The organism is Streptomyces sp. NPDC006208, from assembly GCF_040613775.1.
Classification (GTDB): Bacteria; Actinomycetota; Actinomycetes; order Streptomycetales; family Streptomycetaceae; genus Streptomyces.
The window spans coordinates 1-41,300 of the sequence record NZ_JBEXSW010000065.1 but is presented as its reverse complement, the minus strand read 5'-3'; the positions used below and the strand labels follow the sequence as shown (position 1 = coordinate 41,300).

Sequence of the window (41,300 nt, the reverse complement as noted above, 5' to 3'; positions counted from 1 at the left end):
GTCAACTTCGTCCGCTCGATCAACCCGATCGACGGCTACAACCTGACCCACCCGGCCGAGTACTACAAGGGCGTCAACATGACGCTCGCCGGCCTTGTCTCCACTGCAGCCAACCCCGACCGCGCCCTGAAGAACGCCTGGGAAGCAGCAAAGGGCGACCCCGCCGAATTCATCGGACGCCTCATACCCGAACTCATAGGCACCAAGGGCTCAGGACTCCTACGAGGCGGCCTCCGCGCAGGCATGCGACACGGCAAGCCTGACGGCACCCGGGGGGACCACGACAAGAACCCGGACAGCAACGGCAAGCAGTGCTCTGCGACAAGGTGCGACGGCGACCCCATCGATGTCGCAACCGGCAGGATGCTCCTGCCCCAGACGGACATCGCCCTCCCGGGCTCACTGCAGTTGGTGTTCAAGCGCACCTTCGACTCCTCGCGACGCGCCCTGGGCTGGTTCGGGCCCGGATGGTCATCCACCGTCGACCAACGCCTTGTGATCGACTCCGAAGGCGTCATCTTCAGCTGCGACGAGGGCAGCCTGCTCGCCTACCCGCATCCCGCACCCGGTGTCCCGGTCATGCCCACGCACGGACGGCGCTGGCCCCTCAACCGGGTGAACGACGGTTACACCATCACCGATCCCGACACCGGCCAGGTCTGTCACTTCGCCGACCACAGCGACGAACTGGCGCTCCTCGCCCAGATCGACGACCGAAACGGCCGCTGGATCACCTTCGAGTACGACAGCAGCGGTACCCCGACCTCCGTCGTCCACCACGGCGGATACCACCTGAAACTCACCACCAGCGACGGCCGGATCACTGCCCTGCACCTGGCAGGCGCGGCTCCCGACGGCGGTGACCAGGAGGTCCTCCGCTACGGCTACACCGACGGCCATCTCACCGACGTCATCAACTCGTCGGGCAGGCCACTTCGCTTCGGCTACGACGAGCACGGCCGCATCGCCTCATGGACCGACACCAACGGCAGTCACTACGACTACGTCTACGACGACCTCGACCGTTGCGTATACCAGTCGGGTGCGAACGGGCATGTCGAATCCCGCTTCACGTGGGACGACACCGACCCGGACACCGGCCTGTGTATGACATCTATGACCGACGGCCTTGGTCACACCAAGTGGTTCGTGATCAACGAACGCTCCCAGGTCGTAGCCGAGATCGACGCCATGGGTGCGGTGACCCGCTTCGAGTACGACCGCTACAACCGACTGCTGTCGGTCACGGACCCCCTCGGCCATGTCACCCGCTCCACGTATGACGAGCACGGTCGACCACTGACGGTCGCGCGTCCCGACGGTCGCACGTTGCGAGCAGAGTACGACGGCGCCGGAAATCCGGTACGGATCGTCACTGCCGACGGTTCGGTCACACGACAGGCCTTCGACGAACACGGCAGTCGGACTTCCGTCACCGATCCATCGGGGGCAATCACACACTTCAGCTATGACAGCCACGGCCATGCCACCTCAGTGACCGATACGCTCGGCCACACAATCGTCATGCGCTGCGACACGGCCGGACTCCCCTCGGAGATCACCGATGCGCTGGGAGCAACAACCCAGTACGAACGGGATGCCTTCGGCCGTCCCACGTCCATAACGGACGCCCTGGGAGCTGTCACTCGTTTCGAGTGGACCGTGGAGGGGCAACTCGCTCGCCGCGTGGAAGCTGACGGAAGTGAGCAGTCCTGGACCTACGACGGTGAAGGAAACTGCCTTACACACATCGACGCCATGGGCGGCGTATCCAGCTTCGAGTACACAGACTTCGATCTGCTCGTGGCCAGGACCACTCAAGACGGTGTCAGGTACGAGTTCAGCCACGACACCAATTTGCGACTCACTCGGGTCACGAATCCACAGGGGCTGACATGGACCTACGAGTACGATCCTGTCGGGAGGCTCATCTCCGAGACCGACTTCGACGGCCGCGTCCTGAAGTACGCGTACGACGCCGGGAGCCGCCTGATCTCACGGGCGAACGGCATGGGACAAGTCATCCGGTTCGACCGAAATCCACTCGGCCAGGTTCTCCGCAAGGATTCGGACGGCAGCGTCACGACGTATGAGTACGACATATTCGATGAGCTGGCCGTCGCCGCGTGTCCGGATGCCACTCTGACCCGCCTTCGGGACCGGTTCGGCCGGCTGCGAGCCGAGTCCGTGAACGGCAGTGAGCTCGCATTCGACTACGACGCGCTCGGACGCCGCACCCGCAGGACCACACCAACGGGCGTCAGGAGCACCAGGTCGTACGATGCTGCCAATCGTTGCACCGCACTCACGACGTCCGGCCGCACAGTCGCCTTCGAACGTGACGCCGAGGGTCAGGAGTTGACACGCTTCATCGGCGAGTCTGTAACGCTCAGGAACTCGTACAGTTCAGTCGGACGACTTATCGACCAGAACATCACGGCTCGAGGCCGCAGTGTCCAAAGGCGCAGCTACACCTACCGTGCTGATGGCCACGTAGTGGGTGCCAGGGACCAACTCTTCGGTTCCCGGTCCTTCGACCTGGACGCGGTCGGCAGGTCACAGCGGTCCACGCCACGAACTGGACCGAGAGCTACGCGTACGACGGAGCGGGCAACCAGACAGCTGCAACGTGGCCCACCTCGCACCCCGGTCACGCGGCCGCAGGGACGCGCACCTACACAGGGCTGCGCATCATGCGTGCCGGCAGTACCCGCTATGAGCACGACGCCCAGGGGCGGATCGTACTGCGGCAGAAGACCCGCCTGTCCCGCAAGCCCGAGACCTGGCGGTACCACTGGGATGCGGAGGACCGCCTCACGTCTGTCATCACACCGAACGGGACGATGTGGCGGTATCGGTATGACGCGCTGGGGCGCCGCATCGCAAAAGAGCGCCTGGCGGACGACAACAGCACGGTGGTGGAACAGGTTTCGTTCACTTGGGATGGCGTCACTCTCTGCGAGCAGACGACCGTAGGGGAAAGCCTCCCCGATCCGGTGACCGTCACCTGGAACCACGACGGCATGCGTCCCCTCACGCAGACGGAGCGTATCCGCCCGGCGAACAGTTCACCGGAGGAGATCGACGAACGCTTCTTCGCAATCGTCGGGGACCTCATCGGCACCCCCACTGAACTCATCGACGAAAATGGCGACTTGGCCTGGCAGAGCCGTAGCACCCTCTGGGGCAGCACCTCGTGGGCGGTTACGAGCACGGCGTACACGCCGCTGCGCTTCCCAGGACAGTACTTCGATCCCGAAACTCAGCTCCACTACAATTTCCATCGGTACTACGACCCGGAAACGGCGCGGTACATCAGCGCCGATCCCCTCGGACTCGACCCAGCGCCCAATCCGACGGGATACGTAACGGCACCACTTACGTGGGCCGACCCTCTGGGGCTCAAACCGTGCAAGATCCGAGTTTCTCCGGTCGCGTCGGACTGGGCGACCAAGGGCGCCCACATCCATATTCCACTCAAGAAGAAGCCGGGCCTCGAGGACGAGGTTCGCGTGTATGTTGACGAAGACGGAAACATTGCTGGGGCGCCCATCAGACTCGAGCACGGCTGGGCCTCGGACAAGAGCGTCAAGGCTGCTGTTGACGCCGTTAACAACGACCCCAAACTTCGAGCGGATCTTCTCACCAAGGCCAAGTCGGCCCTGGATCACATGAAGACCCACAACTGGGGCAACAACGTCAACAGATCCGGCGAGATGGAAGCCCTCATAGACAAGTTGGAGAACTGGCCGTGATCGCTGTTCAGTTGATGGCGTCGTTCGTCGCGACGGGAAAGCTGTACGAGGTAGGGATCGGTTCGACCCTTGCCGAGGTTGACCGAGCAATCCATGCGACGTTCATCGACGTGGTCGGCGACGACGGGCTAACCATGCGCAGAGACTACGGATTCGTGGAGTTCTACTTCAATCTCGATTCCGAATGGACGATTTCGGGTGGCGCCATTGAGCTTCACAGGCTTGGTTCCCGCTACGAAATGGCACGGCGGTGGCAAGAAGAGATGCAGACCACGTTTCCTCAGCATGTGTCCTGGGAGGAGCTGCGCGGCGAGATCGAACGGACCTCTGGTCTTCCGCCTCTGACAGTCATCGATCAGGGTGACTTCCTGGAGTACCGTGCGGTTTCGACGAAGGTTTCGGTCCTGGTCAGCAATGACAACGAGGAGCGCAGCGGCTCGTGGCTGGGCCACGGAGATGTGTGGAGCGTCAGCCTGGGGTGACGCGAAGATCGCGTACCAGTACGCGGCCGCACTGAGGTCGGCTCACGCGGAAGGCAAGGGTGCAGTGGAACTGGCCTTGCTTTCCAGGGACGAGTTGGGTTCAGCGTTCGGCGTTATCTCTTTCATCGCCGCATTCCGTACTGCGTTTGATGTTCCGCTTCCTGTTCTTCAGCGGGCGCAAGCGTGGGAGCGGTTCGGCTGGGGAGGCGTCCATATTTCTGACCAACAGTTTTCCGCCCTCCTCTCGCCTTGGCTCGCCGACCGGCTAAGTCGTCACGGGTTCGAGCCGCAGCCGCCGGGTCGGCCAGGGGGTGACTCCGCCGGGCCGAACCAGACCCGGACGTCCTCCCCGGTGCGGACGGGGGACGGGGTAGTCGTTCTGCTCGGTGCGGTGCAGCGCGTGGCCCGGGCCCAGGTGCCGGGCGGCATACGCGTCGAAGGCGGCCGCGTCGGACGGATGGCAGACGGTCGCGACCACCTCACGGGTGCCCGGCTCCGATGTGAAGCCCGGGCTGCGCAGCAGCAGGACGTCGTCGCTGTCGATCATGGTGGCGTTGGCCGCGTCGCGGTGCTTCCGCCAGACAGGGCCGGTGTAGAAGGCCTCCAGCGAGCGCCGACGGCGCGTCATGTCGGGGAACGCGCAGCCAGACGAAGCGGTCCGGGTCGTCCAGGTCGCGGAATCGGCCGCCGACGGTGATGCCGAGCGTCACCTCATCAACGACCGTTCCCAAATGGTCGCTGAGGTCGACGCCTTGGGCGCGGTCACCCGCTTCGACTACGACCACCGCAACCGCCTGCTGTCCCGGACAGATCCCCTCGGCCACGTGACCCGCTCCAGCTACGACGAGCACGGACGGCTGACCGTCATGGAACGGCCGGACGGGCGGCAGTCGCGCGCCGAGTACAACGAACTCGGTCTCCCGGTACGTATCGTTGGCGCGGACGCCAATGTGACCCGCCAGACCTTCGACGAGCGCGGTAACCGCACGAGTGTGACCGACCCTGCCGGCATGAGCACCCACTTCACCTACGACGCGGAGGGGCAGCTCACTTCAGTCACGGACTCCCTCGGTCACACGACCACGGTCCGCTGTGACCGAACCGGACTCGCGATCGAAGTGACAGACCCGCAGGGCGGGGTGACCCGTTACGAGCGGGACGCCTTCGGCAGGCCCGTTACCATCACTGACCCCGTTGGGTCGACGACCCGGCTCGACTGGAGCGTCGAGGGACGGCCCTTGCACCGGACCGCCCCGGATGGCACCGGTGAATCCTGGACGTACGACGGCGAGGGTAACTGCATCGCCCATGTGGACGCCGTCGGTGGCGTCACTCGCTTCGAGTACACGCACTTCGATCTGCTGGCTGCCCGCATCGATCCGGACGGTGCCCGCCACGAATTCCACCACGACGCGTCGTTGAGGATCCGCCAGGTCGTAAACCCTCAAGGTCTCACCTGGAGCTACGACTACGACCCCGCTGGGCGCCTGATATCCGAGACCGACTTCGACCACAGGACGCTCACCTACACCCACGACGCAGCCGGCCGCCTGACCACCCGGAGGAATGCGCTCGGCCAGACGATCACCTGGCAGCGGAATGTGCTGGGCCAGGTGACCCGCAAGGACGCCGACGGGCATACCACCACGTTCGCCTACGACTTCACGGGCCGTCTCGCGCAGGCAGAAGGTCCGGACAGCACCCTCGTGCTGCTGCGCGACCAGTACGGGCGGCTGCGGCAGGAGACGGTCAACGGCCGCACGTCGAGTTACAGATACGATGAGGCCGGGCACCGGACCGGCCGCACGACCCCCTCAGGTGCCACCACCGAGTGGACGTACGATCCGATAGGCCGACAGACCCGAGTCGTGATGTCCGGTCGTCATATGGACTTCACCTACGATCCGGCCGGCCGTGAACTTGGCCGTCGCTTCGGCGAATCGGTGTCCACGGCGAACAGCTTTGACAGGATGGGCCGCCTCACCGATCAATCGATCAGCCATCACGGCAGCGGCCGAACACTTCAGCAGCGCACGTACACCTACCGTCCCGACGGCGCACTGACCGGCATCGACGACCACCTTGGTGGTGCCCGGAAGTTCGACCTCGACGCAGTCGGCCGTGTCATCACCGTCCGCGCACCGGGCTGGACGGAGACGTACGCGTATGACGAGGCAGGCAACCAGACGGCAGCCGGGTGGCCTACCAGCCACCCGGGGCAGGATGCCGTCGGCTCCCGTGACTACACCGGGACCAGGCTCACACGGGCCGGCACCACTCAGTACGACTACGACAGCCTGGGGCGCCTCGTACGGCGCCGTAAAGTTCGTCCTTCCCGCAAGGCGGATATCTGGCAGTACCGATGGGATGTCGAGGACCGGCTGACGTCGGTCGTGACGCCCGACGGGACGCTGTGGCGCTACACCTATGACCCGTTGGGGCGCCGTACTGCAAAGCTTCGCCTCGCGCCCGACGGGGAAACGGTTGTGGAGCGCGTCGAGTTCACGTGGGACGGTACGAACCTGTGTGAGCAGACCACCGTGTCGTCGGCGCTGCCTCACGCGGTCACTGTCACCTGGGACCACCAGGGTCTGCATCCGATCGCTCAGACAGAGCGGATCACCGCGGGCGAAGGTTCGCAGGAGGAGGTCGACTCCCGATTCTTCGCCATCGTCACCGACCTTGTCGGCACGCCCAGCGAACTCGTCGATGAGCACGGCGGTATCGCCTGGCAAACCCGGAGCACACTCTGGGGCGCCACATCATGGAATCGCAGCGCCGCTGCCTATACCCCGCTGCGTTTCCCGGGTCAGTACTACGACACCGAAACCGGCCTCCACTACAACTACTTCCGGATGTACGACCCGGAGACGGCCCGCTATCTCACACCGGACCCCCTCGGTCTCGCGCCCGCGTCGAACCCCGTCGCCTACGTCCACAACCCCCTCCTGTGGTCGGATCCTTGGGGCCTCGGCCCCTGCCCGATCGGGGGCGAGGAGAACCATGTGCCGCTCAATCCGGCACGGGGTGATGTGGTGTATCCCACCCAGGAGGACGCTCTCCGCGAGGTGATGCGCCGGTATGACGTGACCGATCCTTCTGTCAGCGAGAGAACTCCACACTGGGGTAAGAACCCGAACCTCACCGGTCCTCAAGGGGAGCCGTGGGAGACCGTCATAGCGGTCGATTCCAAGGGAAATCTCGTGGAGATCGAGCACCATGCCAACGGACACTATTTCAAGGACAAGGAAGAGTGGGCGCTCCCTCACTACCACGGTCCCAAGGGAGAACACGTCTACTATGGCGACATGGACTCCGCATACGGACTGCAAGGAAGGCCCAGAGGTGCCGAGTAGTACCCCACAGAGCGGCCCCGGGACGGTCATCGTCGGGCAGCGGACGTGGAGTCCCGCGGAGGCCGAGCCGGTCGCGGCCACCGAGGGGGAGCTCCCCGGCATCTCTGCCTTCTGGGTGATGTACGACCCGGCGCAAGAGGAGGCCGACTTCTCCAAAACCCTGAGGGTCTTTCCTGAGCATCACCTTTTCACGTGGTCGGCGGCCATCGCGGCCGCGGAGCCGAGCCCTTCGGCCGCGGACCGGACGCTCAGTCTGCACAGGACGGGGCTGCGAGCGGGCACCAAGCGGTTTCCCGCGATGCCGTTCATGGAATCGGTCTATCGCCGCTACCCGGAATGCGGTGACGTCGAATATTCAGCCGTGGAACCCCTGATGCGCAAGAGGTCCGGTTACGCGTTCGGGATCGGTCCCTCCACCCTGGCAGCGGAGGCATGGACCTGCTCCGCCCAACTGCTGGAGAGTCACTTCTCCCTTGCCTTCGATGTCGAGAACAGCGTGGCTCTTGAAGCACAGCGCAGGAAACTGGTGTCGCTCTATCTGGAAGTGGCGGTCGGCATGGGGATCATGCCGCTCGTTCCTCTGAACCGACATCCGCTCGCGGGCACCGTGATCTTCTGTTCCAGTGCGTCGTACCATGCCGTGGCGGACCGTCTGACGACCCTGGCCGTGATCCTCGAGGGCGAATCGGGAGCCCGGGAGATCGCCCGCCTCGCGGAGGCGGGAGGGGGGATGGCCTACCTCTGAGCGCCGGGCCGCCGCTTACCGGAGCGACCCGAGCGCGATTATTGATTTTCCGGCCGGTCAGGAACGTGTTGAGGTCCGGGTGCTGTCGATCCGCTTTGGGATTCATCCAGTCGCAGGCTCTCAGGTCTGGCGAGTCCCTGACCCTGATCGAGAAGGTGCTGGGAGAGCGATGAACAACGCGAAGTGAGCCCCGCCCTCACACCACAGCCAGTTCTTAGGGCAGAGCCGCAAGTCGGGTGCGAGAGCGCTTCAGTCCGGCAGCAGCTGCCCCCGCCTCGACAGCAGGAACCGCTTGAACGCCGCCACCGGTGGCGTGTCCGGGTGGCCGTCCAGCCAGGCCACGCCGATCTCGCGGACCGCCCTCGGCGCCGTCACCGTCAGTTCCACCACGCCGGGGCGCGCCACCGCCGGCGGTGGCAGCAGCGCCACGCCCAGGCCCGCCGCGACCAGGCCGCGCAGCGTCTCCGCCTCCTCGCCCTCGAACGCCACGCGCGGCGTGAAGCCCGCCTCCGCGCACAGGTCGTCCGTGATACGGCGCAGGCCGTAGCCCGGCTCCAGCGTCACGAACGTCTCGTCGGCCGCCTCCGCCAGGCGGATGCGCTTGCGGGTGGCAAGGCGGTGGTCGTCGGGGACCACCAGGCGCAGACGCTGTTCGTCCAGGCGGCGGGCGACCAGGTCGGGGGCGTCCGGGACCGGCGAGGTCAGGCACAGGTCGAGCTCACCCGACCGGAGCCGTTCGATCATCGCCTCGCCGTAGTTCTGGACGAGCGTGAAACGGATCCGGGGATGGTCCACGCGAAAGGCCCGGATGAGTTCCGGCACGGTCTCCGAGCCCATGGTGTGCAGGAAGCCGAAGGCGACCTTGCCCGCCCGCGGGTCCGCATCCGCCTGGACGGACTCGGCCGCGCGCTCCACCTCCGCCAGGGCCCGTTCCACCGAGCCGAGGAAGGTGCGGCCGGCCGGGGTGAGGGAGACCGTACGGCCCTTGCGGGCGAACAGGGCGACGCCCAAGTCCTGTTCGAGGCGCACCATCGCCCGCGACAGCGTCGACTGGGGCACACCCATCTCCTGCGCGGCGCGCGTCACGTGCTCGTGGCGGGCGACCCCGGCGAAGTATGCGAGCCGCGGCGCGAGCTGCAGCGCGATGTCTTCTTCGTAACTACTCGGTGACAGCCGAGGCTCTGAGCTGCGTTCATGCACCATGGGAACGATTATCGGCATTCCATGCATTGGACGCATGAAAATGCGCGCCCTACCTTCGATGTATGCCTCCCGCAAGTACCAAGGCGCCCACCCTCGTGGGCGCCGCCTCGCAGTCCCCCGTCTCCTCCGACACCCGGCTCGCTCCCGGCGCCCCCGGCTACCGCCGGATGAGCTTCGCGCTCTTCGCCGCCGGCATGGCGACCTTCGCCCTCCTCTACTCCACGCAGGCGCTGCTGCCCGCCGTCTCCGCCGGTTTCGGCGTGAGCGCGAGCGCCGCCAGCTGGACGGTCTCCGCGGCGACGGGCGCGCTGGCTCTGTGCGTACTGCCGCTGAGCGCACTGTCCGAGCGGTTCGGGCGGCGCTCCGTGATGACCGTGTCCCTCGCGGTCGCCGTCGTGGTGGGGCTGCTGGTGCCGTTCGCACCGAACCTGGAGTGGCTGGTGGCCCTGCGCGCCGTGCAGGGTGCGGCCCTGGCCGGGCTGCCGGCCTCTGCGATGGCGTATCTCGCGGAGGAGGTCAGGCCCAAGGCCCTGGTCGCCGCGATCGGCCTGTTCGTGGCGGGCAACAGCATCGGCGGTATGAGCGGCCGGATCGTCACCGGCTGGGTGGCACAGCTGTGGGGCTGGCGCGCCGCCCTCGCCGCGGTCGGCCTGATGGCGCTCGGGTGCGCGCTGGTGTTCCGCGCCATGCTGCCGAAGGCACGGAACTTCACGCCCGGCTCGCTCAACCCGACGGCCCTGGCCAGGGCGGTGCGCGGTCACCTCGCCGACCCGCTGCTGATGCGGCTGTACGCGATCGGCGCGCTGTTCATGACCGTCTTCGGCGCGGTCTACACGGTGATCGGGTACCGGCTGGTCGAGGAGCCCTTCTCCCTCCCGCAGGGCGTCGTCGGCTCGATCTTCCTGGTCTATCTCGTCGGTACGGTCTCCTCCGCGGCCGCGGGCAGGCTGGCCGGCCGGCTCGGGCGGCGCGGCGCGCTGTATCTGGCGGTCACCACGACCGCCACGGGCCTGCTGCTGTCGCTGACGAACTCGCTGGCCGGGGTGCTGCTGGGCCTCGTGCTGATCACCGCCGGGTTCTTCGCCGGCCACGCCGTCGCCTCGTCGTCGGTGAGCCGTACGGCGAAGACGGGCCGCGCGCAGGCGTCGGCGCTCTACCAGTCCGCGTACTACCTGGGCAGCAGCGCGGGCGGCACGCTCGGCGCGATCGCGTTCCACGCCGGCGGCTGGAGCGGAACGGTGGCGCTGGGGCTGCTCGCGGTGCTCGGCGTCGTGTCGATCACGCTGTACGGGTCGCATGCCGCGCGGGTCCGGCAACGGCTGATGGCCCCGGCGGTGCAGCACTGATCTCGCGCCTCGGTACCGGTCCCGGGCCGGTACCGGGACCGGTCTGCGTACGGGGACGCCACGCCGGAATCCACCCCGGAGGTCCACACCCGAATACGCACCGAAATACGCACCGGAATACGCACCGATCCGTGCAACTGAAGCTCCCCTTCGCGTGTCTCAACCGGCAAACCACCCGCACGGTGCGTGAAGGGGAGCTGGGGGCTGTGACAAGGGCGAGAGCGATATCGAAAAGACGCGCGGGCGTGGTGCTCGGGCTGACCGGTCTGGTGGTCCCGCTGACGGTGGTGCTCGGCAGCGGGACCGCGCATGCGGCGTCGTGCACCACGTCGACGGGGCCGTACCAGAAGCAGGTGGAGAAGTTCCTGGGGCGCCCGGTGGACGGGCGGCAGTCGGCGGCCGACTGCCAGGCGATCCGTGCCTTCCAGGCCAAGCACGGGATCACCCCGACCATCGGCTACGCGGGGCCGATCACCTGGCGCACGATGAACACGATGCTGGCGCAGAAGGCTGCCGGGAACAATCCGAACGCGGCCGGCAAGTGCCCGACGAACAAGGGCCGGATCGCCTGTGTCGACCTGACCAGGCAGCTGAGCTGGGTCCAGGACGGCAGCAGGCTCAAGTACGGCCCGGTGCCGGTGCGGACCGGCAAGAACGGCACCGAGACCCGTACCGGCCTGAAGAAGATCTACTGGCGCAGCATCAACCACTGGTCGACGATCTACCACGTGTCGATGCCGTACTCGCAGTTCTTCGACGGTGGGCAGGCCTTCCACTCGACGACCAAGTCGATGTGGAACCCTCCGGGCTCGGGCGGCTGCGTCAACATGCGCTCGGCGGACGCGAAAGCCTACTGGAATCTGCTGCGCAACGGGGACGATGTGTACGTGTACGGGCGCAAGCCCGGAACGTGACCCGCATTGTCAGTCCCCTCCTGTAGGTTCCGAAGTAATGGCCGGAGTGCCGGTCAGAGCGCTGGGCCGACGGGCAACAGGGGTGAACCCGATGAGCGATCTCGCAACGACACAGGATCTGGAATCCAGGCTGGAGCGGCACCGCAGAGAGCTGACCGGCTACTGCTACCGCATGCTCGGCTCCGCCTTCGAGGCGGAGGACGCGGTGCAGGACACGCTGGTCCGCGCCTGGCGGAACATCGACAAGTTCGAGGGCCGCTCCTCCCTGCGCTCCTGGCTCTACCGGATCGCGACGAACGTCTGCCTGGACATGCTCAACGCGGGCAACCGCCGGGCCCGCCCCATGGACCTGAGCGACCCGACACCGGTGGCCCAGGCCCGGCTCAGCGCCCGTCCGGAGGTCACCTGGCTGGAGCCGGTGCCGGACGGGCGGGTGATGCCGGCCGTCGTGGACCCGGCGGAGACAGCGGTCGAGCGCGAGACGATCCGGCTCGCGTTCGTCGCGGCGCTGCAGCATCTGCCGCCCAAGCAGCGGGCCGTGCTGATCCTGCGCGAGGTGCTGGCCTGGAAGGCGAGCGAGGTCGCCGAGCTGCTGGGCACGACGGTCGCCTCGGTCAACAGTGCCCTGCAGCGGGCGAGGGCGACGCTCGCCGAGTCGTCGCCGGCCGCGAGTGATACGGCCGACCCGCTGGACGAGGAGCAGAAGAAGCTCCTGGACCGGTACGTGGCGGCCTTCGAGGGGTATGACATGCAGGCGCTGACGGCGCTGCTGCACGAGGACGCCACGATGTCCATGCCTCCGTACGACCTGTGGCTGCGCGGCCACGACGACATCGTGGGCTGGATGCTCGGCGTCGGCGACGTGTGCCGGGGCTCGAAGCTGGTGCCGACCGTGGCGAACGGCGCCCCGGCCTTCGCGCACTACCACCCGAGCGAATCGGGCGACGGGTACGAGCCGTGGGCGCTGATCGTCCTGGAGATCTCGGACGGCAAGGTGGGCGGGATGGACTTCTTCCTGGACACCAAGCGCTGGTTCCCGCTGTTCGAGCTGCCGCAGCGGCTGGACAAGGAGGGCGCACCGGCGGGCTCGGCGGACCTGTAGGACGGATCCGGGCCATGCATGTCTCTCATGGCCGGACATGACGACGACGCAGTTCGGCCACGTCGCAATCTCGCGTGCCTCTACCCCAGGATGCCTCATTCCTCAACCTGCCCTGGGGCAACGTCTCCTCCTCCCTCGGTAGGGCCCTCGCACGTCTCCGGGATGATCCCGGCGTCGGCACGCAACGGTTCCCGCGTCCCTTCCCTCTTCGGGCCTGACACCCGAAGTTCAGGAAGGGACGCATGTTGGGTACGAGGCATTCGAGCCGTGCCGCGCTGGCTCTCACCGTGATCGGGGCCGTACTGGCGCCCGTGTCACCGGCGTTCGCGGCGGATCCGCCCCGGGTCGACCTCCGGGCGGACGTGAACCGGGACGGGCGGGTGGACGTCACCGGCGCGACCGACACGGCCGATGAGGACACCTGGTCGGCCGGGAGGGGAGCGGTCCTCCTCCCCAACATCGACGACGACACCAAGCGGTGTCCGGTCAAGGGCGCAAACGGTCGGCCCTTGTCGGATGCCAAGCTGGCCGCCTGCAACGACGCGGCCGACTCCAAGGTGAACGGCTCCGCCGACGCGGCGGACCTTGCTCGGGTGCGTTCCGTGCCGATGGCGAACCTGCCCGCCACGGCGTCGGGCACCCTGAAGGTAGTGAAGGGCGGCAGCAAGACGCGGGTCTTCGTCAAACGCTCCACCGGCTGGACCCAGGTCACTGCCACCACCCGCCTGACCGCCGCAGAGCTCCGCTCCGGTGTGGAACTCGGCGTCGAAGGCAGGGACGTGATCCGCGACAGCGCGGTCTGGGACGGCCGCGCCGTGATCCGCCTGACCGTGGCCTCCGGCGGGCGCAGCACCTCGGACGACGTCACCCTGCGGGTCGCACCCCTGCTCACCCACCACCATCTGCAGAAGGCACAGCAGTTGCTGGTCACCAAGGTGAAAGGCAGGGACCAATTCGCGCGTCAGCAGCAGGCGTTCGTCAAGGGCCTTGCGGCGGAGGTCGCATCGGCCGGGATCGGAAAGCCGCTGCTGACCTTCGACAAGTACGGGGACATCTGGGCGCAGGACTTCGTCGAGCCCGGCTATGTCAGCATGACCGGCCCGGACGGGCGACGGCAGGCGATACGCGTGATGCTGCGGTCGGCGCAGGCGGACCGCGAGGCCGGGCGGGAGCTGTTCGAGAAGCTGCGCGGCAACGGCGTGGGAGTCGTCCAGGTGTCCGGGGTCCGTGACTCGGAGGAGTGGACCCTCAACTCGATGGGGAACCTGGAGACCGTCCCTCCGTACTCGTACGGCGGCCGGTCCTTCCCGGCCGGACGCATCATCATGGGCGAGCGCAAGGACAACGGCTCCAAGCCCGCACGGGCGATGCGGACCCTGCTGAAGTCCCAGGGTTTCCAGGACCCGCTGCTTCTTGACACCTCGTGGCTGCACGTGGGGCATGTGGACGAGTTCGTCCAGTTCCTGCCCGCCGACACGCCGCGCGGCTGGAAGATCGGGATCGCCGACCCCGAGGCAGGGCTGCGGCTGCTGCGCGAGGCGAAGGCGGCCGGTCACGGCAGGACGCGCATGTTCTCGGTGCCGGGAGCCCGTGGCCTGCCCGCCCCCAAGGAGACCATCGACCAGGCGCTGGCATCGAAGTGGCTGGTGAAGGACAACACCATGGCCGCCCAGCGGATCGAGGCGAACCTCGAGATCCTCAAACGCGAGACGGGCGTGACGGACGCCGAGGTCGTGCACGTGCCTGCCCTGTACACGCGGGGTACGGGGGACGAGGAGCAGGGCAACCGTATGCCGCGGCTGACGCGGATGGGCGCGGGCAAGGCACCGGACGCGGTCCGCGAGTACGGACAGCAGAAGGAGCTCGCGCGGCACGCCGACGGTGCCGCGGCCCGGGAAACCGTCATGACCAGCGCGTACGTCCCGGGGGCGGTCAACGGCATCGTGCTCGGTGACAACCGCTATCTGGCCCCGCGCCAATGGGGCCCGGTCATCGGCGGCAAGGACATCTTCACCTCTGCTGTGAACGCCGCATACTCCGGAGCGGGCATGAAGGTTTCGTACCTCGACGACTGGTACACCTACCACCTCGGTGCGGGCGAGGTGCACTGCGGCACGAACACGCTGCGTGATGCGTCCGCACCGTGGTGGAGGCCGTAGCGTCGACGAGCCGCATCCCGCCGCTCGGCCGACCGTACGATCAGGTCCAGGGGCATGAGAGGGAGGTGGGTCGGGTGACGGTGGTGCGCCGACTGATCGTGGTACGGCATGCCAAGTCCGCATGGCCGGCGGGGGTGGACGACCACGACCGCCCGCTGGCGAAGCGCGGGCGCCGCGACGCCCCGGCCGCCGGCCAGTGGCTGCGCGGCTGCGGACATGTGCCGGATCTCGTACTCTGCTCCACCGCCGTCAGGGCCCGGCGGACATGGGAGCTGGCGGCGGCGGCGCTGGACGCGCCGCCGCCCGTGGTCCATGACATGAACCTGTATCACGCCGGCGCCCGTGAGCTCCTGGACGTCCTTCGCCGTACGGCACCCGGGACGGAGACCGTGCTGCTGGTCGGCCACAACCCGGCCGTCCAGGAGCTGGTGCTGACACTGGCCCGCACATCCGCGGACGATGCTCTGGCCCGCGCCAGGGAGAAGTTCCCGACCTGCGCGATCGCCGTACTGGAGTGGCAGGGCTCGTGGGACTTTCTCGGCCCGGGTGTGGCGCGGCTGACCGCTTTCGAGGTGGCGCGCGGGCAACGGTCGTGAGGCTCCCCCGGCCGTGGCACAGCGCACTACGCCACCTCGTCCAGGCCCACCAGCACCAGCAGCGCGAGCAACTCGGGCGGGGCTCCGTGCAGTCGGAGGCGGCCGCCGAGCCGGCGGGCGGTGAGCTGGAGCCGGGCAAGGACGTCGACGACGGCGAGATTCACCTGGGTGAGGCCTCCGACGTCGCAGATCACGTCCCCGTCGGCCGCTTCCCTGGTGCCGGCGCGGCCCAGCTTCGCTGCCAGCTCCTCACACAGGCGGGGTCCATCGGCCGGGGTGATCCTCCCGGCCATACGCACGACCACAGGCTCCATGGCATCCACATCAGGGAGACGGCTGCGGCGGACGCAACTCATCGCGTGCGACGCGTACGACGGGCCGGAGACAGATCATCGACGCAATGAACCCGATCAACCGTCACGCCATGCCCATAGGATTGCCATGGGCATGAGCACGACCACAAGCACGACCACGAGCACGACAAGGACGACGACACGGGGAGATCAGATGTCCGAGATCGACGGTCTGCAGCTGGTCCAGCAGGCACACGCCTATCTGCGCGCGGCGGTGCGGGGGGTGCCTGACGACGCCTGGGGAAGCCCGACACCCTGCACCGAGTGGACCGTGCGCCAGGTGCTCAATCACGCACGGCTGGACCAGCAGGCGTACGGCGCGTTCATCACGGGCGAAGGACTTCCAGAGTCAGATCCCTTCCAGCCGGCCGACGCCTTCGAGGCCGATCCGGTGAAGGAGCTGGACGAGATCCTGGACCGGGTCTCCGCCGCCTGGCAGACGGTGCCCGCGGATGCCGAGACCGTCACCACACCCCTGCCCGTAGGACCGCTGCCGCTGTGGGTCGGCGCGGGGGCGTGCGCCCTCGACGCGGCCGTGCACGCCTGGGACATAGCCGTGGCCACAGGCCAGGATCTGCCACTGCCGCCGTCGCTGGCGCAGCCCCTGCTCGCGGTGGCGGGCGAACCGTGGACGGAGCAGCTGCGCGCGTTCGCCTTCGCCCCGGTGGTGGCGGCCCCGGACGGTGACCCGGGAACCGAGGCCGATCAGCTGCTGCGCCACCTCGGCCGTAACCCCGGCTGGGCTCCTCCCGCGCTCTGACCGCTCCACTCCGCCGGGGCCCGGCCGGAGCGGGGGTGACGTGTGCCTGACGGGACCGGTGGCGGTCCACCGGTCCCGTTCACGCGCAGGCAGCTGCACGTCAGGCAATACGGTCCAGCACGATCGGGTTCGGGGTGAACTCCGCGCCCGTCGGGGCGATGTCGTACGCCGAGCCCAGGGACTGGAGGGCGTACTCGAACTTCTCCGGGGTGTCCGTGTGCAGGGTCAGCAGGCGCTGGCCCGCGGTCACCGGCTCGCCGGGCTTGGCGTGGATCTCGATGCCCGCGCCCGCCTGGACCGGGTCCTCCTTGCGGGCGCGGCCCGCGCCGAGGCGCCAGGCGGCGATGCCGACGTCGTACGCGTCGAGGCGGGTGAGCACGCCCGAGGACGGGGCGGTGATCACGTGCTGCTCGCGGGCGACGGGGAGCTCGGCGTCCGGGTCACCGCCCTGCGCGGCGATCATGCGGCGCCAGACGTCCATGGCGGAGCCGTTGGCGAGCGCCTTCGCCGGGTCGGCGTCCTTGATTCCGGCCGCGACGAGCATTTCCTGGGCGAGGGCCACGGTGAGGTCGATGACGTCCTGGGGGCCGCCGCCGGCCAGGACCTCGACGGATTCCCGGACTTCCAGGGCATTGCCGGCGGTCAGTCCGAGCGGGGTGGACATGTCGGTGAGCAGCGCGACGGTCTTCACGCCGCTGTCGGTCCCCAGACCGACCATGGTGGAGGCCAGCTCACGGGCGTCCTCGATGTTCTTCATGAACGCGCCAGTGCCGACCTTGACGTCCAGGACCAGCGACCCGGTGCCCTCGGCGATCTTCTTGGACATGATCGAGGAGGCGATCAGCGGGATGGCCTCGACCGTGCCGGTGACGTCGCGCAGGGCGTAGAGCTTCTTGTCGGCGGGGGCCAGGCCGTCGCCCGCCGCACAGATGACCGCGCCGGTGGTGTCGAGGACGTGCAGCATCTCCTCGTTGGAGAGCAGGGCCCGCCAGCCGGGGATGGACTCGAGCTTGTCGAGCGTGCCGCCGGTGTGGCCGAGGCCGCGGCCGGACAGCTGCGGGACGGCCGCACCGCAGGCGGCGACCAGGGGCGCGAGCGGCAGCGTGATCTTGTCGCCGACGCCACCGGTGGAGTGCTTGTCGGCGGTCGGGCGGGACAGGGACGAGAAGTCCATGCGCTCACCGCTGGCGATCATGGCCGCCGTCCAGCGGGCGATCTCCGTACGGTTCATGCCGTTCAGCAGGATGGCCATGGCCAGGGCTGACATCTGCTCGTCGGCCACCTCGCCGCGGGTGTACGCGTCGATGACCCAGTCGATCTGCTCGGGGCTCAGCTCGCCGCGGTCGCGCTTGGTGCGGATGACGGAGATGACGTCCATGGTGACTTCCTTCCGGCGGTACGTACGTCGTACTGGTGCGCGACTCTACGCGCATAGAGAGGATGAAGGGCGACGGCCCTTCCGCACCGCGGAAGGGCCGTCCGTGCACTACCTGAGGTGGCCGGGCCCGAAGGCCTGCGGGAGCATCGCCGAGAGCGGCACGATGCCCTCCGGCGTCTCCAGCAGCAGTTCCGGCCCGCCGAACTCGTACAGCAGCTGGCGGCAGCGGCCGCACGGGACCAGGGCCTTGCCCTCGCCGTCCACGCAGACGAAGTGGGTCAGCCGGCCGCCACCGGTGGCGTGGAGGTGGGAGACGAGCCCGCACTCGGCACACAGACCGAGGCCGTAACTCGCGTTCTCCACATTGCAGCCGACGACGGTGCGGCCGTCGTCCACCAGCGCGGCGACACCGACCGGGAAGCCCGAGTACGGGGCGTACGCACGGGACATCGCATCCCGAGCCGCCTCGCGCAGGGCCTCCCAGTCGACCTCCGGTGCGGTCGTCACTTGCCCTGGCCCTTGCGGTACCGCATGCCGTCGGCCTTGGGCATCCGCAGCCGCTGCGCGCTGAGCGAGAGGACCAGCAGGGTGACGACGTACGGCGTGGCGCTCACGAACTCGGTGGGCACCGTGTCCGTAAGGCTGTACCAGACGAACACGCCGGCGGCGACGACCAGGCTGATCGCGGCCGTCGGATACCGCTTGCGGTACACCTTCCACACGCCGAGCGCGACCAGCACCACGGCCAGCAGCAACAGGAGCGCGTGGACGGACTGGCCGCCCGCACGCAGCTGCAGGGCATCGGAGAAGCCGAACAGGCCTGCGCCCATCGCGAGTCCACCGGGCCGCCAGTTACCGAAGATCATCGCGGCCAGGCCGATGTAGCCGCGCCCTCCGGTCTGGCCCTCGTTGTAGATGTGCGAGGTGACCAGGGACAGGAAGGCGCCACCGAGCCCGGCCATGCCGCCGGAGACGATCACCGCGATGTACTTGTACTTGTAGACGTTGACGCCCAGCGACTCCGACGCGATCGGGTTCTCGCCGCAGGAGCGCAGCCGCAGACCGAACGAGGTCTTCCACAGCACCAGGAAGGTGCCGAAGAACAGCCCGACGGCCACGATCGTGAGCAGCGACAGGTTGGTGACCAGGCCGCCGAGGATGCCCGCGAGGTCAGAAACGAAGAACCAGTGGTGCTTCTCGATCGAGACGAGCCAGTCCGAGAGTCCCGGAACGGTCACCGAGGTGATCTCCTCGGCCGGCGGGGACTGCTTGGGGCTGCCGCCCTTGGCCGCCGCCTCACCGGAGTTGAACCACAGCTTGGCGAAGTACGTCGTGAATCCGACGGCCAGGATGTTGATCGCGATACCGGAGATGATGTGGTCGACACCGAAGGTGACGGTGGCCACCGCGTGCAGCAGACCACCGGCCATGCCACCGAGCACACCGGCGAGCACACCGAGCCAGGGGCTGGTCTGCCACCCGGCCCAGGCACCGAAGAAGGTGCCGAGGATCATCATTCCTTCGAGACCGATGTTGACCACACCGGCCCGCTCGGCCCACAGACCGCCGAGACCGGCCAGACCGATCGGCACGGCCATCGAGAGCGCCGCGTTGATCTGGCCCGCCGAGGTGAGGTCCTCCGCGCCGGTGATGGCGCGCACGGCGGACAGCGCGACGAGCGCGCCCGCGATGATCAGCAGGATCACCGGGAAGGAGAGACGGGTGCGGCCGCCCTTGCCGCCGGAGACCTTGGGGGCCGCGGGCGGCGGGGTGGAAGTCGCCGTGGCGGTCACGCCGACACCTCCTGGTTGTCGGAGTTACGGGCCTGGGCGGCGAGCTTCTCGCCGACCTGCCGCTGCTGGCGCTTGAGGCCGTAGCGGCGCACCACTTCGTATGCGATGACGACGCAGAGCACGATGACGCCCTGCATGACGCCGACGATCTCCTTGTCGTATCCCTCGAACTCGAGCTTCTGGGAGCCGCGCTCCAGGAAGCCCCAGAGGATCGCGCCGAGGGCGATGCCGATCGGGTGGTTGCGGCCGAGCAGGGCGATGGCGATACCGGTGAAGCCGATACCGATCGGGAAGTCGCCGCTGTACTCGTACGACTCGTTCAGCAGCGTCGGCATACCGATCAGGCCGGCCATGGCGCCGGAGATCAGCATGGACGTGACGACCATCTTCTTGACGTTCACACCGCTCGCCTCGGCGGCGGAGCCGGACTGGCCGACGGTGCGCAGGTCGAAGCCGAAACGGGTGCGGGAGAGTGTGAACCAGTACCCCACGCCCGCCACGATCGCGACGACGACGAAGCCCCAGATCGGCTCCGGGGTCGTCGGGAAGTCGAAGAAGTGGGAGGACTCGGGAATCGGCGTCGTCGAGACCTTCGTACCGGCCTCGTCCAGGTGGCCGAGGCGGCCGGGCTGAAGCAGGTAACCGATGATGGCGGTCGCGATCATGTTGAGCATGATCGTCGAGACGACCTCACTGACACCCCGGGTGACCTTGAGGACACCGGCGATGCCTGCCCACATGGCGCCGACGATCATCGCGGTGATGATGATCAGCGGGATCTGCAGGACACCGGGCAGGGCCAGCGCGCCACCGACGGCGGCGGCGAAGAAGGCAGCGAGCCGGTACTGGCCGTCGACGCCGATGTTGAACAGGTTCATCCGGAAGCCGATGGCCACCGCGAGACCCGCCAGGTAGTACGTCGTCGCCTTGTTGAGGATGTAGACCTGGCTGTCCGACTTCACGCCGTAGTCGAACATGATGCCGAAGGCGCTGAACGGCTCCTTGCCGGTGGCCGCCAGCACCAGCGCCGAGACCAGGAACGCGGCCGCGATCGCGAGCAGCGGAGCCGCCAGCCCGAGGAGCACTCGCTCCTTGTCGAACTTCTTCATCGGGCCTCGTCCTCCGGGGCGCTGTCATCAGGGTGCTCGAGGTGGCCGGTCGCCGCGCCGGTCATGGCCGAGCCCAGCTCCTCGGGGGTGATCGCCGCAGGGTCGGCGTCCGCGACCAGCCGGCCGCGGTACATCACCCGCAGGGTGTCGGAGAGCCCGATGAGCTCGTCCAGGTCGGCGGAGATGAGCAGAACCGCAAGGCCCTCGCGACGCGCCTCGCGGATCTGGTCCCAGATCTGCGCCTGCGCGCCGACGTCCACGCCCCGGGTGGGGTGCGCGGCGATCAGCAGCTTGGGGTTGTGGCTCATCTCGCGGCCGACGATCAGCTTCTGCTGGTTGCCGCCGGAGAGGGAGGCCGCGGTGACCTCGATACCGGGAGTGCGGACGTCGTACTCGCGCACGATCCGTTCGGTGTCGGCGCGGGCCGCCTTGATGTCGAGGAACGCGCCCTTGCTGTTGGGCTTCTCGGTGACGTGACCGAGGATGCGGTTCTCCCACAGCGGGGCTTCCAGCAGCAGTCCGTGCCGGTGGCGGTCCTCGGGAATGACGGCCATGCCGTCCTCGCGCCGCTTGCGGGTCGGCGACTGCGAGATGTCGGTGGTGTCCAGCTTCACCATGCCTGTGTCCAGGTGGCGCATGCCCATGATCGCCTCGACCAGCTCGGACTGGCCGTTGCCCTCGACACCCGCGATACCCAGCACCTCACCCTTGTGGATGGTGAAGGTGATGCCGTCGAGCACCGCGCGGACGACACCGTCGGGGTCGGTTGCGGTCAGCCGCAGGTCCTCGACCTGGAGCATGGGCACATCGGTGACGGTCGACTCGCGGGTCTCCGGCGAGGGCAGCTCGGCGCCGACCATCAGCTCGGCGAGCTGCTTGGTGGTGACGGTCTTCGGGTCGGCGCTGCCGACCGTCGTACCGCGCCGGATGACGGTGATCTCGTCGGCGACCGTCAGTACCTCGCCCAGCTTGTGGGAGATGAAGATGACGGTCAGGCCCTCGGCCTTGAGCTCGCGCAGGTTGTCGAAGAGTGCGTCGACCTCCTGCGGGACGAGCACGGCGGTCGGCTCGTCGAGAATGAGGGTACGGGCGCCGCGGTAGAGGACCTTGAGGATCTCGACGCGCTGACGGTCCGCGACACCGAGGTCCTCGACGAAGGCGTCGGGGCGGACACCGAGGCCGTACGCGTCCGAGATCTCCTTGATCTTGGCGCGGGCCTTGTCGCCGATGCCGTACAGCTTCTCGGAGCCGAGGACGACGTTCTCGAGGACGGTGAGGTAGTCCGCGAGCATGAAGTGCTGGTGCACCATGCCGATGCCGCGGGCGATGGCGTCGCCGGGGTCGTGGAACGAGACCTGCTCGCCGTCCACCGCGATCGTGCCCTCGTCCGGCTTCTGCATGCCGTAAAGGATCTTCATCAGAGTGGACTTGCCGGCGCCGTTCTCGCCCACGAGGGCGTGGACGGTGCCGCGGCGCACGGTGATGTCGATGTCGTGGTTGGCCACGACTCCCGGGAATCGCTTGGTGATGCCGCGGAGCTCTACGGCATGGGGACTGCTGGACGCTTTGATGGCGCACTCTCCTTGGCAGGAGCGGGGGAGCGAAGGCGGTGGATGGCGCGAAAAATACCGCGTGAACAGGGACGCTACGCGCGTAGCGTCGAGAAGTAATCGGGGCCGGCCCCGAATACCGGCCAGGGCCGGAAGACGGGGCCGCGTGCGTCGGGGCCCGGAGAGTCAGCCGAAGCCTCTCGCCGGGCCCCGATCACACGAGGGATCAGGTGGTGGTCTTCACCTTGATGGTGCCGTCCACGATCTTCTTCTTGGCCTCGTCGATCTTGGCCTGGATGTCCTCGATGTGGCCACCGGTGGTGGTGAGGCTGACGCCGTCCTCAGCGAGCGAGTAGGCGTGCGTGCCGGTCAGCGGCTTGCCGTCCTTGACGGACTTGGCCAGGTCGTAGACACCGGTGTCGACGTTCTTGACGACGGAGGTCATGATCGTCGAGGCGTACTTCGACAGGGCCGGGTCCTTGGCCTGGTCCGAGTCCACGCCGATCGACCAGGCGCCCGGCTTGGCGGCGACGGCCTCGATGGAGCCGGCACCGGAACCGCCCGCGGCGGCGTAGATCACGTCGATGCCCTTGTCGAGCATGCCCTTCGCGGCAGCCTTGCCCTTGTCGGGTGCGCCGAAGCCGGAGAGGTCCGTACCGGTGGTGAGGTACTGGATCTGCACGGAGGCCTTCGGGTCGGTCTCCTTGACGCCCTGCTCGAAGCCCGCGGCGAACTTCTTGATCAGCGGAAGGTCGACACCACCGATGAAGCCGATCTTGCCGTCCTTGGACTTGAGGGCGGCGGCGACACCGGCGAGGTAGGAACCCTGCTCCTCGGTGAAGACGATCGAGTCGACGTTCTTCTGCTCCGAGACGGAGTCGACCAGGCCGAACGTGGTCTTCGGGTACTTGGCCGCGACAGAGTCGATCGCGTCCTTGTAGGCGAAGCCGACACCGATGACGGGGTTGTAGCCGCCCTCGGCGAGCGAGGCGAGACGCTGCTCGCGGTCGGCGGGGGTCTCGCCGTTCTTGGCGGTGAGCTCCTTGGTCTCAGCGTCGAACTCGGCCTTGGCCTTGTCCAGCCCGCGGGCCGCAGAGTCGTTGAAGGAGTTGTCGCCACGGCCGCCGACGTCGAAGGCCATGCCGATCTTCAGCTTGCCCTCGCTCGAGCCGGTCGACTCGGTGGAGGACTCGCCGCAGGCGGTCGCGGTGAGAGCAAGGGCCGCGGTGACAGCACACGCGGCGGTGATCTTGGATACCCGGCGCACGAGGAAGGTCCCTTCAGGACTGGCCGAAAGCGCCACTTCCGGCGCTGATTTCGGGCCGATCGTAACGCGCGTAGATGTCAGTTAAAGACAGGTTCATCAGTCGTTATCGGATCGAGGCGTTCGCTCACCTGACTGCAACCGTTGCGCCACTGAGCGGAATCCACGGGGCACACGATCCGACCTCGCCGGCCGTGAGCCACCTCACATTGCCTCAAGATCAAATCCAGGCAACGATGTCGGACGGACTGACCGACCAACAATTACACAGGGGGAAAAGTGCGTCTCACGACCAAGACCGCTGCTCTCGTTGCCACTCTCGGACTGGCCATCGGCGGGGCGCTGGCAGGCGCCGCGCCGGCGTCCGCCGCGATCGGCGACCCGACGGGCTGCAGCGCCTACGTCGAGAACGACGGCAGGGCCATCGGCTGGTGCAGCAGCGGAACCGGCAACTGGCAGGTGGTCGCGAAGTGTGCGGGCACCCGCGGGGTGACGGGTCCGCACGGGGGAGACATCGGTTACCGCAAGGGTGCGACCGAGAAGGCTTCCATCCTCAGCTGCGGTTCCAGCGGCTTCGCGGTGAGCCCGACGGTCAAGATCGTTCGATGAGTGCCTGCGCCTGCGCAGAGCCCTCAGTGACGATGAGCTGATGCAAGGGGCGGTCCACCGGACGGTGGGCCGCCCCTTGTGCCATCTGTTCGCGAGAGCGGTGACGCCTGCACCCGCGAGCCCTACGGGTCCGCAGGCGCAGTCCGCCCGGGAGCGCCTGCTCAGAGCGTGCGCCCGGCGTCGAGCAGTGCCGCGGCGGTGAACAGCTCCACGCCGACCGTGATCGCCTCCTCGTCGACGTCGAAGTCGCCGCGGTGCAGATCACGCCGGACGCTGTCACCGGGCGGGTGGACACCGAGGCGGGCCATCGCGCCCGGAACATGCTCCAGGTACCAGGAGAAGTCCTCACCGCCCAGGCTCTGCTCGGTGTCCTCGATCGCGAACACTCCGCGGCGTGCGATCTGCGCGTCACGCAGCAGTTCGGTGACGACCGGGTCGTTGACCACCGGTGGGACGCCGCGGATGTAGTTGATCTGGGACTTGGCCCGGTGCAGGGTGGCGATCTCGTCGATGGCCGCGTGCACCATGTCGGGGGCGGCCCGCCAGCCGGGCAGGTCCAGGCAGCGCACGGTGCCGGAGAGTTCCGCGTGCTGCGGAATGACGTTGCAGGCGTGGCCTGCCTCGATACGGCCCCAGGTGACGGCGAGCCCGGAGCGTGCGTCGACGCGACGGGACAGCAGCGCGGGGACCTCGGTGACGATCTTCGCCGCCGCGGTCACCAGGTCGGTGGTCAGATGCGGGCGGGCGGTGTGGCCGCCGGGTCCGTCGAGGGTGATTTCGAGCCGGTCGCAGGCCGAGGTGATGGGCCCCACGCGCAGTCCGACGGATCCCGCGTCCACCCGGGGGTCGCAGTGCACCGCGATGATCTTGCTGACGCCGTCGAGCACACCGTCCCCGATGACATCGGCCGCGCCGCCCGGCAGCACTTCCTCGGCCGGCTGGAAGATCAGCCGGACCGGCTGCGGGAGCAGGCCCTGCCGGTCGAGCTCGGCGAGGACCAGGCCGGCGCCGAGGACCGTCGTGGTGTGGACGTCGTGGCCGCAGGCGTGCGCCCGGTCGGAGACCGTGGAGCGATAGGGAACCCCGGTCTTCGTGTCGGGGATGGGCAGTGCGTCGATGTCGGCGCGGATCGCGAACAGCGGGCGCAGGGCGCTCTCGCCGTCCTCACCGCCGGTTCCGATGTCGCAGATCAGCCCGGTGCCGATGGAAAGTACGCGGGGCTTAAGGCCCGCCTTCTCCAGACGGTCCTTGATCGCCGCGGTGGTACGGAACTCCTGGTTCCCCAGCTCCGGGTGCATGTGCAAGTCCCGGCGGAACGCGATCAGTTCGGCACGCAGCGACTCGGACAGCGTGCCGGGCAGTGCGCCTGCGCCGGGCTGTTCAGCTTCTTCGGACTCGCGGGACATCAACTGGTTCACCCAGTGAAGGGTATGCCCCCTGACGGGCCAACTACCGTGCGATCAACAAAACATCAGCCTCATAGGGGACAGAAATCTGGCTACGCGGCGATTGGCCGACAGCCGAAGTGGGTAAACTCACTCAACTTCCCCTTGAGTCGATCTTTCCGCTTCCGCCCGTGCCCGGCAACTTCAAGCCGGAGACGGCAGCCGCTGCACGTCACGGGCCGTGCCCGTGACGCCGGCCAGGAAGCCCTGGGCACGGGGCGACGCGTTGTCCCTCAGCCACTCGGGCGCGATGTCGCACACCGCCACCTTGATGCCGGTGCCGGCCAGTGCCAGGGGCAGCGTGTGAACGACGGTCGAGGGGAAACTGAGCACCTTTCGGCCTATCGGGCCACGCCGGGCGATCAGCTCCAGCGGCAGGTCCGGGCGTACGACCTCCAGACCCGTCTGCACGGCGAGCCGGTGCAGTTTGTCCGAGCTCTCCCTGCGGTGCGCGAAGTAGCGCGTCGCGCCGTGCGTGCGCGCCAGCGTGGCCACGGCGTCCAGGTACTGCTCCAGATCGACCACGCCCGTCTCCACCAGGGACGTACCGACCAGGTCGGCGCCCCGGGTGACCGTCGGCGGGCCGAAGCGTGCCCGGGTCCAGGCGAAGTCGTTCACCGTGACACGTATGCCCGGCGGCGGGTCGAGCGGCATCGAGGTGAACACCTCGACCGTCCGGGTCCGCGTCGGGCTGAGCTTGCGCCGCGCCAGGAAGGTGACCGGCGCCAGCACCATCTCGCGCGGCCCCCGGCGGCCGCCGCGCCGGTGCCAGCGCACCAGCCGCTCGCCGCGGGCGACCTGGGCGACGAACTCCATGGTCGCCGTGCCGTCGTCGACGACGGTCAGGTCCTTGCTGCCGACCAGGGTCAGCAGCAGCTGTACGTACCGGGAGAACGGGTCCCCGATGACGATGCGCCGGGCGCGGCGGAGTACCGGCCCCAGCTCGTGCACCGTCCGCAGCGGCGCACCCGCCCCGCCGCGCGCCTCCTGCCAGCGGACCGTGTACCCCTCGTCGCGGGCCAGCTCCGCCATTCGGCGCAGCTGACCCCGCGACATGGGGTCGGTGGGTGACAGGACGACGATCGTGAGATCGGTCGTCCGGCCATGACCGGTGTGATCACCGGGCTGTGACGTACCTGCCTGCGTGTGGGCCCACTCCAGGACGTTCAGGAGCTGGACCGGACTTTCGACAAAGGCCAGGTTCACTGGGGGCTCACCTCGTGACGCAGGTCGCGTGCAGCACGGTGGAAGGGTTGTCAGACCGCGGCCGGCTCACGGTCGCCCGCCTCGGCGACCACGCCTGCGACGCGGCGCAGCTTCTTCATCGGGGCGAGCTCGGAGTCGTAGACCTTCTTGACGCCGTCACCGAGCGCGGTCTCGATGGTGCGGATGTCGCGGACCAGGCGCGTGAGGCCGCCCGGCTCGACGGAGGCGGCCTGGTCGGAGCCCCACATCGCGCGGTCGAGGGTGATGTGGCGCTCCACGAAGGTGGCGCCCAGCGCGACCGCGGCCAGCGTGGTCTGCAGACCCGTCTCGTGGCCGGAGTAGCCGATCGGGACGTTCGGGTACTCGCCCTGCAGCGTGTTGATCACGCGAAGGTTGAGCTCCTCGGCCTTCGCCGGGTAGGTGGAGGTGGCGTGGCAGAGCAGGATGTTGTCGCTGCCCAGGACCTCGACGGCGTGGCGGATCTGCTTCGGGGTCGACATGCCGGTGGAGAGGATCACCGTCTTGCCGGTGGCGCGCAGGGCGCGCAGCAGCTCGTCGTCGGTGAGGGAGGCGGAGGCCACCTTGTGGGCGGGGACGTCGAACTTCTCCAGGAAGGCGACGGCCTCGGTGTCCCACGGGGAGGCGAACCAGTCGATGCCGCGCTCCTTGCAGTGCTCGTCGATGGCGCGGTACTCGTCCTCACCGAACTCGACGCGGTGACGGTAGTCGATGTACGTCATCCGGCCCCAGGGGGTGTCGCGCTCGATGTCCCACTGGTCACGCGGGGTGCAGATCTCGGGGGTGCGCTTCTGGAACTTGACGGCGTCGCAGCCGGCCTCGGCGGCGGCGTCGATCAGCTTGAACGCGTTCTCCAGTTCGCCGTTGTGGTTGATGCCGATCTCGCCGACGACGTAGACGGGGTGGCCGGGGCCGGCGGTCTTGGTGCCGAGGGCGCGCAGACGGGAGTTGCTCATGGGGGGTGGTTCCTTACTTCTCGGGGGACAGGGGGGTGGTTTCAGGGGTGTGGTTGAGCGTCGGGCCGAGGAGCCAGGCGGCGATCTCGCGGATCGCCCCCTCTCCACCGGGCGTGGCAGTGACTGCACGCGCGGCGGCCCGTACGGAGTCGTGCGCACTCGCCACGGCCACGGGCCATCCGACGAGGTGGAAGCACGGCAGGTCGTTGACGTCGTTGCCGACGTAGAGCACGCGCCCGGGGGCGATCCCGTGCTCCTCGCACCACTGCGCGAGGGCGAGGTCCTTGCGGTCGATGCCGTGCAGGACGGGGACCTTGAGCTTGCGCGCCCGGGCGGCGACGACCGGGTTCTGCTCGGTGGACAGGATCAGCAGTTCCAGTCCGGCCTTGCGCAGATGGGCCACGCCGAGGCCGTCACCGCGGTGGACGGAGACGATCTCGCGGCCGTCGGCGTCGATGAGCACCCGGTCGTCGGTCTGGGTGCCGTCGAAGTCGAGCACGACGGCGTCGATGTCCTCGCGGGCGGGCAGCGCGCGCTCGTCGAGCAGCGGTGCGAGCGCCCGGGCGCGGGCCAGGTCGTGCGGGTCGTCGACCTCCAGGACACGTGCGGGGTCGGTCCGTACCAGCGCGGTGCGGCCGAAGAAGCGGTGGCCCGCCTCGCGGAACCCGGCCGCGGCCATGGCGTAGGCGGCGCCGGTCTCGAGGAAGTCCTGCGGGCGGTCCTGGCGGCGCGGCCGGAAGGACGAGTCGTGGTTGACGCCGTATCCGGAGCCGGCCGTGGTGGCGGTGTCGACGAGCACGGCGGTGGAACCTGCCGCGCGCTGCGCGCTCTCACCGGCCGCGGCGGCGCTGGTGTCGCTCTCACGCCAGACGAAGCCGTGGAAGGGCGCGACGGTGACCGCGCTGTCCGCGCCGTCCTCGACGACCGCGCGGGCGACGCCGTCGACGTCCTCGCGGGACACGAAGGGGCTGGTGCACTGCACGAGCAGCACCACGTCGACGGGTGCGCCGTGCATCGCCTCGTGGGCGTCCATGGCGTGCAGCACGGCGGACTCGCTGGTGGCGGTGTCCCCGGCGATGGCGGCCGGGCGCAGCACCACTTCGGCGCCGGCGCTGCGCGCGGCGGCCGCGATGTCCTCGTCGTCGGTGGAGACCACGACATGCGTGACCAGCGGCGCGTCGAGGCAGGCGTGGACGGCTCGCGCCACGAGCGGCACACCGCCCACGGGGGCGAGGTTCTTGGCCGGGACGCCCTTGGACCCGCCACGGGCGGGGATCACGGCGAGTACGGTCATCGGTGCTCCTGAGTACGGGGCGTGCGGGGCTCGGGCGCCGTCCGTGCGGGCGGCCGCCGGGCCGGGGTTCTTGGGGGCGGGGATCACAGCTGGCCCATCCGGCGGATGACGGGTGCGACGCGCTGCACGCCGTGGCGGTACGCGCCGCGCGCCGCCTCCCTGACCGCGTCGCGCATCACCCGCCGTACGCCGCTGACCTCGGACTTCGCGGTACCCGGCAGCGGTGTGCCGTCGGGGGCGAGGTGGTGGCGGGCGAGGATGCCCGGCAGATATCCGGGGGCGGTGGCGGGGGTGTAGTACGGGGCGAGCGGCGGCAGGCCGGGCGCGAGCAGCAGTCGTGCGACCCGCTTGCGGGCCTCGTCGAACGCGCCGTCGTACGAGCCGTCGGCGGCGACGCCCTGCCGGGACAGCCACTCGGCGTCCGGCGCGGGCCGGTGCCCGCCGTCGAGCTGGTCCCAGGAGGCCATCAGGCCCGAGCCGAGGAAGTGGTGGTTGCCGAGCGCCTCACGCACGCCGAGATCGGTGAGGATCGCGGTCGGTATGCGCCGGTGCAGGGACTCGAGGGCGGCGGTCGAGGAGATGGTCACCAGCAGGTCGGTGCGGTCGAGGACGTCGCTCATGTGCCCGTAGACCAGGGAGAAGTTCGGCGGCAGTCCGCCGGGCAGCTTCTCGGCGAGCTTCTGGTAGGGGAGCTCCTCGATGTGGGTGGTGTGCTCGCCCGGCTTGGAGCGGAGCTTGAGCAGCACCTCGCGCTTCGGGTGGAGCCTGGCGTGCTCGACGAGCCGGCGCAGCAGATAGGCGCGGTCGGCCCGGGAGGCGGGCACGGACGGCTGAGCGGCGAACACGACGGTGTCGCGGTCGTCCTTCGGCTCGTACGGCGCTCCGCCCAGGAACGGCAGCGCGGCCTCGGTGACCGCCGATGCGTCGGCGCCGACCCCTTCGTACACGGCGCGGAAGCGGTCCGCGTCGTGCCGGGAGTTGGCGAGGACGACATCCGCGCCGTGGCGCAGCAGCAGGCCGTCGGCGAGCTTCTCGTACACGACGCCGACATAGCCGGTGACGATCACGGGCCGGCGGGACAGGGCGAGGGCGGCCAGTCCGTGCAGCATGGCCTGTACGCCGCCGCCGACGAGGGCGAGCACGACCACGTCGTACGGCTCGTCCTTCATCGTGCGCAGGAACTCGTTCCCCGTCACCTCGCGCAGTTCGTCGGCGCGTACCCCCACCTCCGCGAGCTGGCGGGCCGTGGGAGTGGCCCGGCCGCGCAGCAGAAAGCCGCTCAGCTCTATGGAGGTGCTCGGTGCGATACGGCGCGCGGTGAGCGCACCCCATTTCCACCGGGTGTCGGAGTCGGCGAGTACGGCAACCCGTACGGCCTCGCTGGTACTTGTTGGCACGTCGAGGACGTTAGGAAGGCATTTCGTTTCACGGCCCAACTCAACTGCAACAGCGGGTTAACAGAACGTCTACGGACGGGGTAATGGGCCGGGAAACGGGCGGGTTAACAAAGTCGACGCCCTGCGTTCACCTGTCATCCTTCCAGCAGTCAATGCGAATGCCGGGTGGGCAACCTAGCCTCACGCGGGTGGTCAAGCTCTCCGTCATCGTGCCGTTCTTCAACGTGCAGACATACGCCCCGGACACCCTCAAGAGCCTGCAGGCGAACGCCCGCGAGGACTTCGAGTTCCTTCTTGTCGACGACTGCTCGACGGACGGCACACCGGAGATCCTCGAGCGCGCGGAACGCGAGGTACCGGGTGCCGTCCTGATCAGACATGAACAGAACGGCGGGCTGGCCACCGCGCGCAACACCGGCCTGGACGCCGCCCGCGGTGAATACCTGACGTTCCTCGACGGCGACGACTGGCTCGCACCCGGGCACTTCGCGCAGCTGCTCGGCGCCATGGAGGATCTCGGCGTCGACTTCGTGCGCACGGACCATGTGCAGTGCACGGCCCGCGAGCGCAAGGTGCACCGGGTACCGGTCGGCCGGCGCGGTGAGGTGCTGCGGCCCCGCGACGCGATCCTGCCCGCCGACCGTTCCACGGGCGTCGACTACCCCTTCGCCTGGGCCGGGATGTACCACCGCCGGCTGCTCGACCGGGGTCTGCTGCACTTCACCCACGGGCTGCGCACCGCCGAGGACCGGCCCTGGATCTGGCGGCTGCACCGCGAGGCGGAATCATTCGCCGCGATCAGCCAGTTGAGCATCTTCTACCGGCGCGGGGTCGCCTCGTCGCTGACGCAGATCGGCGACATCCGGCAGCTCGATTTCATCAAGGCATTCGACCAGGTGCTCGAAGAAACGGCGAAAGACGCGGATGCCGACCGGCTGCTTCCAAAAGCCGTACGTACATACTGTGCCGTCATCTCCCACCACCTGGGATCGATCGAGAGGTTCGAGCCTGCTGTGGCAAGGAAACTGCGTTCAATGAGCGCGGCCGCTCTGAAGCGTATGCCGCAGGACATCCTCAAGGACGCACTCGACTCGATGGACATCGAGCGGGCGTCCAGGCTGCGCCGGGTGCGCCGCCGCCCCGTCTCCGTGGAGGCCGCGGCCTGATGCGTACCACCCAGATCTTCTACGCCTCTTCGCTCTACGGGGCGGCCACGCTGGCCGCCGCGATCGACAGCGGCTGCTTCGGACCCGCGGACCGGCGGCTGCTGCTGGTCGCCAACAACGCGACGACGCCCGAGACCACGCTCTCCCTCGACAAGATGCCCGGCTTCCGGGCGCTGCGCGACCGCTTCGACGGTGTGCTCTCCTGGAACGAGACCATCGCGCCCTTCCACCCCGGCGGTTGGGCGCCGCGCGGTGACGACATCCCGCTGTGGGAGCGGTATCTGCGGCAGCTGTGGGACCTCGGCGACGACCGGATCGAGCTTGCGGTCGAGTCCATCCAGGTCAACCCCGCCCTGGCGATCGCCCAGCTCTTCCCCGAGGCGGCGCTCGACGTGTATGCGGACGGGTTGATGAGCTACGGCCCCACCCGCAGCAAGATCGACCCGCTGGTCGGTGAGCGGGTGCGCCGGCTGTTCCATCTCGATCTGGTGCCGGGTCTGCAGCCGCTGCTGCTCGCGGAGTTCGGGGCACAGCCGCAGATCATCCCTGCCGAGGCCTTCGTCAAGATCATCGACGAGCTCTCCGACGCCGTGCAGGACGCGGCGGACGGGTCCGTCGCGGGTGCCACAGGTGCCGGCGAAGGGCCGGCGCTGCTGCTCGGCCAGTACCTCGCGGCCCTCGGCATCATCACGCCCGAGGAGGAAGAGGCGCTCCACGTCCGTATGGTCAAGGGCGCGGCCGCCCTCGGCCACCGTCGGATCGTCTTCAAGCCGCACCCGACCGCTCCGGCCTCCTGGACGCGCACGCTGGAGCGCGAGGCGGCTGCACTGGACATCGAACTGACCGTCCTGGAACGGCCGTTGCTGGCCGAGGTGCTCTACCGGCAGCTGCGTCCGGCCCTGGTGGCAGGCTGCTTCTCGACCGCGCTGTTCACGGCGAGCACGTTCTACGGCATTCCGGTCGCCCGGATCGGCACGGAGCCGCTGCTGGACCGGCTCACGCCGTACCAGAACAGCAACCGGGTGCCGCTGACGATCGTCGACGCGCTGGTGCCGGACCTGGCGGCGGGCGACGCGGGTGCACCGGCGGAGGCGGGCGAGCGGCTCACGGGGCTGCTCAGCGCGGTGGGCTTCGCGATGCAGCCGCAGCTGCGGCCGGATCTGCGGCCCGCGGCGGAGCGTTTCCTCAGCAGAGGCGGGGACGCGGGTGTGTGGCGCTACTTCAAGCGCCGCCGGCTGACGGTGCTGGGCCTGCCGGGCGGCCTCCCCGTCCCGCGCAATGCGGCGGTCCGCCGCGTGGTGCGCAGGGCACGCCGCCTGAAGCGGGCGGCGCTGGGCTGAGGGCCGGGCCGCTTCCGGGCTTCGGCTTCTGGCACGGGGCGGGGTCGGGGTTGTTCCCCGACCCCGCCCCTTTCCGTATCCGGGCTCCGTCTGCACCCCGCGCTCCGCCGGTGCCGCACACACCCGTCGGGAAGGACACCGGTCCGGACATCACAGCCGGAGAACCTTCACGCCTGCGGCCCCAACACCGCCCCCACCCCCGCCACCACCGCTGCCAGCCCCGCCTCGAAGCCCTCGTCGTGGTGGGCGAAGATCTCGAGACCGGCGTCCACGGCGAGCGGATGGCCGGCGAGACGTTCGGCGCGGGCTTCCAGGTCATAGCCTTCGGGCCCATTGACCGGGCCCGCGCCCATCGCCTGTTCCTCGATCACATAGCCGATCGTGTAGCTGTACGCGGTGAACCACGCCCGCGCGGCGGCTGCCGGTGTGAAGCCCGCCTCGGTCAGGGCCCGGAGATGCGCCTCCAGGGGCGCCGCGTAACTCACGTCGGTGAAATGGGTACCGCTGTAAACCTTCGCTCCGTCGCGGTAGCGCAGCAGATGCGAGCGCAGTCCGCGCATCGCCGAGGTGAGGCTCTCACGCCAGTCCTCCGACAGCGACTCGGTCATCTCGGCGGACATCCGCCGGAGCATCTCCGTCGCCATCTCGTCGAGCAGCGCCTGCTTGTCCTTGAAGTGCCAGTACAGGGCGGGCGCCTTGACGTCCAACTCCTTGGCGATGGCGCGCAGCGTCAGCCCCTCCAGGCCCACTTCGTTCAGCAGGCGCAGCGCGGCGTCGGCGACGCGGGCACGGTCGATCTTGGTGGCTCCCACGTTGACAGTTTAACGCCGTTAAGGACACACTGCCGACATGGAACTTAACAGCGTTAAGGAAACGGACGTCCTCATCGTCGGCGCCGGCCCCACCGGCCTCGCCCTCGCCGTCGACCTCGCCCGCCGCGGCGTCGGCGCGCTCGTCGTCGAGAAGGCGGACGGCCTGTTCCCCGGCTCACGGGGCAAGGGGCTCCAGCCCCGCACGATGGAGGTCTTCGACGACCTCGGGGTGGTCGGCCCGGTCCTCGCGGCGGGCGGACGCGCGCCGCTGGGCCTGATCTGGAAGGACGGCGAGCGGCTCGACGAGCACGACATGTTCGACCGGGCCGAGCCGACGGACGCCGAGCCGTACGGCGAACCCTGGCTGCTGCCGCAGTGGCGCACCCAGGAGATCCTGCTCGCCCGGCTTCGCCAGCTCGGCGGCGATGTGGCCTTCGGCCAGGAGGTCACCGCGATCGCTCAGGACGTCGACGGAGTCACGGCGTGGCAGCGGTCCGGCACGGCCGTCCGCGCGCGGTACGCCGTCGCCGCGGACGGAGGTCGCAGCACGGTACGCACGGCCCTCGGCATCGACATGGACGGCGAGAGCATCGACCCCTCGCCGATACTGGTCGCGGACGTCCGCATACCGGATCTCGACCGGGACAACTGGCACATGTTCGGCGGGGACGGCGGCTATACGGCGATCTGCCCGCTGCCCGGCACCGAGGACTTCCAGCTCGTCGCGCAGTTCGTCACGGGCACCCCGGACATCTCTGCGGAGTCGGTACGCGCCCTGGTCGCCGAGCGCACCCATCTGACGGCGGACCAGGTCACCGAAGTGCGCTGGGCATCGGACTTCCGTCCGCGGGTGGCCCTCGCCGAGCGTTTCCGCGACGGCCGGATCTTCCTGGCCGGAGACGCCGCCCACATCCACTCCCCCGCCGGCGGCCAGGGCCTCAACACCAGCGTCCAGGACGCCTACAACCTGGGCTGGAAGCTCGGCCAGGTGCTGCGCGAGGGCGCACCGCCCGCACTGCTCGACACCTACGAGGAGGAACGCAGGCCCATCGCGGCGGACATGCTCGGCCTGTCCTCGCGCATCCACCGGGGCGAGGCGAAGCGCGGCAGCACAACCCGTCAGCTCGGGCTCGGCTACCGCGGCGGCCCGCTCGCCACCGGCTCCGCGGGCGCTCTCACGGCGGGCGACCGCGCCCCGGACGGCCTCCTCGCGGACGGCTCCCGGCTCTTCGACGTCTTCCGCGGGCCGCACTTCACGCTGCTCGCGGTGGGTACGGACGCGGAGCTGCCGCCGCTGCCCGGTCCGGTGCACATCCACCGGACCGAGCCGTACGAGGTGTACGGCAAAGGCCTTTTCCTCGTCCGCCCCGACGGCTATGTCGGCTGGGCGGGCGAGGACGCGGCAGGGCTCGGCGACTACCTCGCGAACGTCACGCGCTGGTGAGCGACAGCTTCACCGCAAAGCCGAGGAACAGCGCGCCCGCGGCGGACGTGGCCCCGGCCGACAGCCGCTTGCGGCGACGGAACGCGGACGCCAGATGCGTACCCGTGAAGATCAGGAGGGTGAGGTAGAGGAAACTCGCCAGCTGGGCGAGGGAGCCGAGGACCAGGAAGGAAAGTGCCGGGTAGGCATAACCCGGATCCACGAACTGCACGAAGAAGGCGACGAAGAAGAGGATCGCCTTGGGGTTGAAGAGGCTGACCACAAAGGCACGCCGGAACGGCCGCTCGGCGGCCGGGCTCTCCTCCGCCGCCGACACGTCCGCGGAGATCCGCTCGTGCCGGGTCCGCCACATCGACCAGGCAGCCCGCAGCATCCCGACCGCCAGCCAGGTCAGATAGCCGGCGCCGGCGAACTTCACGATCCCGAAGAGCAGGTCATTGGCCTGCAGCAGCGAGGCGACGCCCGCCGCGGACAGCACCATCAGAACGGTGTCACCGCACCACACACCCGCGGCCGCCCGGTACCCCGTGCGCACGCCGCGTCGCGCGGCGACCGAGAGCACGTACAGCGAGTTCGGCCCCGGAAGGAGAATGATCAGGACGAGCCCTGCGAGATAGGTCGGCAGATCGGTGACACCCAGCATGAGGCGGAGTGTCGCACACGGGTACGACACTCCGCCCCTGCGTTCCGGATGGCGGAAACCCGATCAGAACACGTCACTCGGGACGTACGTCCCCCATACCTCGCGCAGCGCGTTGCACACCTCGCCGACGGTGGCACGGGCCTTGAGGGCGTCCTTCATGGGAAAGAGGACGTTGTCCGTCCCCTTGGCCGCCTTCCTCAGCGCCGCGAGCGCCGCGTCGACGGCGGCCTGGTCGCGCTCCGCACGCAGCTTGGCGAGGCGCTCTGCCTGCTGCGCCTCGATCGCGGGGTCGACCCGCAGCGGCTCGTACGGCTCCTCGGCGTCCAGGGTGAAACGGTTGACGCCGACGACGACCCGCTCGCCGCTGTCGGTCTCCTGGGCGATGCGGTACGCGCTGCGCTCGATCTCGTACTTCTGGAAGCCGCGCTCGATGGCGTCGACCGCGCCGCCGATGTCCTCGACCCGCTCCATCAGCGCGAGCGCCGCCGCTTCGACGTCGTCGGTCATCTTCTCGACGACGTACGAGCCGGCGAACGGGTCGACGGTGGCCGTCACATCGGTCTCGTACGCCAGGACCTGCTGGGTACGCAGCGCGAGGCGGGCCGACTTGTCGGTCGGCAGCGCGATCGCCTCGTCGAAGGAGTTGGTGTGCAGGGACTGGGTGCCGCCGAGGACGGCCGCGAGGCCCTGGACGGCGACGCGGACGAGGTTCACCTCGGGCTGCTGTGCGGTCAGCTGCACCCCGGCCGTCTGGGTGTGGAAGCGCAGCATCAGCGACTTGGGGTCCCTGGCGCCGAACTCCTCCTTCATCACCCTGGCCCAGATCCGGCGGGCGGCCCGGAACTTGGCGACCTCCTCGAGGATCGTGGTGCGGGAGACGAAGAAGAAGGACAGACGCGGTGCGAAGTCGTCGACGTCCATACCGGCCGCCACGGCCGTGCGGACGTACTCGATACCGTCGGCGAGGGTGAAGGCGATCTCCTGCGCGGGCGAGGCGCCCGCTTCGGCCATGTGGTAGCCGGAGATCGAGATGGTGTTCCACTTCGGGATCTCGGCCTTGCAGTACTTGAAGATGTCGGCGATCAGCCGCAGCGAGGGCTTGGGCGGAAAGATGTACGTGCCGCGGGCGATGTACTCCTTGAGGACATCGTTCTGGATCGTGCCGGTCAGCCGGTCCGCCGGGACGCCCTGCTCCTCCCCGACCAACTGGTAGAGCAGCAGGAGCAGGGCTGCCGGGGCGTTGATCGTCATCGACGTGGACACCTTGTCCAGTGGGATTCCGCCGAACAGCACCCGCATGTCGTCGATCGAGTCGATCGCCACGCCCACCTTGCCGACCTCGCCGTGCGCGATCGGTGCGTCGGAGTCGTGTCCCATCTGGGTGGGCAGGTCGAAGGCGACGGACAGGCCCATGGTGCCGTTGGCGATCAGCTGCTTGTAGCGGGCGTTGGACTCGACGGCGGTGCCGAAGCCCGCGTACTGCCGCATGGTCCAGGGGCGGCCGGTGTACATCGACGGGTAGACACCACGCGTGAAGGGGTACGCACCGGGCTCGCCCAGCTTCTGGGCCGGATCCCAGTCCTCCAGGGTCTCGGGCCCGTAGACCGGCTCGATCGGCAGTCCCGATTCGGACTCGCGCGTCATGTGACTGTGCCTCCCGCTGGAGCTACTTGCCGGTGACGAACGTGGCGACGGACTCCAGCGACGGGCATGTGGCGAGTGAAGAGCCCCTTGCCGGGAGCTTGCTCACAGCCGTGCCCCTGCTGCCGCCCGGTCCGTGTCGGCGCCGTCTCCCAACTGTTACCCCCATGATGCGCGCGATTACGCAACCGGGCCCGCAAGGAACCTGTCTCATCAGGCACACATGCCTTTCAGGGGGACGACCATGCTCAGGAAGAACGTTGCGCTCAGAACACTCGCCGCGGCGGCCGCACTGGCCGTGACGGCCACGGTGGCCGGCTGCTCCGCGCAGGCCGCGACCGGCCCGGCGGGCGGCGACGACAAACCGAGCACAGCGCCCGTGTCGAAGAAGCCGACGCCGTCGGCATCCGAGCCGGACGAGACCACGCAGTCGCCGTCGCCGAGCGCGTCCGCATCGACGCCCGCGCCCGAGACCGTGATGGCACCGGGCGCGAAGGGCGACCAGGTGAAGGAGCTCCAGGCACGGCTGGCGCAGATCGGCTGGTTCGACGACAAGCCGACCGGTTCCTACGGGCCGGTCACCACCAGCGCCGTCAAGGGCTTCCAGGGCAAGCGCGGTCTGCCCACCACCGGCACCACGGACACCGTGACCTGGCAGAAGCTTCTCGGCATGACCACGAAGCCGACGCGTGCCGAGCTCGACGGCACGACGGTCGAGAAGCCGAAGGCGAAGCCGGACCCGCGCTGTATGACCGGCCGGGTGCTGTGCATCAGCAAGACCACCCGCACCCTGTCCTGGATGGTCGACGGCAAGGTGCTCTCGACGATGGACGTGCGCTTCGGCTCGCAGTACACGCCGACCCGCGAGGGGCAGTTCAACGTGGGCTGGAAGTCCCGGGACCATGTCTCGACGCTGTACCACACCCCCATGCCGTACGCGATGTTCTTCAGCGGTGGCCAGGCGGTGCACTACTCGTCCGACTTCGCGGCACGCGGCTACAACGGCGCTTCGCACGGCTGCGTCAATGTCCGGGACAAGGGGAAGGTCGCCGCGCTCTTCGACCAGGTGCGGACGGGCGACAGGGTCGTCATCTACTGGTGACGCATCTGCTGGGGAAGGACCCACTGGTGACGGACCGGGGATGCGGTCCAGGATCAGGGGCGCGGGCGGGACCGGGGGAACGTGTCCCGCCCGCGCCATTTGCACCGAGCCGTAGGTACGGGGGGAACCCCGGCTCAGGCGCCGCCGATGACCAGTCGGCTCACTCTCTACTGCGCCGTAGCCTCGAAAAACGTCACACCTGACGGCGCAGCGAAGAAAATCGCAGGTCAGACCAGGCGCCACAGAGGGGCGAGCGGGGCCGTCGGCAGGCTCGGCACAGCCACGGAGGCGTTCTCGCGGGACGAACGGGAGACGGCCGCTACGAGCGGGTCGGCGGCAGAGCCACCGACAAACGCCTGGTCGGAGTCCCTGTCGTCGGAGTCCGATCCGTTCGAATCGCCGCTGCCGGAGTCCCAGTCGTCGCCGCCCGTGACGTTGCCTGAGTCGGTGCCGGCGCTGTCGCCGGCGAGCAGCCTGTCGCAGAAACGCTCCACGCGCTCGGCACCCTTGGCCGCGTCTTCCAGACGACGCTTGCGCTCCCAGTCGATTCGGCCGCTGCGGTAGTCCTCGCAGGCCTTGACGGACCTGCGGTACAGCTCGCCGCCCTTGCCGTCGTAGTCCTTGCCGGGCCGCTTCTGCCCCGCACCGTCGGACGGCTGTCCGTCCGGGGTGCGCGTGGTCTCCTGGCCCGGCGTCGGGCTCCCCCCGTCGGCCGGGGTCGGCGCCGGCGACGTGGTGAGGCCGCCCGGTGGTTGCGCAGGGGTGGAGGGCCCTGGGCCTGTGGGTGGTTCCGTGACGAGCGGTCTGGGCGTCGCGGCCGCGGAGACCGACGACGCGGGCAGCGGATTGTCGTGGCCGCCGAAGGGCGCGGGCAGCACGCCGGCGCCCGCGGCGACCGCCACGCCTCCGAGAGCGCACCCGGCCACCGCCGCGGCGATGCCGAACCGTACGGGGCGGACGGTGCGCGCGGCCTTGGACGGGCTGCCACGACGGACGACGCGTACCGCGCCGAGGCTGTCGCCGACGGGGCCCGCGGCGTCGGCCGCTTCGGCCCGGACCTTGCGGTACGCGGCCATCGCCGCCGCCTCGCCGGGCAGTTCTCCGTCCTCGTGCCGGTACGCGCCGCTCCGGGCGCTGTTCAGGGTCTCGGAAAGACGTGCGGCCTGAACGCGGGCACGTTCGTCTGTGGCCACGACCGGTTCACCGCGCAACAATCGTTCCGCCGCGTCCCTGTCAAGCCACTCGTACCGCTCGTCGGCCATCACATGTCCTTCTGCGTCCGCAGGCGTGATTGCGTCACACCGGCGGGCGCCGAGGCGGCGGGCCGATGGCGGCGCTGCAGAGGCAGTCCATTGAGGTCGGGCGGGGATTCCGCGGCTGCGTTCCCGGGTATGTGGCCGGGGTCGTCAGCTCCGGCCGCGTCCACCGCACCGTCCGCGCCGAGCAGTTCGGCCAGCCGCTTCAGTCCACGGTGGGCCGCGGTGCGTACGGCGCCGGGACGCTTGCCCAGTGTCTTGGCGGCGCTCTTCGCGTCGAGGCCGACCACGACCCGCAGGACGACCGCTTCGGCCTGGTCCTGCGGCAGCTGCGCGATGAGCGCCATGGTGCTTCCCGTGGATATCGACTCCATGGCCTCGACGGCGGTGTCGCAATCGGCGGGCTTGCCCGTCAGCTCGGTCTCGTCCCCGCCGATGGCGGGCCGGCGCCCCCGCATCCGTATGTGATCCAGCGCACGGTTGCGGGCGATCCGGGCGGCCCAGCCCCGGAACCGGTCGGCGTCACCGCTGAACCGGTCGAGGTCGCGGGCTATCTGCAGCCAGGCCTCGGAAGCAACATCCTCCGCGTCGGCCTCGCCGACGAGAGTGCGCACATAGCCGATCAGCCGCGGATGCACCGCGCGGTACACAGCACGGAAGGAATGCTCGTCCCCGTCCTGCGCGGCGAGTACAGCGGCGGTCAGCTCCGCGTCGTCCCCCAGCACTACCTCTACCTGTTTCCGAACGTGCAGCTGGTCACCACTGCCGCGCCACCCTGCGCGAATCAGCACGCTACGTCCTCGTACGGCTCCACGTCCATGCCTTGTACAACTTGCAACAAGTTTGCGACCAAGCGCGCGGTGTGACAGAAACAGCACGCTCGGCGCAGAGACTAGTACGGGGCGCTACGGCGCCTCCCAAGAACGACGACCGGGGCCTCTCCTGTGGGGGGTGGCGGCCCCGGTCGTCCTTTGCGAAAAACGCGGGAAAAGAGAAGGGGGGGCCCCGCCGCCGGGGCGCGGGGGGGAGTGTTGCGGGCGGGGGGCCCCCCCCCCGCCGCCGCCCGCGGCGCCCGCCCCGCCCCCGCCCGCGCCCGCCCCCCCCCC

At 69.0% G+C, this 41,300-nt stretch carries 32 protein-coding genes and 2 pseudogenes; 15 read left to right on the top strand and 19 right to left on the bottom strand.

The window, feature by feature from the left end:
- Positions 1 to 3,413: pseudogene (locus tag ABZ208_RS35275) on the top strand (DUF6531 domain-containing protein); the annotation flags it as partial.
- Positions 3,414 to 3,751: 338 nt separating this feature from the next.
- Positions 3,752 to 4,237 carry a hypothetical protein gene (locus ABZ208_RS35270; protein WP_356913522.1) on the top strand — a complete coding sequence of 162 codons (486 nt, stop codon included), beginning with the start codon at positions 3,752 to 3,754 and terminating at the stop codon, positions 4,235 to 4,237.
- A 265-nt stretch (positions 4,238 to 4,502) separates the two neighbouring features.
- Here the strand turns inward: ABZ208_RS35270 and ABZ208_RS35265 are convergent, their stop codons facing one another.
- Positions 4,503 to 4,865, bottom strand: coding sequence for a hypothetical protein (locus ABZ208_RS35265; protein WP_356913521.1), 363 nt, complete (start codon positions 4,863 to 4,865; stop codon positions 4,503 to 4,505).
- Positions 4,866 to 4,938: 73 nt separating this feature from the next.
- Here ABZ208_RS35265 and ABZ208_RS35260 point away from each other — a divergent pair.
- Together ABZ208_RS35260 and ABZ208_RS35255 are read left to right on the top strand one after the other, a co-directional pair.
- Positions 4,939 to 7,593, top strand: a pseudogene (locus ABZ208_RS35260) (RHS repeat-associated core domain-containing protein); the annotation flags it as partial.
- Positions 7,583 to 8,338 (top strand): hypothetical protein, encoded by a 756-nt coding sequence (locus ABZ208_RS35255; protein ID WP_356913520.1) that lies wholly within the window; start codon positions 7,583 to 7,585, stop codon positions 8,336 to 8,338. The pseudogene ABZ208_RS35260 and the gene ABZ208_RS35255, both read left to right, overlap by 11 nt.
- Positions 8,339 to 8,587: 249 nt before the next feature.
- Here the strand turns inward: ABZ208_RS35255 and ABZ208_RS35250 are convergent, their stop codons facing one another.
- Complete coding sequence (locus tag ABZ208_RS35250; RefSeq protein ID WP_356913519.1) at positions 8,588 to 9,541, bottom strand: LysR family transcriptional regulator; 954 nt, start codon at positions 9,539 to 9,541, stop codon at positions 8,588 to 8,590.
- A gap of 62 nt (positions 9,542 to 9,603) precedes the next feature.
- On the opposite strand from ABZ208_RS35250, the gene ABZ208_RS35245 reads away from it, so the two are divergent.
- From ABZ208_RS35245 to ABZ208_RS35225, 5 genes are all read left to right on the top strand, one after another.
- Positions 9,604 to 10,887, top strand: coding sequence for an MFS transporter (locus ABZ208_RS35245; RefSeq protein WP_356913518.1), 1,284 nt, complete (start codon positions 9,604 to 9,606; stop codon positions 10,885 to 10,887).
- Positions 10,888 to 11,132: 245 nt separating this feature from the next.
- A complete protein-coding gene (locus ABZ208_RS35240) occupies positions 11,133 to 11,801 on the top strand; it encodes a L,D-transpeptidase family protein (protein ID WP_356913517.1) in 669 nt (222 codons plus the stop codon).
- A gap of 91 nt (positions 11,802 to 11,892) precedes the next feature.
- The gene (locus tag ABZ208_RS35235) at positions 11,893 to 12,903 is read left to right on the top strand and encodes a sigma-70 family RNA polymerase sigma factor (protein WP_356913516.1); all 1,011 of its coding nucleotides are present in this window, start codon (positions 11,893 to 11,895) and stop codon (positions 12,901 to 12,903) included.
- Between the two features lie 242 nt (positions 12,904 to 13,145).
- The gene (locus ABZ208_RS35230; RefSeq protein ID WP_356913515.1) at positions 13,146 to 15,062 is read left to right on the top strand and encodes a protein-arginine deiminase domain-containing protein; all 1,917 of its coding nucleotides are present in this window, start codon (positions 13,146 to 13,148) and stop codon (positions 15,060 to 15,062) included.
- A gap of 74 nt (positions 15,063 to 15,136) precedes the next feature.
- Positions 15,137 to 15,658, top strand: a complete 522-nt coding sequence (locus tag ABZ208_RS35225) for a histidine phosphatase family protein (RefSeq protein WP_356913514.1) — start codon at positions 15,137 to 15,139, stop codon at positions 15,656 to 15,658.
- A gap of 26 nt (positions 15,659 to 15,684) precedes the next feature.
- Here ABZ208_RS35225 and ABZ208_RS35220 read toward each other — a convergent pair whose 3' ends face one another.
- On the bottom strand, positions 15,685 to 15,972 hold the full coding sequence (locus tag ABZ208_RS35220) for an STAS domain-containing protein (protein ID WP_356913513.1): 288 nt from the start codon (positions 15,970 to 15,972) through the stop codon (positions 15,685 to 15,687).
- A gap of 193 nt (positions 15,973 to 16,165) precedes the next feature.
- Between ABZ208_RS35220 and ABZ208_RS35215 the strand changes: the two genes are divergently transcribed.
- Positions 16,166 to 16,771, top strand: coding sequence for a TIGR03086 family metal-binding protein (locus tag ABZ208_RS35215; RefSeq protein WP_356913512.1), 606 nt, complete (start codon positions 16,166 to 16,168; stop codon positions 16,769 to 16,771).
- Positions 16,772 to 16,871: 100 nt separating this feature from the next.
- Here the strand turns inward: ABZ208_RS35215 and ABZ208_RS35210 are convergent, their stop codons facing one another.
- The 6 genes from ABZ208_RS35210 to ABZ208_RS35185 all read right to left on the bottom strand — a co-directional run bounded on the left by ABZ208_RS35210 (position 16,872) and on the right by ABZ208_RS35185 (position 23,868).
- On the bottom strand, positions 16,872 to 18,149 hold the full coding sequence (locus ABZ208_RS35210) for a thymidine phosphorylase (protein WP_356913511.1): 1,278 nt from the start codon (positions 18,147 to 18,149) through the stop codon (positions 16,872 to 16,874).
- Positions 18,150 to 18,257: 108 nt separating this feature from the next.
- Positions 18,258 to 18,656, bottom strand: a complete 399-nt coding sequence (locus tag ABZ208_RS35205) for a cytidine deaminase (protein ID WP_356913510.1) — start codon at positions 18,654 to 18,656, stop codon at positions 18,258 to 18,260.
- A complete protein-coding gene (locus tag ABZ208_RS35200) occupies positions 18,653 to 19,942 on the bottom strand; it encodes an ABC transporter permease (RefSeq protein ID WP_356913509.1) in 1,290 nt (429 codons plus the stop codon). Before ABZ208_RS35200 ends, ABZ208_RS35205 begins: the two co-directional genes overlap by 4 nt.
- The gene (locus tag ABZ208_RS35195) at positions 19,939 to 21,051 is read right to left on the bottom strand and encodes an ABC transporter permease (protein ID WP_356913508.1); all 1,113 of its coding nucleotides are present in this window, start codon (positions 21,049 to 21,051) and stop codon (positions 19,939 to 19,941) included. The genes ABZ208_RS35200 and ABZ208_RS35195 overlap by 4 nt, the downstream gene beginning before the upstream one ends.
- The gene (locus ABZ208_RS35190; protein WP_356913525.1) at positions 21,048 to 22,622 is read right to left on the bottom strand and encodes an ABC transporter ATP-binding protein; all 1,575 of its coding nucleotides are present in this window, start codon (positions 22,620 to 22,622) and stop codon (positions 21,048 to 21,050) included. Before ABZ208_RS35190 ends, ABZ208_RS35195 begins: the two co-directional genes overlap by 4 nt.
- Positions 22,623 to 22,827: 205 nt before the next feature.
- Positions 22,828 to 23,868, bottom strand: a complete 1,041-nt coding sequence (locus ABZ208_RS35185; protein ID WP_356913507.1) for a BMP family ABC transporter substrate-binding protein — start codon at positions 23,866 to 23,868, stop codon at positions 22,828 to 22,830.
- A gap of 276 nt (positions 23,869 to 24,144) precedes the next feature.
- Here ABZ208_RS35185 and ABZ208_RS35180 point away from each other — a divergent pair, with 276 nt between their 5' ends.
- The gene (locus ABZ208_RS35180; protein ID WP_356913505.1) at positions 24,145 to 24,474 is read left to right on the top strand and encodes a hypothetical protein; all 330 of its coding nucleotides are present in this window, start codon (positions 24,145 to 24,147) and stop codon (positions 24,472 to 24,474) included.
- Positions 24,475 to 24,635: 161 nt separating this feature from the next.
- Here the strand turns inward: ABZ208_RS35180 and ABZ208_RS35175 are convergent, their stop codons facing one another.
- The 5 genes from ABZ208_RS35175 to ABZ208_RS35155 form a co-directional block, all read right to left on the bottom strand.
- On the bottom strand, positions 24,636 to 25,880 hold the full coding sequence (locus ABZ208_RS35175; protein WP_356913524.1) for an amidohydrolase: 1,245 nt from the start codon (positions 25,878 to 25,880) through the stop codon (positions 24,636 to 24,638).
- 183 nt (positions 25,881 to 26,063) lie between these two features.
- Positions 26,064 to 27,125, bottom strand: a complete 1,062-nt coding sequence (locus tag ABZ208_RS35170) for a hypothetical protein (RefSeq protein WP_356913504.1) — start codon at positions 27,123 to 27,125, stop codon at positions 26,064 to 26,066.
- Between the two features lie 50 nt (positions 27,126 to 27,175).
- A complete protein-coding gene (locus ABZ208_RS35165) occupies positions 27,176 to 28,099 on the bottom strand; it encodes an N-acetylneuraminate synthase family protein (protein ID WP_356913503.1) in 924 nt (307 codons plus the stop codon).
- A 13-nt stretch (positions 28,100 to 28,112) separates the two neighbouring features.
- Positions 28,113 to 29,393 carry an acylneuraminate cytidylyltransferase gene (locus ABZ208_RS35160; RefSeq protein ID WP_356913502.1) on the bottom strand — a complete coding sequence of 427 codons (1,281 nt, stop codon included), beginning with the start codon at positions 29,391 to 29,393 and terminating at the stop codon, positions 28,113 to 28,115.
- An 83-nt stretch (positions 29,394 to 29,476) separates the two neighbouring features.
- On the bottom strand, positions 29,477 to 30,790 hold the full coding sequence (locus ABZ208_RS35155; RefSeq protein ID WP_356913501.1) for a DUF6716 putative glycosyltransferase: 1,314 nt from the start codon (positions 30,788 to 30,790) through the stop codon (positions 29,477 to 29,479).
- Between the two features lie 188 nt (positions 30,791 to 30,978).
- Here ABZ208_RS35155 and ABZ208_RS35150 point away from each other — a divergent pair, with 188 nt between their 5' ends.
- Together ABZ208_RS35150 and ABZ208_RS35145 are read left to right on the top strand one after the other, a co-directional pair.
- Positions 30,979 to 31,956, top strand: a complete 978-nt coding sequence (locus ABZ208_RS35150; protein ID WP_356913500.1) for a glycosyltransferase family 2 protein — start codon at positions 30,979 to 30,981, stop codon at positions 31,954 to 31,956.
- Positions 31,956 to 33,296 (top strand): alpha-2,8-polysialyltransferase family protein, encoded by a 1,341-nt coding sequence (locus ABZ208_RS35145; protein ID WP_356913499.1) that lies wholly within the window; start codon positions 31,956 to 31,958, stop codon positions 33,294 to 33,296. The genes ABZ208_RS35150 and ABZ208_RS35145 overlap by 1 nt, the downstream gene beginning before the upstream one ends.
- Before the next feature lie 167 nt (positions 33,297 to 33,463).
- Here the strand turns inward: ABZ208_RS35145 and ABZ208_RS35140 are convergent, their stop codons facing one another.
- Positions 33,464 to 34,108, bottom strand: coding sequence for a TetR/AcrR family transcriptional regulator C-terminal domain-containing protein (locus ABZ208_RS35140; protein WP_356913498.1), 645 nt, complete (start codon positions 34,106 to 34,108; stop codon positions 33,464 to 33,466).
- Between the two features lie 37 nt (positions 34,109 to 34,145).
- On the opposite strand from ABZ208_RS35140, the gene ABZ208_RS35135 reads away from it, so the two are divergent.
- Positions 34,146 to 35,552, top strand: a complete 1,407-nt coding sequence (locus ABZ208_RS35135) for an FAD-dependent monooxygenase (RefSeq protein WP_356913497.1) — start codon at positions 34,146 to 34,148, stop codon at positions 35,550 to 35,552.
- On the opposite strand, the gene leuE is transcribed toward ABZ208_RS35135, so the two are convergent.
- Positions 35,539 to 36,195, bottom strand: a complete 657-nt coding sequence (leuE, locus tag ABZ208_RS35130; protein WP_356913496.1) for a leucine efflux protein LeuE — start codon at positions 36,193 to 36,195, stop codon at positions 35,539 to 35,541. The two genes, ABZ208_RS35135 and leuE, sit on opposite strands and share 14 nt — an antisense overlap.
- Positions 36,196 to 36,258: 63 nt before the next feature.
- Complete coding sequence (locus ABZ208_RS35125) at positions 36,259 to 37,839, bottom strand: methylmalonyl-CoA mutase family protein (protein WP_356913495.1); 1,581 nt, start codon at positions 37,837 to 37,839, stop codon at positions 36,259 to 36,261.
- 241 nt (positions 37,840 to 38,080) lie between these two features.
- Between ABZ208_RS35125 and ABZ208_RS35120 the strand changes: the two genes are divergently transcribed.
- Positions 38,081 to 38,938 carry a L,D-transpeptidase family protein gene (locus tag ABZ208_RS35120; protein WP_356913494.1) on the top strand — a complete coding sequence of 286 codons (858 nt, stop codon included), beginning with the start codon at positions 38,081 to 38,083 and terminating at the stop codon, positions 38,936 to 38,938.
- 227 nt (positions 38,939 to 39,165) lie between these two features.
- Here the strand turns inward: ABZ208_RS35120 and ABZ208_RS35115 are convergent, their stop codons facing one another.
- Positions 39,166 to 40,200 carry a hypothetical protein gene (locus ABZ208_RS35115; protein WP_356913493.1) on the bottom strand — a complete coding sequence of 345 codons (1,035 nt, stop codon included), beginning with the start codon at positions 40,198 to 40,200 and terminating at the stop codon, positions 39,166 to 39,168.
- Positions 40,200 to 40,919: an RNA polymerase sigma factor gene (locus ABZ208_RS35110; protein WP_356913523.1), complete on the bottom strand. Its 720-nt coding sequence runs from the start codon at positions 40,917 to 40,919 to the stop codon at positions 40,200 to 40,202. The genes ABZ208_RS35115 and ABZ208_RS35110 overlap by 1 nt, the downstream gene beginning before the upstream one ends.
- Between the last annotated feature and the right edge of the window lie 381 nt (positions 40,920 to 41,300).

Excerpts from the sequence above, each read along its gene's own strand:
- ABZ208_RS35265 (WP_356913521.1), bottom strand. The coding sequence starts at position 4,865 with ATGACGCGCCGTCGGCGCTCGCTGGAGGCCTTCTACACCGGCCCTGTC.
- ABZ208_RS35250 (WP_356913519.1), bottom strand. The coding sequence starts at position 9,541 with ATGGTGCATGAACGCAGCTCAGAGCCTCGGCTGTCACCGAGTAGTTAC.
- ABZ208_RS35245 (WP_356913518.1), top strand. The coding sequence starts at position 9,604 with ATGCCTCCCGCAAGTACCAAGGCGCCCACCCTCGTGGGCGCCGCCTCG.
- ABZ208_RS35235 (WP_356913516.1), top strand. The coding sequence starts at position 11,893 with ATGAGCGATCTCGCAACGACACAGGATCTGGAATCCAGGCTGGAGCGG.
- ABZ208_RS35230 (WP_356913515.1), top strand. The coding sequence starts at position 13,146 with ATGTTGGGTACGAGGCATTCGAGCCGTGCCGCGCTGGCTCTCACCGTG.
- ABZ208_RS35220 (WP_356913513.1), bottom strand. The coding sequence starts at position 15,972 with ATGGAGCCTGTGGTCGTGCGTATGGCCGGGAGGATCACCCCGGCCGAT.
- ABZ208_RS35215 (WP_356913512.1), top strand. The coding sequence starts at position 16,166 with ATGTCCGAGATCGACGGTCTGCAGCTGGTCCAGCAGGCACACGCCTAT.
- ABZ208_RS35210 (WP_356913511.1), bottom strand. The coding sequence starts at position 18,149 with ATGGACGTCATCTCCGTCATCCGCACCAAGCGCGACCGCGGCGAGCTG.
- ABZ208_RS35195 (WP_356913508.1), bottom strand. The coding sequence starts at position 21,051 with ATGAAGAAGTTCGACAAGGAGCGAGTGCTCCTCGGGCTGGCGGCTCCG.
- ABZ208_RS35175 (WP_356913524.1), bottom strand. The coding sequence starts at position 25,880 with ATGTCCCGCGAGTCCGAAGAAGCTGAACAGCCCGGCGCAGGCGCACTG.
- ABZ208_RS35165 (WP_356913503.1), bottom strand. The coding sequence starts at position 28,099 with ATGAGCAACTCCCGTCTGCGCGCCCTCGGCACCAAGACCGCCGGCCCC.
- ABZ208_RS35160 (WP_356913502.1), bottom strand. The coding sequence starts at position 29,393 with ATGACCGTACTCGCCGTGATCCCCGCCCGTGGCGGGTCCAAGGGCGTC.
- ABZ208_RS35145 (WP_356913499.1), top strand. The coding sequence starts at position 31,956 with ATGCGTACCACCCAGATCTTCTACGCCTCTTCGCTCTACGGGGCGGCC.
- ABZ208_RS35135 (WP_356913497.1), top strand. The coding sequence starts at position 34,146 with ATGGAACTTAACAGCGTTAAGGAAACGGACGTCCTCATCGTCGGCGCC.
- leuE (WP_356913496.1), bottom strand. The coding sequence starts at position 36,195 with ATGCTGGGTGTCACCGATCTGCCGACCTATCTCGCAGGGCTCGTCCTG.
- ABZ208_RS35125 (WP_356913495.1), bottom strand. The coding sequence starts at position 37,839 with ATGACGCGCGAGTCCGAATCGGGACTGCCGATCGAGCCGGTCTACGGG.
- ABZ208_RS35120 (WP_356913494.1), top strand. The coding sequence starts at position 38,081 with ATGCTCAGGAAGAACGTTGCGCTCAGAACACTCGCCGCGGCGGCCGCA.
- ABZ208_RS35115 (WP_356913493.1), bottom strand. The coding sequence starts at position 40,200 with ATGGCCGACGAGCGGTACGAGTGGCTTGACAGGGACGCGGCGGAACGA.